Annotated in this window: 50 protein-coding genes and 1 tRNA gene (2 of these 51 only partly in view); 31 read left to right on the forward strand and 20 right to left on the reverse strand. The window is 58.0% G+C overall.

The features are described 5' to 3' along the window. Positions 1-615 carry the 5' portion of a mannose-1-phosphate guanylyltransferase/mannose-6-phosphate isomerase gene (locus VSQ83_RS06525; protein ID WP_326425777.1) on the reverse strand. The gene continues 834 nt to the left of window position 1, outside the view, so the window shows 615 of its 1,449 coding nt (coding positions 1-615); its start codon is at positions 613-615; the stop codon falls past the left edge of the window. 158 nt (positions 616-773) lie between these two features. Between VSQ83_RS06525 and yegS the strand changes: the two genes are divergently transcribed. The 3 genes from yegS (at position 774) to VSQ83_RS06540 (ending at position 3,575) form a co-directional block, all read left to right on the forward strand. Then, positions 774-1,670 carry a lipid kinase YegS gene (yegS, locus tag VSQ83_RS06530; RefSeq protein WP_219262492.1) on the forward strand — a complete coding sequence of 299 codons (897 nt, stop codon included), beginning with the start codon at positions 774-776 and terminating at the stop codon, positions 1,668-1,670. 91 nt (positions 1,671-1,761) lie between these two features. Then, positions 1,762-2,697: a chemotaxis protein CheV gene (locus tag VSQ83_RS06535; RefSeq protein WP_326425780.1), complete on the forward strand. Its 936-nt coding sequence runs from the start codon at positions 1,762-1,764 to the stop codon at positions 2,695-2,697. Positions 2,698-2,768: 71 nt separating this feature from the next. Next, positions 2,769-3,575, forward strand: a complete 807-nt coding sequence (locus VSQ83_RS06540) for an MOSC domain-containing protein (protein ID WP_326425782.1) — start codon at positions 2,769-2,771, stop codon at positions 3,573-3,575. Between the two features lie 57 nt (positions 3,576-3,632). On the opposite strand, the gene VSQ83_RS06545 is transcribed toward VSQ83_RS06540, so the two are convergent. Continuing rightward, positions 3,633-5,561, reverse strand: coding sequence for a transglycosylase SLT domain-containing protein (locus VSQ83_RS06545; RefSeq protein ID WP_326425784.1), 1,929 nt, complete (start codon positions 5,559-5,561; stop codon positions 3,633-3,635). 214 nt (positions 5,562-5,775) lie between these two features. Between VSQ83_RS06545 and VSQ83_RS06550 the strand changes: the two genes are divergently transcribed. After that, positions 5,776-7,692 (forward strand): ATP-binding cassette domain-containing protein, encoded by a 1,917-nt coding sequence (locus tag VSQ83_RS06550; protein WP_219262488.1) that lies wholly within the window; start codon positions 5,776-5,778, stop codon positions 7,690-7,692. Positions 7,693-7,769: 77 nt separating this feature from the next. On the opposite strand, the gene VSQ83_RS06555 is transcribed toward VSQ83_RS06550, so the two are convergent. Next, the gene (locus VSQ83_RS06555) at positions 7,770-8,210 is read right to left on the reverse strand and encodes a universal stress protein (RefSeq protein ID WP_019827477.1); all 441 of its coding nucleotides are present in this window, start codon (positions 8,208-8,210) and stop codon (positions 7,770-7,772) included. A 103-nt stretch (positions 8,211-8,313) separates the two neighbouring features. On the opposite strand from VSQ83_RS06555, the gene VSQ83_RS06560 reads away from it, so the two are divergent. The 7 genes from VSQ83_RS06560 (at position 8,314) to VSQ83_RS06590 (ending at position 16,731) form a co-directional block, all read left to right on the forward strand. Then, positions 8,314-8,751, forward strand: coding sequence for a hypothetical protein (locus tag VSQ83_RS06560; RefSeq protein WP_326425787.1), 438 nt, complete (start codon positions 8,314-8,316; stop codon positions 8,749-8,751). Between the two features lie 408 nt (positions 8,752-9,159). Next, on the forward strand, positions 9,160-11,307 hold the full coding sequence (gene fadB, locus VSQ83_RS06565; RefSeq protein WP_326425790.1) for a fatty acid oxidation complex subunit alpha FadB: 2,148 nt from the start codon (positions 9,160-9,162) through the stop codon (positions 11,305-11,307). Positions 11,308-11,334: 27 nt separating this feature from the next. Next, entirely contained in the window at positions 11,335-12,510 is a 1,176-nt protein-coding gene (gene fadA / locus VSQ83_RS06570) for an acetyl-CoA C-acyltransferase FadA (RefSeq protein WP_133077838.1), read from the forward strand. 87 nt (positions 12,511-12,597) lie between these two features. Beyond that, a complete protein-coding gene (locus VSQ83_RS06575; protein WP_133077837.1) occupies positions 12,598-12,834 on the forward strand; it encodes a DUF1653 domain-containing protein in 237 nt (78 codons plus the stop codon). A gap of 114 nt (positions 12,835-12,948) precedes the next feature. Continuing rightward, complete coding sequence (gene topA, locus VSQ83_RS06580; RefSeq protein ID WP_133077836.1) at positions 12,949-15,576, forward strand: type I DNA topoisomerase; 2,628 nt, start codon at positions 12,949-12,951, stop codon at positions 15,574-15,576. A gap of 280 nt (positions 15,577-15,856) precedes the next feature. Beyond that, positions 15,857-16,378, forward strand: a complete 522-nt coding sequence (locus tag VSQ83_RS06585) for a DUF6586 family protein (RefSeq protein WP_133077835.1) — start codon at positions 15,857-15,859, stop codon at positions 16,376-16,378. A 119-nt stretch (positions 16,379-16,497) separates the two neighbouring features. Next, positions 16,498-16,731, forward strand: coding sequence for a hypothetical protein (locus VSQ83_RS06590; protein ID WP_003446620.1), 234 nt, complete (start codon positions 16,498-16,500; stop codon positions 16,729-16,731). A 69-nt stretch (positions 16,732-16,800) separates the two neighbouring features. Here the strand turns inward: VSQ83_RS06590 and sulA are convergent, their stop codons facing one another. Together sulA and lexA are read right to left on the reverse strand one after the other, a co-directional pair. Further along, positions 16,801-17,274 carry an SOS-induced cell division inhibitor SulA gene (gene sulA, locus VSQ83_RS06595; RefSeq protein WP_326425791.1) on the reverse strand — a complete coding sequence of 158 codons (474 nt, stop codon included), beginning with the start codon at positions 17,272-17,274 and terminating at the stop codon, positions 16,801-16,803. A 10-nt stretch (positions 17,275-17,284) separates the two neighbouring features. Then, positions 17,285-17,893, reverse strand: a complete 609-nt coding sequence (gene lexA, locus VSQ83_RS06600; protein WP_019827486.1) for a transcriptional repressor LexA — start codon at positions 17,891-17,893, stop codon at positions 17,285-17,287. Positions 17,894-18,153: 260 nt separating this feature from the next. On the opposite strand from lexA, the gene VSQ83_RS06605 reads away from it, so the two are divergent. Together VSQ83_RS06605 and nagZ are read left to right on the forward strand one after the other, a co-directional pair. Further along, positions 18,154-18,861, forward strand: a complete 708-nt coding sequence (locus VSQ83_RS06605) for a TetR/AcrR family transcriptional regulator (RefSeq protein ID WP_133077832.1) — start codon at positions 18,154-18,156, stop codon at positions 18,859-18,861. 181 nt (positions 18,862-19,042) lie between these two features. Then, positions 19,043-20,041 carry a beta-N-acetylhexosaminidase gene (gene nagZ, locus VSQ83_RS06610; protein WP_219262539.1) on the forward strand — a complete coding sequence of 333 codons (999 nt, stop codon included), beginning with the start codon at positions 19,043-19,045 and terminating at the stop codon, positions 20,039-20,041. 181 nt (positions 20,042-20,222) lie between these two features. On the opposite strand, the gene VSQ83_RS06615 is transcribed toward nagZ, so the two are convergent. Together VSQ83_RS06615 and mfd are read right to left on the reverse strand one after the other, a co-directional pair. Continuing rightward, positions 20,223-22,925 carry a DEAD/DEAH box helicase gene (locus VSQ83_RS06615; protein WP_326425793.1) on the reverse strand — a complete coding sequence of 901 codons (2,703 nt, stop codon included), beginning with the start codon at positions 22,923-22,925 and terminating at the stop codon, positions 20,223-20,225. An 11-nt stretch (positions 22,926-22,936) separates the two neighbouring features. Beyond that, positions 22,937-26,386, reverse strand: a complete 3,450-nt coding sequence (gene mfd / locus VSQ83_RS06620) for a transcription-repair coupling factor (protein WP_133077829.1) — start codon at positions 26,384-26,386, stop codon at positions 22,937-22,939. Between the two features lie 286 nt (positions 26,387-26,672). On the opposite strand from mfd, the gene VSQ83_RS06625 reads away from it, so the two are divergent. Beyond that, entirely contained in the window at positions 26,673-28,136 is a 1,464-nt protein-coding gene (locus tag VSQ83_RS06625) for a glyceraldehyde-3-phosphate dehydrogenase (RefSeq protein ID WP_133077828.1), read from the forward strand. Between the two features lie 160 nt (positions 28,137-28,296). Here VSQ83_RS06625 and VSQ83_RS06630 read toward each other — a convergent pair whose 3' ends face one another. Both VSQ83_RS06630 and VSQ83_RS06635 read right to left on the reverse strand, forming a co-directional pair. Beyond that, positions 28,297-29,586 (reverse strand): MFS transporter, encoded by a 1,290-nt coding sequence (locus VSQ83_RS06630; RefSeq protein ID WP_133077827.1) that lies wholly within the window; start codon positions 29,584-29,586, stop codon positions 28,297-28,299. Between the two features lie 155 nt (positions 29,587-29,741). Further along, positions 29,742-30,305, reverse strand: coding sequence for a chalcone isomerase family protein (locus VSQ83_RS06635; protein WP_326425796.1), 564 nt, complete (start codon positions 30,303-30,305; stop codon positions 29,742-29,744). A gap of 325 nt (positions 30,306-30,630) precedes the next feature. Here VSQ83_RS06635 and sthA point away from each other — a divergent pair, with 325 nt between their 5' ends. Next, positions 30,631-32,025 (forward strand): Si-specific NAD(P)(+) transhydrogenase, encoded by a 1,395-nt coding sequence (gene sthA, locus VSQ83_RS06640; protein WP_133077825.1) that lies wholly within the window; start codon positions 30,631-30,633, stop codon positions 32,023-32,025. A gap of 42 nt (positions 32,026-32,067) precedes the next feature. Here the strand turns inward: sthA and VSQ83_RS06645 are convergent, their stop codons facing one another. Continuing rightward, complete coding sequence (locus VSQ83_RS06645; RefSeq protein ID WP_133077824.1) at positions 32,068-32,790, reverse strand: glycerophosphodiester phosphodiesterase; 723 nt, start codon at positions 32,788-32,790, stop codon at positions 32,068-32,070. Between the two features lie 36 nt (positions 32,791-32,826). Then, the gene (locus VSQ83_RS06650; RefSeq protein ID WP_133077823.1) at positions 32,827-33,411 is read right to left on the reverse strand and encodes a PilZ domain-containing protein; all 585 of its coding nucleotides are present in this window, start codon (positions 33,409-33,411) and stop codon (positions 32,827-32,829) included. Between the two features lie 94 nt (positions 33,412-33,505). On the opposite strand from VSQ83_RS06650, the gene VSQ83_RS06655 reads away from it, so the two are divergent. The 3 genes from VSQ83_RS06655 to VSQ83_RS06665 all read left to right on the forward strand — a co-directional run bounded on the left by VSQ83_RS06655 (position 33,506) and on the right by VSQ83_RS06665 (position 36,755). Further along, entirely contained in the window at positions 33,506-34,756 is a 1,251-nt protein-coding gene (locus VSQ83_RS06655) for a lipoprotein-releasing ABC transporter permease subunit (protein ID WP_133077822.1), read from the forward strand. Positions 34,757-34,763: 7 nt separating this feature from the next. Beyond that, positions 34,764-35,447, forward strand: coding sequence for a lipoprotein-releasing ABC transporter ATP-binding protein LolD (lolD, locus tag VSQ83_RS06660; protein WP_219262480.1), 684 nt, complete (start codon positions 34,764-34,766; stop codon positions 35,445-35,447). 63 nt (positions 35,448-35,510) lie between these two features. Then, positions 35,511-36,755, forward strand: a complete 1,245-nt coding sequence (locus VSQ83_RS06665; RefSeq protein ID WP_133077820.1) for a lipoprotein-releasing ABC transporter permease subunit — start codon at positions 35,511-35,513, stop codon at positions 36,753-36,755. A gap of 103 nt (positions 36,756-36,858) precedes the next feature. Here VSQ83_RS06665 and VSQ83_RS06670 read toward each other — a convergent pair whose 3' ends face one another. Both VSQ83_RS06670 and VSQ83_RS06675 read right to left on the reverse strand, forming a co-directional pair. Beyond that, on the reverse strand, positions 36,859-38,208 hold the full coding sequence (locus tag VSQ83_RS06670; RefSeq protein ID WP_326425798.1) for a heavy metal sensor histidine kinase: 1,350 nt from the start codon (positions 38,206-38,208) through the stop codon (positions 36,859-36,861). Beyond that, positions 38,208-38,888, reverse strand: coding sequence for a heavy metal response regulator transcription factor (locus VSQ83_RS06675; protein WP_219262478.1), 681 nt, complete (start codon positions 38,886-38,888; stop codon positions 38,208-38,210). Before VSQ83_RS06675 ends, VSQ83_RS06670 begins: the two co-directional genes overlap by 1 nt. Positions 38,889-39,042: 154 nt before the next feature. Between VSQ83_RS06675 and copI the strand changes: the two genes are divergently transcribed. Together copI and queF are read left to right on the forward strand one after the other, a co-directional pair. Next, on the forward strand, positions 39,043-39,579 hold the full coding sequence (gene copI / locus VSQ83_RS06680) for a copper-resistant cuproprotein CopI (RefSeq protein WP_326425801.1): 537 nt from the start codon (positions 39,043-39,045) through the stop codon (positions 39,577-39,579). An 81-nt stretch (positions 39,580-39,660) separates the two neighbouring features. Beyond that, positions 39,661-40,491 carry an NADPH-dependent 7-cyano-7-deazaguanine reductase QueF gene (queF, locus tag VSQ83_RS06685; RefSeq protein WP_219262476.1) on the forward strand — a complete coding sequence of 277 codons (831 nt, stop codon included), beginning with the start codon at positions 39,661-39,663 and terminating at the stop codon, positions 40,489-40,491. Positions 40,492-40,600: 109 nt separating this feature from the next. On the opposite strand, the gene VSQ83_RS06690 is transcribed toward queF, so the two are convergent. Together VSQ83_RS06690 and VSQ83_RS06695 are read right to left on the reverse strand one after the other, a co-directional pair. Next, complete coding sequence (locus tag VSQ83_RS06690; RefSeq protein WP_133077815.1) at positions 40,601-41,074, reverse strand: peroxiredoxin; 474 nt, start codon at positions 41,072-41,074, stop codon at positions 40,601-40,603. 13 nt (positions 41,075-41,087) lie between these two features. Beyond that, positions 41,088-41,648 (reverse strand): glycine cleavage system protein R, encoded by a 561-nt coding sequence (locus VSQ83_RS06695; RefSeq protein WP_133077814.1) that lies wholly within the window; start codon positions 41,646-41,648, stop codon positions 41,088-41,090. A gap of 326 nt (positions 41,649-41,974) precedes the next feature. Here VSQ83_RS06695 and dapA point away from each other — a divergent pair, with 326 nt between their 5' ends. The 5 genes from dapA (at position 41,975) to VSQ83_RS06720 (ending at position 45,672) form a co-directional block, all read left to right on the forward strand. Continuing rightward, positions 41,975-42,853 carry a 4-hydroxy-tetrahydrodipicolinate synthase gene (gene dapA, locus VSQ83_RS06700; RefSeq protein ID WP_133077813.1) on the forward strand — a complete coding sequence of 293 codons (879 nt, stop codon included), beginning with the start codon at positions 41,975-41,977 and terminating at the stop codon, positions 42,851-42,853. Positions 42,854-42,870: 17 nt separating this feature from the next. Further along, positions 42,871-43,986 (forward strand): outer membrane protein assembly factor BamC, encoded by a 1,116-nt coding sequence (gene bamC, locus VSQ83_RS06705; protein WP_133077812.1) that lies wholly within the window; start codon positions 42,871-42,873, stop codon positions 43,984-43,986. A gap of 4 nt (positions 43,987-43,990) precedes the next feature. Continuing rightward, positions 43,991-44,749: an MBL fold metallo-hydrolase gene (locus VSQ83_RS06710; RefSeq protein ID WP_133077811.1), complete on the forward strand. Its 759-nt coding sequence runs from the start codon at positions 43,991-43,993 to the stop codon at positions 44,747-44,749. Positions 44,750-44,777: 28 nt separating this feature from the next. Beyond that, on the forward strand, positions 44,778-45,491 hold the full coding sequence (purC, locus tag VSQ83_RS06715) for a phosphoribosylaminoimidazolesuccinocarboxamide synthase (RefSeq protein ID WP_019410660.1): 714 nt from the start codon (positions 44,778-44,780) through the stop codon (positions 45,489-45,491). Between the two features lie 91 nt (positions 45,492-45,582). Further along, positions 45,583-45,672, forward strand: a tRNA-Ser gene (locus VSQ83_RS06720). A 247-nt stretch (positions 45,673-45,919) separates the two neighbouring features. On the opposite strand, the gene VSQ83_RS06725 is transcribed toward VSQ83_RS06720, so the two are convergent. From VSQ83_RS06725 to VSQ83_RS06735, 3 genes are all read right to left on the reverse strand, one after another. Continuing rightward, on the reverse strand, positions 45,920-46,357 hold the full coding sequence (locus VSQ83_RS06725; protein ID WP_133077810.1) for a hypothetical protein: 438 nt from the start codon (positions 46,355-46,357) through the stop codon (positions 45,920-45,922). A gap of 427 nt (positions 46,358-46,784) precedes the next feature. Further along, on the reverse strand, positions 46,785-47,165 hold the full coding sequence (locus tag VSQ83_RS06730; RefSeq protein ID WP_219262474.1) for a hypothetical protein: 381 nt from the start codon (positions 47,163-47,165) through the stop codon (positions 46,785-46,787). 41 nt (positions 47,166-47,206) lie between these two features. Then, a complete protein-coding gene (locus VSQ83_RS06735; protein ID WP_326425804.1) occupies positions 47,207-48,022 on the reverse strand; it encodes a MinD/ParA family ATP-binding protein in 816 nt (271 codons plus the stop codon). Between the two features lie 468 nt (positions 48,023-48,490). Between VSQ83_RS06735 and VSQ83_RS06740 the strand changes: the two genes are divergently transcribed. Continuing rightward, positions 48,491-49,468, forward strand: coding sequence for an AraC family transcriptional regulator (locus VSQ83_RS06740; RefSeq protein WP_326425806.1), 978 nt, complete (start codon positions 48,491-48,493; stop codon positions 49,466-49,468). Between the two features lie 231 nt (positions 49,469-49,699). Here VSQ83_RS06740 and VSQ83_RS06745 read toward each other — a convergent pair whose 3' ends face one another. Further along, positions 49,700-50,422 carry a pirin family protein gene (locus VSQ83_RS06745; RefSeq protein WP_326425808.1) on the reverse strand — a complete coding sequence of 241 codons (723 nt, stop codon included), beginning with the start codon at positions 50,420-50,422 and terminating at the stop codon, positions 49,700-49,702. A 249-nt stretch (positions 50,423-50,671) separates the two neighbouring features. Here VSQ83_RS06745 and VSQ83_RS06750 point away from each other — a divergent pair, with 249 nt between their 5' ends. The 5 genes from VSQ83_RS06750 to ycaC all read left to right on the forward strand — a co-directional run bounded on the left by VSQ83_RS06750 (position 50,672) and on the right by ycaC (position 55,790). Next, entirely contained in the window at positions 50,672-51,622 is a 951-nt protein-coding gene (locus VSQ83_RS06750) for a GlxA family transcriptional regulator (RefSeq protein WP_326425810.1), read from the forward strand. 122 nt (positions 51,623-51,744) lie between these two features. After that, positions 51,745-52,569, forward strand: a complete 825-nt coding sequence (locus VSQ83_RS06755) for an alpha/beta fold hydrolase (protein ID WP_133077803.1) — start codon at positions 51,745-51,747, stop codon at positions 52,567-52,569. Positions 52,570-52,684: 115 nt separating this feature from the next. Then, positions 52,685-53,296, forward strand: a complete 612-nt coding sequence (locus VSQ83_RS06760) for an antibiotic biosynthesis monooxygenase (RefSeq protein WP_326425812.1) — start codon at positions 52,685-52,687, stop codon at positions 53,294-53,296. Then, the gene (locus VSQ83_RS06765) at positions 53,293-55,131 is read left to right on the forward strand and encodes an amidohydrolase (protein WP_219262468.1); all 1,839 of its coding nucleotides are present in this window, start codon (positions 53,293-53,295) and stop codon (positions 55,129-55,131) included. Before VSQ83_RS06760 ends, VSQ83_RS06765 begins: the two co-directional genes overlap by 4 nt. Positions 55,132-55,163: 32 nt before the next feature. Further along, positions 55,164-55,790, forward strand: coding sequence for an isochorismate family cysteine hydrolase YcaC (gene ycaC, locus VSQ83_RS06770; protein WP_219262467.1), 627 nt, complete (start codon positions 55,164-55,166; stop codon positions 55,788-55,790). A 136-nt stretch (positions 55,791-55,926) separates the two neighbouring features. On the opposite strand, the gene VSQ83_RS06775 is transcribed toward ycaC, so the two are convergent. Beyond that, positions 55,927-56,663, reverse strand: the 3' portion of a protein-coding gene (locus VSQ83_RS06775) for a mechanosensitive ion channel family protein (RefSeq protein ID WP_326425814.1). It continues 691 nt past the right edge of the window; only the last 737 of its 1,428 coding nucleotides appear in the window; the start codon falls outside the window, past its right edge; it ends in the stop codon at positions 55,927-55,929.

Raw genomic sequence — 56,663 nt, forward strand, 5'->3', positions numbered from 1 at the left:
ACGCAAGCAAAACATGCCGCTGTTCCATAGATGCAGCCCGCCCTCGAGGTAGTCCTGGGCCGCCTGTGCTTCAGGCTTTTCAACAAACCGCTCGACTTTGTAGCCGTCGCTGCCCAGCTTCTGGCCTTTTTCGATATAGCCAAAGCCGGTTTCAGCCCGGGTTGGCAAAATGCCAAAGGTCACCAGCCAGCCCTGGTCGGCCAGTTGCCGGGCGCGGTCTACCGCCTGGCTGAAGGCGGCAATATCGGTAATCAGGTGGTCGGCGGGCAGCACCAGCAGTTGGGCGTCTTCGCCGTAACGCCGGGCAACGTGCAGCGCGGCAGCGGCGATGGCCGGGGCGGTGTTGCGGCCAAAGGGCTCGAGGATAAAGTCCAGCTCCAGGCCTGCGTTGTTCAGTGGACGATAATCGTCGAGGGTGCGGAAAAACACGTCCCGGTTGGTGACGGTCAGCAACTGGTTCACGTCGCGCAGTCCGATTGCGCGATTGAAGGTCTTCTGCAGCAAGCTCTCGCCATCCGGCAAGCACATGAAGGGCTTTGGCATGGCCTCTCGTGACACCGGCCACAGCCGGGTGCCAGCGCCACCGGCGATGATGCAGGGAACGAGTGTGCTCATTCAAAACGCCTCTAGAATCATTGGATTGCTGTCAGAGGGTGAAGTCTGACGGGTTATGCGGCTTTGATCGACCCGTGGAGGTTAAATCGCGGGTACATGAGTCGTTCTTGCAAGGCTGTTGTCCAAGCTATCGGACCGAATTTGTCGAGGGATGGAACATGAGTGCAGGTAAGGCGTTTTTGATTCTGCATGGCAAGCAAGCGCTCAATGAAGAGGTGCGGGCGGCCGTTGAGCAGCAGCGTGCGGCCGGGTGGGAATTGGCGGTACGCCTGACATGGGAAGCCGGGGACGCCCAGCGTTTGGTGCACGAGGCGCTGGATGCGGGTTATACCCATCTGATTGCGGGCGGTGGCGATGGCACATTGCGTGATATTTGTGAGGCCATGGCGCTGGCCGATACCGAGGCCAGTCTGGTGCCGTTGCCTTTAGGCACGGCCAATGATTTTGCGCGGGCGGCGGGCGTGTCGCTTGAGCCGAGCGAAGCCCTGGCCTTGCTCAATGTGCCAGCCCGGGCCGTTGATCTGGGCGAAGTGGGTGGTCAATTGTTTTTGAACATGGCCACGGGGGGCTTTGGCAGTCAGGTGACGGCCAACACCTCGGAGGATCTGAAAAAGGTACTGGGCGGCGCGGCCTATCTGTTTACCGGGCTGACGCGCTTCAGTGAGCTGCATGCCGCCTACGCCGAGTTGCAGGGGCCGGACTTTCACTGGAAAGGCGAGCTGCTGGCGCTTGGGATTGGCAACGGTCGCCAGGCGGGAGGCGGGCAAATGCTGTGCCCTGATGCCCTGGCCGATGATGGCATGCTGGATATCAGTATTTTGCCTGCCCCCCAGGAAATCGTAGGCACCCTGAAAAGCCTGATGGCTGAGGGTTGGGGGCTGGATAACCTGTTTGTCCGGGCGCGTTTGCCCTGGGTTGAAATCAAGGCTGCCGAAGGCCTCTCGATGAATCTCGATGGCGAGCCGCTGGAAGGTGATGCCATGCGCTTTACCGTGCGCAATGGTGCATTGAAGGTTCACTTGCCCGAGGGCTCGCCTTTGCTGGGCAGTGAGTGACTGCGGGTTAGTTGATGGCTATCCAATATCAAGTTTCCGGGAGTCCGGCCGATAACGTCAGTCATCAAGTCCCCACGCTCAGGAGTCACTCATGGCCGGCATTCTCGATACGGTAGACCAGCGCACTCAGTTGGTGGGTGCAAACCGGCTGGAGCTTCTTATGTTTCGTCTGGCCGGTCGGCAGTTGTTCGCGATCAACGTGTTCAAGGTGCAAGAAGTCCTGCAGCTACCCAAACTGACGCTCATGCCACATCGCCATCCCCATGTGTGTGGCGTGGTCAACCTGCGGGGCAAGACCCTTCCGGTGATCGACCTTTCCCGGGCGATTGGCATGCGTGCCCTGGTGCCCGGCCCGGACAGCACCATTATCGTGACCGAGTACAACCGCTCGGTGCAGGCGTTTTTGGTGGGCGGGGTTGATCGCATCGTCAACATGAACTGGGAGGCCATTCTGCCGCCGCCCGCCAGTGCCGGGCGCAGCCATTATCTGACCGCCATCAGCAAGGTCGAGGAACAACTGGTCGAGATCATCGACGTGGAAAAGGTCCTGGCCGAAATTGTGCCTTACAACGCCAAAGTCTCACGGGAGAAGCTGGCCGATCCCGTCTTCGAACAGGTACGCGGACGAGAAGTGCTGCTGGTCGACGATTCCAGTGTCGCCTTGGCCCAGCTGCGCGAAACGCTTTCGCAGTTGGGGATCAAGATGCACATCGCCAGCGATGGCCTCAAGGCCCTGAACATGCTCAAGGGCTGGGCCGACACCGGCCAGGTCATGACTGACAAGTTGCTGATGATTTTCACCGATGCCGAAATGCCGGAAATGGACGGTTACCGTCTGACCACCGAGATCCGAAACGACCCGCGTTTGCGAGATTTGTATGTGGTGCTGCACACCTCTCTGTCAGGCAGCTTCAATGAGTCGATGGTGAAAAAGGTGGGTTGCGACAACTTCCTGTCCAAATTTCAGCCGGACAAACTGGTGGATGTTGTCCGCCAGCGCTTGATACTGGATCAAGTCCCTGCGTGAAACCTTGTGTCTTTTCATGGGTGATCTGCTCGTATACTGTGGCTTTTTTTACCTTGCAGGGAGCATGAGCCATGCTGCGTCTAAGCGCGCTTTATCGTTTTCCACTTAAGTCCGGCAAGGGCGAAAGCCTGCCTCAGGCCCGGCTGGACAAGCTGGGGCTGGTCGGTGATCGGCGCTGGATGCTGGTGGATCAAGCCAGCGGGCGTTTTCTTACCCAGCGCGCCGACCCCAAAATGAGCCAGCTTTCGGCACTCTGGAACGCTTCGGGTGGCTTGACCCTGAACGCGCGGGGCTTTGAAGCACTGGACGTGGCGGTGCCGGATGTCGACACCGACCTGCGTGGCGTCACCATCTGGCGTGACACCTTGCGGGTGCCGGATGCGGGTGATGCCGCCGCCGATTGGTTAAGCCGCTTTATCGAAAAGCCAGTGCGCCTGGTGCATGTACCACTGGAGCGTGCACGTACCACTGAGGCCGGCTATGGCCGTGATGATGACAAGGTCGCGTTTGCCGATGGCTACCCGCTCTTGCTGATTGGTCAGGCATCGCTGGATGACATTTCACACAAGGTGGGACGCCCTCTGGATATGCTGCGTTTTCGGCCCAATCTGGTGATCGAAGGCAGCGAAGCCTTTGCCGAAGACGGCTGGAAGCGCATTCGCATTGGTGATGTCGAGTTTCGCCTGGTCAAGTCCTGCTCGCGCTGCATCCTGACCACCATCGACCCGCACACCGGTGTGCGTGATGAGCAGCGTGAACCGTTGGCGACCCTGATGACTTATCGCAAGCAGGAAGACGGCATCATGTTCGGTCAGAACCTGGTGAATGATGGCAGTGGCGTGCTGGAAGTCGGGATGCCGGTGACGGTGCTGGAATAACGCCGCACCACGCCAACGCAGCCTCGCTTCGCTCCTCAGCGGCTACACGGATCAGCATTACTGATCATCAAAATACCGCTCATGCCAGTCCACTACCGGCTGTGGCGCATTGAGCTTCTGCCCGTAGATCACCGAATAAGACAGCACGTTCTGCACATACTGGCGGGTTTCGTCGAAAGGGATGCTTTCGATCCAGACGTCGAAGCCCAGATGATTGGCGCCCTTGAGCCACTGACGAACTCGGCCGGGCCCTGCGTTATACGCCGCCGAAGCCAGCACCCGGTTGCCGTTGAACTGGCCATGCACCTGGCTCAGGTAAGCGGCACCCAACTGGATGTTTTTGTCCGGATTGAGCACTTGCTGCGGTGATGCCAGTGGAATATTGAATTTTCGCGCTGTCTCTTTGGCGGTGGCTGGCATCAATTGCATCAGGCCGCTGGCGCCCACGCCAGAGCGGGCGTCATCCATAAAGGCACTTTCCTGACGGGTAATGGCGAACACCCAGCTGGAATGCAGGCCGCGAAGCTTGGCTTCACGCACCAGGGTGTCGCGGTGGGCCATCGGGAATCGAATATCCAGATCATCCCAGTACTGGGCCTGGCTGATGGTTCGAATGGCCGGAAAATACCACTTCAGGTCGTAGGCAAGCCTGGCCTGGGCGACCATTTCATCGCGGCTGAACAGGCGGCTGACGTAGTACCACTCGCGGCGGCCATCGACGATCTGCCCGCGGTCATGGAACTCCAGTGCCCGTTGCACACCCGGCGTGTTGCGCACTTTTTTGATCAGTTGCGGGCTGAGCATCAACGGTCTGTTGTTGAGCTGATAAGGCGTCTGCGCCCGATCGGCGGCCAGGAATCCGTAGAAATCACGCTCGTTGGCGACTTTTTTGAACAGCACTTGCGCCTGCGGGTTTTTAGGTTCGGCCAGCTCAAGGCTGCGGGCCTGCCAGTAGCGCCAGCGACTGGTGGTTGCCAGGTCCTGGGGCAGTTTGCGGGTCAGCTGGTAGGCGTCTTCCCAGCGGCCCAGGCGCAGCAGCAGGCGCAGGCGCCATTCGGTAACAGTGTTGTCCCGCAGTTCCGGGTCATATTTGGTCATGATGTCCAGGCCGCGACTGTCGTAGCGGCGGGCGAATGTCAGACCGATTTCCCGTGCAATGGCGACTTTCTCGTCGCGCGAGAAATGCATATTGGTTGCGTAGGTGTCGAGCAATGACGCGGCTTTTTCCGGGTCCTGGCGGGCCAGGCGGCGCAGGCCCAGGCCTACGGCGTCAGACATGGCCTCACTGGCCGGAGCAAAGCGTGAAGGCTGGCTCAGCATGTCGGGCTTTTGCGCCACGTCGATCATCAGCCTGGCTTGTGGCCCCAGCGTATTGAGGCCGTTGGCCAGTTGGGTGGCCAGGGCGTAATTGCGCGCTTCGGCGGCAAGCTTGACCCGCTGCCAGCGTTTTTGCTCGGTCAACTGGCCATCGGCGGCCCATTGGCTGAACAGTGCATCGCATGCGGCTGGCTGCGCTTTACCGACCAGCCACAGTTTTTCGGCGTTGGCATAGCCTTCGGCCTTGCGGTTGTGCTGCAGCTCATATTGACCGTTGAGGCAGTCCAGTTCGGTGAAGTTGAGTTTTGGGTCGTAGTACTTGGCGAAGGTTGCCCAGTCGCCACGGTCTGCGAGCCAGCGCAACCAGCGCAGTTTCATCCAGTTGGCTTGAGGCAGGTCGCCGTGCTCGGCCAAAAACTGCTCAATTTCCGTGTTGTTGGCTGACTTCAGGCGGGCGGTCAGTTCGTCATAGGCAAGATAAGGCGTCAGCGGGTAGCTGTGCAGGGCCGCGGCACTTTGAAAGTAAGGGCCGGAGTCACCCTTGGCCAAGGCACGCTTGGCCTGGTCGTAAAGTTGGCGTTGTTGAGTCAGGTCTGCGCCATGGGCGGCTTGCACGGCACAGCTGGTGAGAAGCAGGCAGGATAAAAAATTGAAGAGACGACTGCGCATGAGGCTTCCGTACTGATAAAAACGCGACGAGCGCAGGTCTGGCCTGCACTGATTATTTCCTAGCTTAGCCTTTTGCCAGCAGCACGTGAAAGCCTTGCCGGTTAACCGGTGCAACTTGGCACTAAATGAAGGGGAGCGGGGGCCGTACAAGAAATACCCGGCCGCCCAAGGGGTTAAATCAGGTAGAATGCGCGCCCAGTTTTTGGAGAAGCTCATGACCCTGCTCAAATTCAGCGATGTGTCCCTTGCTTTCGGCTCTATGCCGTTGTTGGACAAGGTGTCCTGGCAGATCGCCCGTGGAGAGCGGGTGTGCATCATCGGCCGCAACGGTACCGGCAAGTCCAGCATGATGAAGCTGGTCAAAGGTGATCAAAAACCCGATGACGGCTCTGTTTGGCGCGCGCCCGGCCTCAAGATTGGCGAATTGCCGCAAGAGTTGCCGGTAGCCGACGAGCGGACCGTGTTCGACGTTGTGGCCGAAGGCCTGGACGGTGTTGGCGAGTTGCTGGCCCAGTACCATCACCTGAGCCAGAACATCGTGACCGATGCTGACCTGGACAAGCTGATGCATGTTCAGCAAGACCTCGAAGCCCGTGATGGCTGGCGCTTGCAGCAATTGGTAGACAGCACCCTGAGCCGTCTGCAGTTGCCTGCCGACAAAACCCTCGCCGAATTGTCCGGTGGCTGGCGTCGCCGCGTCCTGCTAGCGCAAGCACTGGTTTCCGAACCGGACTTGCTGCTGCTCGACGAACCGACCAACCACCTGGATATCGGCGCAATCGCGTGGCTGGAAGAGGCCTTGAAGGACTTCCAGGGCGCGGTTCTGTTTATTACCCACGACCGTTCATTCCTGCAAAATCTGGCCACCCGGATTCTGGAACTGGACCGTGGCGGCCTGATCGACTGGAACGGCGACTACGCCAGCTTCCTGGTCCACAAGGAAGCCACCCTGGCTGCTGAAGAGACAGCTAACGCGCTGTTCGACAAGCGTCTGGCCCAGGAAGAAGTGTGGATCCGTCAAGGTATCAAGGCCCGTCGCACCCGTAACGAAGGCCGTGTACGCGCCCTGAAGGAGTTGCGCGTAGAGCGCAGCGAGCGTCGCGAGCGTACCGGCAAGGCCAACATCCAGCTGGATACGGCAGACAAGTCCGGCAAGCAAGTGATGGTGCTGGAAAACGTCAGCTTTGCTCACCCGGGTGGCCCGTTCCTGCTCAAGGACTTCTCGATGGTGCTCCAGCGTGGCGACCGTATCGGTCTGCTGGGTGCCAACGGTACAGGTAAAACCACGCTGCTGAAGCTGATGCTGGGCGGCCTGGTGCCGACCGAAGGCACGGTTGAGGAAGGTACACGCATCGACGTGGCTTACTTCGATCAGTTGCGTCATCAGCTGGATCTGGAAAAAACCGTGATCGATAACGTGGCTGAAGGCCGCGACTTTATCGATATCGACGGTCAGAGCCGCCATGTACTCAGCTACCTGGGTGACTTCCTGTTCAGCCCTCAGCGTGCCCGCACGCCGGTCAAGGCGCTGTCGGGTGGTGAGCGTGCGCGTCTGTTGCTGGCCAAGCTGTTCAGCAAGCCAGCCAACCTGCTGGTGCTCGATGAGCCTACCAACGACCTGGACGTTGAAACCCTGGAGCTGCTCGAAGAGGTCTTGCTGACCTTCAAGGGCACCGTGCTGATGGTCAGTCACGACCGGGCATTCCTCGACAACGTGGTCACCAGTACCCTGGTTTTCCAGGGCGAAGGCAAGGTTCGCGAGTACGTGGGCGGTTATCAGGACTGGCTGCGCCAGGGCGGTTCGCCGCGTCTGCTGGGCGTGACCGAGAGCAAGTCCGGCAAGGCCGACCTGAACTCGGCCGTGGTCGAGGCTGCGCCGGCTCCTGTGGCCGCACAACCTGCTCCTGCTGCGAAAAAGAAGCTGAGCTACAAGTTGCAGCGTGAGCTGGAATCGTTGCCGGCGGATATCGACGCGAAAGAACAGGCAATTGCTGCGGTTGAAGCAGAGATGGCTGATGCGGGTTTCTATCAGTTGCCTGCTGCCAAAACTGCAGAAGTCATTGCCAAGCTTGAAACGTTGCAAGCCGAGCTTGAGCAACTGGTTGAGCGCTGGGCTGAGCTGGATGCCTGATTGACTGCGTGCTGAACTGAAAAAGCCCGGCCCTTTAACAAGGTGCCGGGCTTTTTTGTTGTTACATGCAGATAAACTTAGTCAGGTTTTTTCAGGCTGACTGCCAGTACGTCGCACGGAGCGCCATGCAGTACGTCGTTGGCGGTGGAGCCCAGCAACAGGGCGAGGCCGTGACGGCCGTGGCTGCCGACCACGATCAGGTCGCATTTTTGTGCTTTGGCCAAGGCATGGATTTCCTGGCGCGGCTGACCGTAGTTCAGGTGGCAGTAATCCTTGTGCAGTTGCGGGTACTTGGCGATCAGCCGCTCAAGGCGCTCCTTGGCCTGATCGAACTGTTGCTGCTGCAGTTGCGAGAGATCCATGGGCACGTCGCCGCCAAACGCCATCGCCATCGGCTCGACGATATGTATCAGTGACAGTTTGGCACCGTTAGCCTTGGCGCTTTCGCTGGCGCGATTGATCACGGGGTCACATTCGTCGGTCAGGTCGACAGCGACCAAAATATGTTCGTAGGGCATGTGGGGTGCTCCTGTAGATGGCGATTAGTTATGAGTATGGCCCTTTTCCAGAGCCTTGGTTCAAGTCTGGGTCACTCGTTTATCACGTAATGAGAGTACAGATATGACGGTATGGATAGTGGTGTCAATCCTGGCGCTGGTTCTGAGTCCCCTGGCCTGGTTGCGGCCTTCCCGGGGGCAGAGTGGGCGTATGGATTTGCGCATGGAGGCACGGCGCATTGGTTTGTCCATGCAGCTGGCGCCTCAGGAATGGCCGTACTGGTTTGAGCCCCAGCCGCCCGGTTCCTGCGCGCAGTACCATCGCCCGCGCCGCAGTACTAAGCCTGATGTTTGGTGCTATTGGCAATCGGCACCTGGAAAATGGCTCAATCGCTGGCAGGAAGAATGTGAAGATGAGCGCCTGCTGGCGCAGTTCAAAAAGCTGCCGGCCAATGTTTACAAAGTTGAGGCCGATGCACAGATGATTGTGCTGGTGTGGGGTGAGAAGGGTGAGGCTCAGGTGCTCAAGGCGATTGATGAGGTGCTCAAGGCGCTGGCATGACCTTTGTGGGAGCGGGCTTGCTCGCGATGGAATCGGCGTGGTGTGGCGGACAAACCGCGTCGTCTGAATCGCGAGCAAGCCCGCTCCCACAATTTTCACCTGCAGGGCGCTTCAATGGTTTCGAGCACTCGTACCGCAGGTGTCTAAACTGACTGCCGGGTCGTTTTGTCATCGTTGTTTCGGACAATTGACAATCGATCGCTTTTCCCTGAAGGTGTCGACACCCAAATCAAACGGGCGTATGAATTGAGCGTTTGTCATGTAAGACAGCTCTCATTTTCAATCCCGATTATCGCGTTGGCGGGTGTGCCTGGCGGATTGGCAACAGCATTGACACAAAGGTCAGTGACAGCCAGACGCTAGCTTCTGACGTGTACTGTTCAGCTTCCATATCCTGGAGATCAGTTGATGATTTACGAAGGTAAAGCCATCACGGTTACGGCTCTTGAAAGTGGCATCGTCGAACTGAAGTTCGACCTCAAGGGTGAGTCCGTCAACAAATTCAACCGTCTAACCCTGAACGAGTTGCGTCAGGCTGTAGATGCGATCAAGGCAGATGCTTCGGTCAAGGGTGTCATCGTTTCCAGTGGTAAAGACGTCTTTATCGTTGGCGCCGACATCACCGAGTTCGTCGAAAACTTCAAGTTGCCGGATGCCGAGCTGATCGCTGGCAACCTCGAAGCCAACAGGATCTTCAGCGATTTTGAAGACCTCAACGTACCCACCGTCGCGGCCATCAATGGCATCGCGTTGGGTGGCGGTCTGGAAATGTGTCTGGCTGCTGACTTCCGGGTCATGGCGGACAGCGCCAAAATCGGCTTGCCAGAAGTCAAGCTGGGTATCTATCCGGGCTTTGGCGGTACCGTGCGCCTGCCACGCCTGATTGGCGTTGATAACGCGGTTGAGTGGATTGCCTCCGGCAAGGAAAACCGCGCCGAAGACGCTCTGAAAGTGAGCGCCGTAGATGCTGTGGTAACGGCTGACAAGCTGGGCGCTGCAGCGCTGGACCTGATCAAGCGCGCCATCAGTGGCGAACTGGACTACAAGGCCAAGCGTCAACCCAAGCTTGAAAAACTCAAGCTGAACGCAATCGAACAAATGATGGCTTTCGAAACCGCTAAAGGTTTTGTGGCCGGCCAGGCTGGCCCGAACTACCCGGCCCCGGTTGAAGCGATCAAGACCATCCAGAAAGCCGCGAACTTCGGTCGTGACAAGGCGCTGGAAGTGGAAGCAGCAGGTTTCGCCAAGCTTGCAAAAACCTCAGCTTCGCAATGCCTGATCGGCCTGTTCCTGAACGATCAGGAACTGAAGAAAAAAGCCAGGATCTACGACAAGATTGCCAAAGACGTGAAGCAGGCGGCCGTTCTGGGCGCAGGCATCATGGGTGGCGGTATTGCCTATCAGTCGGCCTCCAAAGGTACGCCGATCCTGATGAAAGACATCAACGAGCACGGCATCGAGCAGGGTCTGGCCGAGGCTGCCAAGCTGCTGGTAGGCCGCGTTGATAAGGGTCGCATGACACCGGCGAAAATGGCTGAAGTGCTGAACGGCATTCGTCCTACTTTGTCATACGGCGATTTCGGTAACGTCGACCTTGTGGTCGAAGCGGTAGTCGAGAACCCGAAGGTCAAGCAGGCTGTACTGGCGGAAGTGGAAAATCACGTTCGCGAAGACGCCATTCTGGCTTCCAACACCTCGACCATTTCCATCAGCCTGCTGGCCAAGGCCCTCAAGCGTCCGGAAAACTTCGTCGGCATGCACTTCTTCAACCCGGTGCACATGATGCCGCTGGTTGAAGTGATTCGTGGCGAGAAGTCCAGCGACCTGGCCGTAGCAACCACCGTTGCCTATGCCAAGAAAATGGGCAAGAACCCGATCGTGGTCAACGACTGCCCGGGCTTCCTGGTCAACCGCGTCCTGTTCCCGTACTTCGGCGGTTTCGCCAGGCTGGTCAGCGCCGGTGTCGACTTTGTGCGTATCGACAAAGTGATGGAAAAATTCGGTTGGCCAATGGGCCCGGCGTACCTGATGGACGTGGTCGGCATCGACACCGGTCACCATGGTCGCGACGTTATGGCCGAAGGCTTCCCGGACCGTATGAAAGACGACCGTCGTTCAGCGATTGACGCTCTGTACGAGGCTAAGCGCCTGGGTCAGAAGAACGGCAAGGGCTTCTACGCCTACGAAGAAGACAAGCGCGGCAAGCAGAAGAAAATCGTTGATTCGAGCGTGCTTGAGGTCCTCAAGCCTATCGTCTACGAGCAGCGCGACGTGACCGACGAAGACATCATCAACTGGATGATGATCCCGCTGTGTCTTGAAACCGTGCGTTGCCTGGAAGACGGCATCGTTGAAACCGCAGCCGAGGCTGACATGGGCCTGGTCTATGGCATTGGCTTCCCGCTGTTCCGTGGCGGCGCGCTGCGCTACATCGATTCGATCGGTGTTGCAGAGTTCGTGGCCCTGGCCGATCAGTACGCTGAACTGGGCGCGCTGTACCACCCGACTGCGAAGCTGCGTGAGATGGCCAAGAACGGCCAGAGCTTCTTCGGTTAAGCGCCCCATTAGAGTGAGAGTGAAATTATGAGCTTGAATCCTAGAGACGTGGTGATTGTAGACTTCGGTCGCACCCCGATGGGCCGCTCCAAGGGTGGCATGCACCGCAACACCCGTGCTGAAGACATGTCTGCGCACCTGATCAGTAAAGTGCTGGAGCGCAACAGCAAAGTTGACCCGGGTGAAGTCGAAGACGTGATCTGGGGCTGTGTGAACCAGACCCTGGAGCAAGGCTGGAACATTGCGCGCATGGCGTCGCTGATGACCCAGATCCCGCACACCTCGGCTGCACAGACCGTGAGCCGCCTGTGCGGCTCGTCCATGAGCGCCCTGCACACGGCTGCGCAAGCGATCATGACCGGCAACGGTGACGTTTTCGTGGTGGGCGGCGTCGAGCATATGGGTCACGTGAGCATGATGCACGGTGTCGACCCTAACCCGCACATGTCGCTGTACGCGGCAAAAGCCTCGGGCATGATGGGTTTGACCGCTGAAATGCTGGGCAAGATGCACGGCATCACCCGCGAACAGCAGGATGCATTTGCTGTGCGTTCTCACCAGCTCGCTCACAAGGCGACGGTAGAAGGCAAGTTCAAGGACGAAATCATCCCGATGCAGGGTTACGACGAAAACGGTTTCCTGAAAGTTTTCGACTACGATGAAACTATTCGTCCAGATACCACCCTGGAAAGCCTGGCGGCGTTGAAACCTGCGTTCAACCCTAAAGGCGGTACCGTGACTGCGGGCACTTCGTCGCAAATCACCGATGGTGCTTCATGCATGATCGTGATGTCTGCCCAGCGTGCAAAAGACCTGGGGCTTGAGCCGCTGGCAGTGATCCGCTCGATGGCAGTTGCGGGTGTGGATCCTGCGATCATGGGCTATGGTCCAGTACCGGCTACACAAAAAGCATTGAAGCGTGCAGGCTTGAATATGGCCGATATCGACTTCATTGAGCTCAACGAAGCTTTCGCTGCACAGGCCCTGCCAGTGCTGAAAGATTTGAAAGTGCTCGACAAGATGAATGAGAAGGTTAACCTGCACGGCGGTGCCATCGCTCTGGGTCACCCGTTTGGGTGCTCGGGTGCTCGTATCTCCGGCACTTTGCTCAATGTAATGAAGCAAAATGGCGGCACTTTCGGGTTGTCCACCATGTGCATTGGTCTTGGCCAGGGCATTGCCACCGTCTTCGAACGCGTCTAAGCGTTGCGTTGATGGAAGCCGGGGCCTTGTGCCCCGGTTTTTGTTTTTAAGCGTGTTTAATTTTTTTATTTGCAGAGGGGCCGCAACATGTCGCTACAACCTGGGCTCTATCAACACTACAAAGGTCCTCAGTATCGTGTTTTCAGTGTGGCTCGCCATTCTGAAACCGAAGAAGATGTAGTGTTCTACCAAGCCCTGTATGGCGATTACGGCTTTTGGGTGCGCCCGCTGAGCATGTTCCTGGAGTCAGTCATCGTTGAGGGCGAACACGTCCCGCGCTTTGCCTTGATTCAGGCCGAACCCAGCCTTTTTTCCCGGCCATAAGGCAAGGTCGCGCAGAACCCTGTGCTTGACCTCACCTTGTAGCCACTATATATAGCGGTGCCGCGTCAGGCGCGAACCGCCTTTCACTTCTAGAATTCAGGAATTTTCTGATCCATGGGCAAATCGCTGGTCATTGTGGAATCCCCGGCTAAGGCCAAGACCATCAACAAGTACTTGGGCAACGAGTACGTGGTGAAGTCGAGTATCGGCCATATCCGAGACCTGCCCACCAGCGGTTCGGCTAGCGCCAGCAAAGAACCGGCTGCCAAGCGTGGCAAGGCAGCGGCGGGCGAAGTGCCGGCCCTGTCGCCAAAAGAGAAGGCTCAGAAGCAGCTGATCTCGCGCATGGGCGTCGATCCCGAGCATGGCTGGAAAGCCAAGTACGAGATCCTGCCCGGCAAGGAAAAGGTCATCGAAGAGCTGCGCCGGCTTGCCAAGGATGCTGACACCATCTATCTCGCAACCGACTTGGATCGCGAGGGGGAAGCCATTGCATGGCACCTGCGCGAAGCCATCGGTGGTGATGACACCCGCTACAAGCGCGTGGTGTTCAACGAAATCACCAAGAAAGCGATTCAGGAAGCCTTCTCCAAGCCGGGCGAGCTGGATATCAACCGCGTTAACGCCCAGCAGGCCCGCCGCTTCCTCGACCGCGTCGTGGGTTACATGGTTTCGCCGCTGCTGTGGGCCAAGGTAGCCCGTGGCCTGTCGGCAGGCCGTGTGCAATCGGTGGCCGTGAAGCTGGTGGTGGAGCGTGAGCGCGAAATTCGTGCGTTCAACCCTGAAGAGTACTGGGAAATCCACGCCGACCTTGGCACTGCCAAGGGGGCGAAAGTGCGTTTTGACGTTGCCCGTGAAAAAGGCGAGGCGTTCAAACCGCTCAACGAAGCTCAGGCAATGGCGGCGCTGGAGAAGCTCAAGGCTTCGAACTACAGCATCGTCAAGCGTGAAGACAAACCGACCAGCAGCAAGCCGTCGGCGCCTTTCATTACCTCCACCCTGCAACAGGCCGCGAGCAATCGCCTGGGCTACGGGGTGAAGAAAACCATGATGATGGCCCAGCGTTTGTATGAAGCTGGCTACATCACGTATATGCGTACCGACTCCACCAACCTCTCGGCCGATGCGGTCGAGATGGCGCGTACTTATATTGAAGGTGAGTTCGGCGCGTCGTACCTGCCGCCGGCACCTAATGTGTACAGCAGCAAGGAAGGCGCACAGGAGGCTCACGAAGCGATTCGTCCTTCTGACGTAAACATGCACCCGAGCAAGCTGTCGGGCATGGAGCGCGACGCTGAGCGCCTTTACGAGCTGATCTGGCGCCAATTCGTGGCGTGCCAGATGCTGCCGGCCAAGTACCTGTCGACCACCGTCACTGTGGCGGCCGGTGATTTTGAGCTGCGTGCCAAGGGCCGCATCCTCAAATTCGACGGTTACACCCGTGTGATGCCGCAAATTGCCAAGCCGGGCGACGACGATGTGCTGCCAGACATGGCTCAGGGCGATGCCCTGAAGCTGATCGAGCTCGACCCGAGCCAGCACTTCACCAAGCCGCCTGCGCGTTACTCCGAAGCCAGCCTGGTAAAAGAGATGGAAAAACGTGGCATTGGTCGTCCTTCGACCTATGCGGCGATTATCTCGACCATTCAGGATCGTGGTTACGTGGCGTTGCACAACCGCCGCTTCTATTCCGAAAAAATGGGCGACATCGTTACCGAACGCTTGTCCGAGAGCTTCTCCGACCTGATGGACTACGGCTTCACGGCCGGTATGGAAGAGAACCTCGATGACGTGGCGCAAGGCGAGCGTGACTGGAAAAACGTACTGGACGAGTTCTACGGCGACTTCAAGAAGAAGCTCGAAGTAGCTGCTGCACCGGAAGGTGGCATGCGTGCCAACCAGCCGGTAATGACTGATATTCCTTGTAAGGAATGTGGTCGTCCAATGCAGATTCGCACGGCTTCAACCGGTGTGTTCCTGGGTTGTTCGGGCTACAGCCTGCCGCCAAAAGAGCGTTGCAAGGCCACTGTCAATCTGGTGCCGGGTGACGAAATTGCGGCCGACGACGAAGGCGAATCCGAATCCCTGGTGCTGTTGGGCAAACACCGTTGCCCGATCTGCAGCACGGCAATGGACGCCTACCTGCTGGATGAGAAGCACAAACTGCACATCTGCGGTAACAACCCGGATTGTGTCGGCTACGAAATCGAAGAAGGCAACTACCGCATCAAGGGCTATGAAGGTCCGAGCCTTGAGTGCGACAAGTGCGGCAGCGAAATGCAGCTTAAAACCGGTCGTTTCGGCAAGTTCTTCGGCTGTACCAATGCCGAGTGCAAAAACACCCGCAAACTGCTGAAAAGCGGTGAAGCGGCGCCACCGAAAATGGACCCGGTGAAAATGCCGGAGCTTAAATGCGAGAAGGTCAACGACACGTACATCCTGCGTGACGGTGCTTCGGGGTTGTTCCTGGCGGCAAGCCAGTTCCCGAAAAACCGTGAGACTCGTGCTCCGTTGGTGATCGAAATTGTGCCCCACAAGGACGAGATCGATCCCAAGTATCACTTCTTGTGCGAAGCGCCGAAGAAAGATCCGGATGGCCGTCCTGCAGTGATTCGCTACAGCCGCAAAACCAAAGAACAGTACGTGCAGACTGAAGTGGATGGCAAGCCGACTGGCTGGCGTGCGTTCTACGACGGCGGTAGCTGGAAGGTTGAAGACAAGCGTAAAGAAAAAGACGCTTGATCTGAGTTGATCGCTGAATAGAAAACCGCGCAAGGGCTGTATGCCTTGCGCGGTTTTTTTTGTTTGCCAATCCCGGGCCTGATTGCCGCTGCTTGAGTGCTTTTGTGGGCACGGGCTTGCTCGCGATGGCATCGACACGGTTTGGCTGAAGCACCGCAGCGCCTGCATCGCGGGCAAGCCCGCTCCCACAAAAGCGCAGGGAACGTAGGCCTTGCGCCAGCACGGCCTGATCCCTGAGACTGCACTACCTGCCTTTACCCATTCGATGTGGAGCGCCCGCATGGCTCACGAACTCTATACCCGTACCAATCAGAAGATCTATTTCGCTGGCCTGGCCCTTGAGGCCATGAACAAGGCGAGTGAGGGGCGGGCCATGAATGCTCAGGCGCTGGTTCAGGCAGAGCGCGAGTCGGCGGTATTTCATCTGTATGGTGCGCTGCTTGGCTTGTGTCATGAGATTGCTGGCTTTTATCGTCTGTCCCAAGCCAATGCACCTCGGGTCGAACTGCTGCTCACCCAGCAGGTGCTGGACGAGAAGGCCATCCCTGAACTGGCCGAGCTGGTTGAACTGGCACAGGCGCCGCAGACATGGCTGGCGCAACTGGTTGCGACCCACGCTGCTCTGTATCAGCCATTACAGGCGCCCAAAAAGGTCAAGGCGGATGTGTTCCAGCCCTTGATCATTGCGGTCAACCTGGAGGATGAGGCACCCCAGGAGTTGAGTCGCGAAACAATGGAGGAGTGGCGTCAGAACCTCAAAGGTCTGGCCATTCGGTTCCGTGATGGACTCAATGAGTGCTAAGGGTCGAAACCGAAACGGTACAGTCATTCATCAGTCTGTAATCGAAAGCGCTACAGATCACGGGAAATTCCCGCGGGATGGCTGATATACTCCCGCGCTTTCGTGGAGAACAAATTTATATGCCAACGTCTTTTCTAGAAATTGTCGAGTTGCCAGACGGCCGCATCGAGTTGCGCCGTGCTGAGGACGAAGGGTCTTTGGTAACGCTGAATTTTTCTGAAGATGCCAAGGCTTTTCTTCAGGGGCAGCACGTAGAGGTGGCGAAAGCCATGCTTAGCGTCGGTGTACAAATGGCGGGTCGGCTGGCCGAAGGCGAGCTCGAAAAAGACGATGGGCCACGCATTCTTCACTAAGCGACTCTGACTCGTGCTCCGCAGCCAGGCGAGTGCGTTCTGCACTGGCCCTGCGCAGGCATCAACTGTTTAACCCAAGCGAATATTCAGACTTTGCCCGTGACCGGTGCGAGCTGCGCCGATCAACTGATTGCGGGCAGCGCTGGTCAGCGGGTTGATCCAGCTCACTACCGTGTGGCTGCGACCCAGTCGCAGCGCTTCGCAGGTCAGTTGCAAGGCGCTTTTGTTGCCATTGGGTTGCAACAGCAGAATGCGCTCGCGGTTCAGTCCGGCATCGCGTAACCAGCTTTGGGTCAGGCTTGCAGGTGGCGCAATCAGTGTCAGCCAGCGGGCGTTTTGTTGCTCGCTCAGTTCGCGCAGCATGGGGGCAAGCAGGTTCAGGCAGTTTCCGGCGGCACCGCGTAGCGACAGTTCACTGAACACCTCGGGTTCGGTGCTCCAGGGGGAATCGAGCACGTCCTTGATCGCGGGCGTCATGGGTTGAGCCATGAACGCTTCAAAAAGGGTGAGTTGTGCTGGCAGCGGGGTGTGTGGGAACTGCATGAAGCCTCCTTTAGCGGCGAATTACGCCGACACTCAAGCCTTCAATGACCAGTTCCTGGTCTTTGAGGTTGACTTCAATCGGGGCGAATTCAGGGTTCTCGGCAATGAGCCAGACCTTGTTGCCTTCACGCTTGAAGCGTTTGACCGTGACTTCGTCGTCGATACGGGCCACGACAATCTGGCCGTTACGGGCTTCGCGACAGGTATGCACGGCAAGCAGATCGCCATCGAAGATGCCGACATCCTTCATGCTCATGCCTTGCACCCGTAGCAGGTAGTCGGCTCTGGGGTGAAAGAAGGTCGGGTTGATGTTGCAGGACTCTTCGACGTGCTCCAGCGCAAGAATCGGAGCACCGGCAGCTACTCGGCCAATGATGGGCAGCGTGGATTCGTCAGACTTGGCTTCGAAGCCGGGTATGCGAATACCGCGGGAGGCGCCGGGGGTCATCTCGATGGCACCCTTGCGGGCAAGCGCCTTGAGGTGTTCTTCGGCGGCGTTGGGGGATTTGAAGCCCAGCTCCTGTGCGATCTCGGCACGGGTGGGCGGGTATCCGTTGTCATCCAGGCATCGCTTGATGAAGGCCAGGATCTCAGCTTGGCGTGGCGTCAGTTTTAGCATGTTGATCGCTCTGTCTTTTTATACAGTGACTGGGATTATATACAGTGAAAGCTTCTTGGCAATCACCCATTTCCAGCGGTCCGCTGGACGGTCATTAATAAGTCGGGCGACCCGTACTTTATCAGGTGGGGCCGGACTGGCCGAGGCTGTGGTTAAATGCAGAACTGCCCGGTCCTGAAACGAATGCCTCATCTTGACTTTTTACAATCTGAAACGTATGTTTCAAACAAGTGTTTAAATGTTTGTCAGGCGGAGTAGTCATGGCCCAGTCGGAAACCGTTGAACGTATCCTTGATGCTGCCGAGCAGCTGTTCGCGGAAAAAGGGTTTGCTGAAACCTCATTGCGGCTGATTACCAGTAAAGCCGGGGTTAATCTGGCGGCGGTCAATTACCATTTCGGTTCTAAAAAGGCGCTGATCCAGGCCGTCTTTTCGCGCTTCCTGGGGCCTTTTTGCGCCAACCTCGATCGTGAGCTGGAGCGTCGCCAGGCCAAGCCTGAGAACCGCCCCAGCCTTGAAGAATTATTGGAGATGCTGGTCGAGCAGGCGCTGGTGATCCAGCCGCGCAGTGGTAACGACCTGTCGATTTTCATGCGCTTGCTCGGGTTGGCGTTCAGTCAGAGCCAGGGTCACTTGCGTCGCTATCTTGAAGACATGTACGGCAAGGTTTTTCGCCGCTATATGCTGCTGGTCAACGAGGCTGCCCCACAAATCCCGCCCATCGAGTTGTTCTGGCGCGTGCACTTCATGCTGGGTGCTGCGGCCTTCAGCATGTCGGGAATCAAGGCGTTGCGTGCAATTGCCGAGACTGACTTCGGTGTCAACACCTCCATCGAGCAGGTGATGCGTCTGATGGTGCCATTCCTCGCGGCAGGCATGCGTGCACAAAGCGGCGTCACGGATTCTGCAATGGCCAGTGCCCAGCTTCGCCCCCGCAGTAAAACCGCCCCGGTTACCGCCAAGGTTTGACCCGCGGCGGGTGGGCGCGGCAGCTTTGTTCCGCTAAGCTAGTTGCCATGCCCAACCCTGACTTATTCCCGTCTGTCGATTCGCCGCTGTCTCTCTGGAGTGCGGCGCGCAGGCGCGTGGCTGCGGATCCGGACCGGGCAATGAACGCTCTCTTTTTAAAGGATTTCCCATGAGTTCTGCCTTGCAAGGCTCCTTGATGGTGGACGTCGCCGGTACTTGGCTGACGGCTGAAGATCGGCAATTACTTCGCCAGCCAGAAGTAGGCGGGTTGATTATCTTTGCACGCAATATCGAGCATCCGCGCCAGGTGCGTGAGTTGAGCGCTTCGATTCGCGCGCTGCGTCCCGACCTGTTGCTGGCGGTCGATCAGGAAGGTGGCCGGGTGCAGCGTCTGCGTCAGGGGTTCGTGCGCCTGCCAGCCATGCGTGCCATTGCTGATAACCCCAACGCCGAGTACCTGGCTGAACAGTGTGGCTGGATCATGGCCACTGAAGTGCTGGCCGTAGGGCTGGACCTGAGCTTTGCCCCGGTCCTGGATCTGGATTACCAGCGTAGCGCTGTGGTCGGTAGCCGTTCGTTCGAGGGAGACCCTGAGCGCGCAGCCACATTGGCCGGGGCTTTTATTCGCGGAATGAACGACGCGGGCATGGCGGCGACTGGTAAGCATTTTCCGGGACACGGATGGGCCGAGGCTGATTCTCACGTCGCCATTCCAACTGACGAGCGCAGTCTTGAGCAGATTCGCGCCCATGACCTCGTGCCTTTTGCCCGCTTGAGCAAGCATCTGGCTGCTGTCATGCCGGCCCACGTGATCTATCCACAAGTGGACAGCCAGCCTGCAGGATTCTCGCGTCGCTGGTTGCAGGATATTTTGCGCGGCGAGCTTCAGTTCGACGGCGTGATTTTCAGTGACGACCTGTCGATGGCGGGTGCGCACGTAGTGGGTGATGCCGCCAGCCGGATTGAGGCGGCCTTGTCGGCGGGTTGTGACATGGGACTGGTATGCAACGACCGTGCGGCGGCGGAGTTGGCACTCAGCGCTGCTCAGCGGTTGAACGTTACCCCTTCGCCCAGGATTGCACGCATGCGCGGTCAGGCCTGGGCCAGCACTGACTATCGCCAGAGCCCGCGCTGGCTGGTGGCAATGGGTGCGCTCAAGGATGCTCAATTAATAGATTGAGCACATCGATGCCGCTTTGACGCTTGGCGAAGCAGAAAGACCGTATCGCCTGAATCGCGGCAAGCCAGCTCCCAAGATTTCGCAAGCACCACAAAGCCCGTGGGAGCGGGCTTGCTCGCGATGGCGTCAGCGCGATCAAGCAGAAAGACCGCGCCTGCAGTTAATCAATAAGTCGGGTGTCTCAGCGCTTCTCTGTTTTGGGTGGCAGCGGCGCGAAGAGCGCGTCGATGTCGTCGTCCTGTAATTTCCAGTCACCGGCGACTCGTCCGTCCAGAACACCTGCGGCCAAATCCGATTTTTCTTGCTGCAAGTGCTGGATTTTTTCCTCCACGGTGCCGCGGGCAATCATCTTGTAAACAAACACCGGTTTTTCCTGGCCGATACGGTAGGCGCGGTCGGTGGCCTGGTTTTCAGCCGCCGGGTTCCACCACGGGTCATAGTGAATCACGGTGTCGGCTTCGGTGAGGTTTAATCCCACGCCGCCAGCCTTGAGGCTGATCAGGAATATTTGCAGGGTGCCGCTCTGGAAGTCTTTGACCGGTGTGCGTCGGTCACGGGTTTGCCCCGTGAGGATGGCGTAGCGCACTTTGCGTTTTTTCAGTTCGATTTCGATCAGGCCGAGCATCGAGGTGAACTGGGAAAACAGCAGGATGCGCCTGCCTTCGGCAAACAGTTCTTCGAGCATCAGCATCAGGCTGTCTAGCTTGCCCGAGGAACTGCCTTTTTTCGGCGGGGTGTCGCTGACCAGTCGCAGATCGCAGCACACCTGACGCAGCTTGAGCAGCGCCTCGAGGATAATGATCTGGCTGCGCCCGACACCTTTTCGAGTGATTTCGTCGCGCACCTTCTTGTCCATCGCCAGGCGCATGGTCTCGTAGACGTCGCGCTGGGCCTCGTTCAGGTCGACCCAGTGAATGATCTCGGTCTTGGGCGGCAGTTCGGTCGCGACCTGTTCCTTGGTGCGGCGCAATAAAAACGGTTTGATCCGCGCATTGAGATGCTGCAGGCGCTCGTTGCTGCCCTGACGCTCGATGGGTATGCGGTAGTCGCGGTTAAAGGTTTTAACGTCGCCCAGCCAGCCGGGCAGCAGGAAGTGGAACAGAGACCAAAGCTCGCCCAGGTGGTTTTCCAGCGGGGTGCCGCTCAGGCACAGGCGTTGCCGTGCAATCAGTTCACAGGCCGCCTGGGTGGCCTTGCTGCCGGGGTTCTTGATGTACTGGGCCTCGTCCAGGACCAGCAGGTGCAAGGGCAGTTTTGCCAGGTGCTCGATGTCCTTGGGCAGCAAGGCGTAGGTGGTCAGGATCACGTCGTAGTCATTGAGGTGTGCAAAGTGTTTTTTGCGGGTGGCGCCAAACAGCGCCAGCACCTTGAGCTGCGGAGTGAAGTGCGCAGCTTCGTCCAGCCAGTTGGGGATCAGGCTGGTGGGCATCACCACCATTGCCGGACGATCCAGGCGGCCGGCATTTTTTTCGCACAAGATATGGGCCAGGGTCTGCAGGGTTTTGCCCAGCCCCATGTCGTCGGCCAGTACGCCGCCCACTTCGAGCTGGCGCAACGACTGCATCCAGCTCAGGCCTTCAAGCTGGTATGGGCGCAAGTTGGCATTGAGCCCTTGGGGAACTTCGACGCTAAAGTCCTTGATGTCGCGCAGGCGCTGGGCAAAACCGCGTATCTGCTCGCCACCTTCCCAGCGCAAGGGCAGGGCATCGAGAGCATTGAGGCGTGGTGCGTCAGCGCTTTTGATCCGCAGGGAGGTCGCGTCCGGTTCACCCAGATAAAATTCGTCCAGGGTTGCCAGTACCGGTTTCAGCCGTCCGTACGGCAGGGCGACCTGAAGCGGGCCATGATTGCTGCCGGGGTTGGCCGGGATATTCACCAGAATCAGTTCGTCATCCCGACGCCGGGCGAGTTTTTCGGGGTTGAGGATGTCGCTGTGGGAGCGCATCAGGTTCAGCAGTATCGGCAGCAAGCTCAGGTGTCGGCCGTTGACGATAATGCCCAGTTCCAGGTCGAACCAGTCACGTTCCGGGGCCTCGTCGACATTGGCATACCAGTCTTCGACCGGGGTCAGGTCAAAGCCGAAACCTTCATCGATCTGCAGCTCCCAGCCTTGTTCCCTCAGGCCTTGCATCTGGTTGAGGGTGAAATTCAGCCAGGCACTGTCATTGACCAGTTCAAACAGCTCTCCAGCACTTTCAGGCAGCGCCTTGCTCTGGCGGGTCGCAATCTTGAAGCCCAGGCTGCGCAATTGCTCGCGGTAGAGGTTCTCTGTGTCGGGATGACGCTTGATCCGCAGGGTCTGCTGTTCCTGGCGCAGCAGGATGTCGGTGTTCTTTTGCCCGCTGACGTATTGATCCAGGTAGTTGAACGACAGTGCTGCGCGGTGCTGGATGTAGCGTTGCATCTTGCCGTTGCGCGGTTCGAAGGCGCTGAATTCAGCGCTGGCCAGCCACAGCCGTGGCACCGGCTTTACATCGTCGACCCGAAGTTCTGGCAGGTTGTTGGGACGACGTGAGTCGAGTACGGCCTGGAGTTTTTCCAGAAGCTCGGCATCCTGAGCGGCGGCAGGGTAGTTCAAGGTTTCTTCAATCTTCAGTAAGACGGCAGCGGTGTGCTTGCAATGGGTGCGTACCGGACAGGTGCAGGTGGCGTCCACCAAAAGCAAAGTACCTTTGGCGGACTCACGCAGATGTATGGTCTGGCGGTAGGGGTTTTCGCCTGAGCCCTGGCAGCTCGCGCTGATCATGCGGTCGCCGATCTGGACGATCCTGACACGGTTTTCCTTGGCGTAGCGGCGGCCACGCTCAAGGCTTTGCTCTTTGAAGCGGCTGGTCCAGGTCGGTGCGAGCGGCTTGGTCAACCGGGGTGTCTGGCTCAGGGTCATGGGTAGTTCATTTAGGAAGACTTCGGCGTCAGGCGCTCAAACAGCGCCTCGATGGTATTGAAGCGTTCTTCCGGGCGCTCCATGGGCACCATGAACTTGAACAGGGTTGCGCCTTCGAATTTGTAGCGGTTGGGTTGGCCCTGGATCAGTTTGATCAGCACCATCGGGTCAACCGGTGTGTCCGCTGCAAATTCGATTCGCCCGCCTTGTGGGCCGGCATCGACCTTTTTGATTCCCAGCTGCTCGGCCTGCAATTTGAGCAGGGTGATGCGTACCAGGTTCTTGGTCGGTTCCGGAAGCAGACCAAAGCGGTCGATCATCTCGACCTGCAAGTCCTTGAGGCCTTCTTCGTCGGCGGCCGAGGCAATGCGCTTGTAGAGAATCAGTCGAGTGTGCACATCGGGCAGGTAGGCCTCGGGAATCAGCGCGGGCACCCGCAGGTTGATTTCCGGCCCGCCGCCCAGTGGCTGGTCGAGGTTGGGCTGCTCGCCCTTGCGGATCGACTTGACCGCCCGTTCGAGCATTTCCATGTACAGGGTAAAGCCGACGGCCTGGATCTGGCCGCTTTGGCCATCGCCCAGCAGCTCGCCTGCGCCACGGATCTCAAGGTCGTTGGTGGCCAGCACAAAACCGGCCCCCAGATCCTGGGTGTTGGCGATGGCTTCCAGGCGCTTTTGCGCATCCCCGGTGATTTGCTGGCGCGGGGGGGTCAGCAGGTAGGCGTAAGCCTGGTGGTGACTTCGCCCCACGCGACCGCGCAACTGGTGCAGTTGTGCCAGGCCGAATTTGTCGGCGCGCTCGATGATGATGGTGTTGGCGCTCGGCACGTCGATGCCGGTCTCGATGATGGTCGAGGCGATCAGCACGTTGAAGCGCTTGTGGTAGAAGTCGCTCATCACCTGTTCGAGTTCGCGTTCGCGCATCTGCCCGTGGCCGATGCCGATCCGCGCCTCGGGTACCAGCTCTGCCAGTTCGGCGGCGCATTTTTCGATGGTTTTGACATCGTTGTGCAGGTAGTAAACCTGGCCGCCGCGCAGCAACTCGCGCAGCAGTGCCTCTTTGACCGTGCTTTTGTTCTGCTCCATGACAAAGGTGCGCACCGACAACCGGCGTGCCGGTGGCGTGGCGATGATCGACAGGTCGCGCATGCCCGACACCGCCATGTTCAGCGTGCGCGGGATGGGTGTTGCGGTGAGGGTCAGAATATCGACTTCACTGCGCAGGGCCTTGAGCTGTTCTTTCTGGCGAACCCCGAAGCGGTGTTCTTCGTCGATGATCACCAGGCCCAGGTTTTTGATTTTGACGTCGTCCTGCAGCAGCTTGTGGGTGCCGATCACGATGTCGATCTTGCCTTCGGCCAGGTCGGCCACTGCCTGGTTGATCTCTTTGGCCGACTTGAAGCGGCTCATCACCTCAACGGTTACCGGCCAGTCGGCAAAACGGTCGCGGAAGCTGTTGTAGTGCTGTTGGGCGAGCAGGGTGGTGGGGACCAGAATGGCGACCTGACGACCACCATGCACGGCAATGAAGGCCGCACGCATGGCCACTTCGGTTTTGCCGAAGCCCACGTCGCCACACACCAGGCGGTCCATCGGCTTGGGCGACAGCATGTCGGCGCGCACGGCTTCGATGGTGGTTTGCTGGTCCGGTGTTTCTTCAAACGGGAAGCCGGCACTGAAGGTGGCGTAATCGGCTTTCGGGTCCGCAAACGCATAGCCTTCACGGGCAGCTCTGCGGGCATAAATGTCGAGCAGTTCGGCAGCCACGTCACGCACTTGCTCGGCAGCTTTGCGCTTGGCCTTTTGCCAGGTTTCCGAACCCAGGCGGTGCAACGGCGCCAGTTCATCATCGCTGCCGGTGTAGCGGGCGATCAGGTGCAGGTTGGCCACCGGCACGTAGAGCTTGGCGCCCTCGGCGTATTCCAGGGTCAGGAATTCGGCCACCTGATTGTCCACTTCCAGCGTTGCCAGGCCCTGATAGCGACCGACACCGTGGTCAATGTGGACAACGGGTGCGCCTTCACGCAGCTCGGTGAGGTTCTTGATGACGGCATCGTTGTTGGCATCGGCGCGTTTTTCGCGACGCCTGCGCTGCATTACGCGCTGGCCGAACAACGGGCTTTCGGCAATCAGTGCCAGTGCCGGGTCGTCCAGCAGCAGGCCTTCATCCAGCGGGGCAATGGTGATTGCCAGGCGATGCTTGCTGGCGACGAAGTCCGGCCAGCTGTCGACCGTTTTTGGCCGCAGCTTCAGGCGCTCCAGCAGTTCGAGCAGCACCTCGCGCCGACCCGCCGACTCAGCGGTAAACAACACGCGGCCATCAAACTGCTCAAGAAACCCGGACAAGGCAGCCAGTGGCTGATTGGCCTTGGCTTCAATCGCGAGATTGGGCAGCGGTTGGGCCGGGAACCGTTCACGGCTGCTGCCGGTGTCCAGGTCATCCTGGCTTGCGACTACCCGTGGCCAGCTTTTGAGGCGGGCGAAGCAGTCTTCAACCGGCAAAAACAGCTCGGCAGGCGGCAGCAAAGGACGCGACGGGTCGATGCGGCGTTCTTCGTAGCGGTTGCGCACGTCAGACCAGAAATTCTCGGCCGCCTGCTCAATGCCTGGCAGCGAGAACACTTGCGTGTCGGCCGGCAGATAATCGAACAGGGTTGAGGTTTCATCGAAAAACAGTGGCAGGTAGTACTCGATACCGGCGGGTGTAATCCCGCTGGTCAGATCCTGAAAGATCGGGCATCGACGGAAGTCGACATCAAAGCGTTCACGGAAGCGGGCCTTGAAGCGGGTCACGGCGTCTTTTTGCAGCGGGAACTCGCGAGCGGGCAGCAGCCTTACCGACTCGACCTTGTCGATCGAGCGCTGGTTCTCCGGGTCGAAGGTGCGCAGGGTCTCGATTTCGTCGTCGAACAGGTCGATCCGGTACGGCAGCTTGCTGCCCATCGGGAACAGGTCGATCAGGGCGCCTCGCACTGCAAATTCACCATGTTCATACACGGTGTCAACGCAGCGATAACCACTGGCCTCAAGCCGGGTACGCATCTGTTCCACGTCCAGCTTCTGGCCGATATCCAGCACCAGGCTGCTGCCGAGCAAGAACTTGGTCGGCGCAAGGCGATGTAGGGCGGTGGTAATCGGCACTACCAAAACCCCATGACTCAGCTCCGGCAGCCGGTACAGGCTTGCGATACGCTGGGAGATGATGTCCTGGTGCGGAGAAAAGAGATCGTAGGGCAGGGTTTCCCAGTCGGGAAAATGCAGCACCGGCAACTCGGGCGCGAAAAACCTCAGCTCTTGCTCAAGGCGTTCTGCACTTTGGCTGTCGGCGGTCAGGAGCAGGGTGAAGCGCTTGGCGGCGCTGGCGGCCTCGGCAATCGCAAGGCTCAGGGCGGCACCGGGCAAGTTGCTCCAGTGCTGTTTACCTGCCGTAGCAGGGAGTTTCGGTAGACGCAGGACGGGCACGGAAGGTTGAGCTCCAAGCGTTGCGGCAAAGTCTGCAATTGTAACGGGCCAAGGGGCAGGCTGTCAGTTGCAGTCTTTGAACGGCGTTGAATTCAGCGTGAGTTATCGAACATGGGGGTGTCAGAGGGGCTGCTCAAGGGCTGCAGGCCCATAAAAATGCCGGTGTTATAAAAATATTCGCCTATATTTACGGGAGCTTAATCGTTTCAGTAACGGCGTATGACAGGCGTGCATTGCCCCTGAATGGGCGCGGCGGCATAATGTAGCCCCTTTTTTCAGCCCCTACATGTGGAAGGTTCCCGTGACTCAGAAGCCCGACCAGTGTCTTGGTGAATGGATCGACCGTGAAGCACTCGCAGAAGCGATGATTCCGCTTATCGGTCAGCTATACCGCAATAACAATGTGGTTAGCTCGATCTATGGCCGCAGCCTGATCAACCGTTCAGTCATTGCGATTCTCAAAGCTCACCGCTTTGCTCGCCATCGTCAGTCCGATGATATCGAATTGTCCGTGCACGAAACTTTCCCTCTGCTAAAGGCAATGAGCGAGCTCAAGCTCGGCGCTGCCTCGGTAGACCTGGGCAAGCTGGCCGTCAAGTTCAAGGCCGAAGGCAATGGCCGCACGGCTGAGCAGTTTGTACGCGAAGAGCTGGCCGATGTAGTGGGTCAGCAAAACGCTTCTGCACGCAAAGGTACTGACGTTGTTCTGTACGGTTTCGGTCGTATCGGCCGTCTGCTGGCGCGCATCCTGATCGAGAAAACCGGTGGTGGCGACGGTCTGCGTCTGCGTGCCATCGTTGTGCGCAAAGGCGCCGACAACGATCTGGTCAAGCGTGCAAGCCTGCTGCGTCGTGACTCGGTACATGGCCCGTTTGATGGCACCATCGTTGTCGATGAAGTCAACAACACCATCACTGCCAACGGCAACCTGATCCAGGTGATCTACGCTAAGAACCCTACCGAGGTGGATTACACCCAGTACGGCATCAAGAACGCCCTGCTGGTGGACAACACCGGTGTTTGGCGTGACGCAGACGGCCTGGGCCAGCACTTGCAGTGCCCTGGTATCGACCGCGTTGTCCTGACCGCTCCGGGCAAGGGCAAGCTGAAGAACATCGTTCACGGCATCAACCACGGCGAAATCACTGCTGACGACAAGATCGTTTCGGCGGCATCCTGCACCACCAACGCCATCGTGCCGGTGCTCAAGGCTGTCAACGACAAGTTCGGCATCGTCAACGGTCACGTTGAAACGGTTCACTCGTACACCAACGACCAGAACCTGATCGACAACTTCCACAAGGGCGATCGCCGTGGTCGCAGCGCCGCGCTGAACATGGTTATCACCGAGACGGGTGCTGCTACCGCTGCTGCCAAGGCTTTGCCTGAGCTGGCCGGCAAGCTGACCGGTAACGCGATCCGCGTTCCGACGCCAAACGTTTCGATGGCCATTCTCAACCTGAACCTTGAGAAACCGGCTACCCGTGAAGAAATGAACGAGTACCTGCGCCACATGGCGTTGCACTCCGATCTGCACAAGCAAATCGACTACGTGAGCTCGCAGGAAGTGGTTTCCACTGACTTCGTGGGTTCGCGTCACGCCGGTGTAGTGGATGCTGAAGCCACTATCTGCAATGACAACCGCGTTGTGCTGTACGTTTGGTACGACAACGAATTCGGTTACAGCTGCCAGGTAGTACGCGTGATGGAAGACATGGCCGGGGTTAACCCGCCAGCGTTCCCACGCTAAGCAAGCGCCGCAACTGAAAACGCCCCGACTGGTTCGGGGCGTTTTTGTGTGTGCTGCAAAAACCATGTAGTCGCTGCCGCAGGCTGCGAAGGGTTGCGGAGCAACCCGTTTTCTTCAACGCACCGCAGCCCCAAACGCAGCCTGCGGCAGCGACTACAGGTCAGGCATTGGCCGGTACCGCCGTACGCAACTGGTGCTTGTCGCCGCGGAACAACACCACGGTCGCGATCAGCCCCAGCACTGCTGCGCCGGTCAGCCACAGGCCGGGAGCGGCCTTGTTGTCCAGTACGTGGATCAGGTAGGTGCAGGCCGCCGGGGTAAAGCCGCCGAAGGTCGCAGTCGCCAGGCTGTAAGCCAGTGAAAATCCGGTGGTGCGCACTTCAATCGGCATGATTTCGGTCAGGGCAACCACCATTGCACCGTTGTACGAGCCATACAGGAAGGACAACCACAGCTCGACAATCAGCAGGTGGCTGAAGCTCGGGTTGGCCACCAGCCATGACAGCGCCGGATAGGCCGTCAGGATCGCGAGAAGGGTTGCGCCCAGCAGCAGCGGCTTGCGCCCAATCTTGTCTGACAGCGCGCCCATGACCGGTAGCCAGAAGAAGTTCGACAGGCCAATGCACACCGTCACCAGCAAGGCTTCAAGGTCGGTGAGGTGCAGCTCTGCCTTGCCGAATGTCGGGGTGTAGGCGGTGATCAGATAGAACGACACGGTCGTCATGACCACCAGTGCCATGCCACCCAGTACCAGGCCAAAATTCAGCCTGATAGAGCGCATGATTTCCCCCAGGGTAGGGTGATGTTTGCGGGCTTCGAACTCGGGGGTTTCTTCCATTGAGCGTCGGATGACAAAGATCACCGGGACGATCATGCACCCCAGCAGGAACGGGATGCGCCAGCCCCATTCACCCATTTCTTCGGGGCTCAGCCAGTGGTTGAGGCCAACCCCGAGCAAGCCGGCAAATACCACCGCAGCCTGCTGGCTTGCAGATTGCCAGCTGACGAAGAAGCCTTTGCGCCCTGGAGTGGCGATTTCAGCCAGGTACACCGACACCCCGCCCAGTTCCACGCCCGCCGAAAAGCCTTGCAGCAAGCGACCGAGCAATACCAGCAGAGGAGCCGCCACACCCAGGGTGGCGTAGCCCGGCACGCAGGCAATCAGCACCGTGCCCATCGCCATCAGTGCGAGGGTAATGATCAGCCCTTTGCGGCGGCCATGACGGTCGATGTAGGCGCCGAGGAAAATCGCACCCAGTGGGCGCATGAGGAAGCCCGCACCGAAGGTCGCCAGGGCGAGCATCAGAGAGGCAAAGGCGCTATCGCTTGGAAAGAAGGTTTTGGCAATGGCCGTGGCGTAAAAGCCAAAGACCATGAAGTCGAACATCTCTAGGAAGTTACCGCTGACAACGCGAAAAATCGCCTTGCCTTTGCCCGTACTGGAGGCCATCAGAAATCACCCGCTTTTATCTGTTTTTATGCGCAATCCGTGTTTTTACTCGTCCTCACTGCAAGATCAAGGCGTACGCCATTGTGCAAAACAGTTTTGTAACCATATGTGTATCAGAAATTGTAGGCAACATTTGTTGTCGCTACACGGGCGGGCTAGGGCTGTTGCGCCAATAAAGCCAGGCGGAGTTTGTCGGGCAAACCTTGAGGTGCGAGCCAGATTCCCAGATAGACCTTGGCCAGTTCCTGATTCTGGCTATTGAAAATAACGGCGCCATTACGCTCGACGTTCAGACCGCGTTGGGGGTTGTAGTCCAGAGCATAGCGATCGCCGCGCTTGATGTTGCCGAAGCTGGCTTGCAGTTTTTTTAACGGGGCGTCGAGGCTGGCCAGGGTGGTGGCGGGGTGTTGGCGTTTCAGGATGGTGGCAGACGCCTGGGTGATATCGCTGTGATCCAGATCCCGCAGATAGAACAACTCGAGACGCAAGTCGCGTTGTTCGTTAAACGCCTGCTCAGGGCTGATGCCGGGAGGGGTGAACAGGGCGGCGGCATAGATGTCGGCCCAGAGATAGGTCAGTACGATCTGGCCTTTACGTACCATTGGTGTTGTGTCGGCTTGTGCCAGGGCGGGGAAGTTGGCTTCCTTAAATCGTGCAGCCTCGTCTGCCGGGCTGGCGGCGCTATGGAGCAGCAACAATACGATCAATAACTTGCGCATGATGGATGTGCTCTGATCGATGGGTTTGATCGCCGGGCTGTAGTCGCTGCCGAAGGCTGCGATTGGGGGAGCCGCGGAGCTTTCAGGAAAACGGGTTGCTGCGCAACCCTTCGCAGCCTACGGCAGCGACTACATCGGAGAGTGAAGCTCAATCGCCGATGTAGTGAATACAAAAATAGCCAACGACCAGACCAAGGGTTAATGTTCGCGGCGTTCAGGCTTCTATAGACTGTGCCCCACGTTTTGATCCTTCATGGCGCTGGCCGCGACATGATTTAGCCGCAGGTGCCCACAGGGGTGCCACGGCCTGTTCTGAGGAGTACGCATGGCTGTCTACAACTACGACGTAGTGGTACTGGGTTCCGGCCCGGCAGGAGAAGGTGCGGCAATGAACGCCGCAAAAGCAGGGCGCAAGGTAGCGATGGTCGACAGTCGACGTCAGGTCGGCGGCAACTGCACGCACTTGGGCACTATCCCGTCCAAAGCCCTGCGTCACTCGGTTCGCCAGATCATGCAGTTCAACACCAATCCGATGTTTCGGGCCATTGGCGAACCGCGCTGGTTCTCGTTTCCGGACGTACTGAAAAGCGCCGAAAAAGTCATCTCCAAGCAGGTCGCCTCGCGCACCGGCTACTACGCCCGCAATCGCGTAGACCTGTTCTTCGGCACCGGCAGCTTCACCGACGAGCAAACCATCGAAGTGGTCTGCGCCAATGGCGTAGTCGAAACCCTGATGGCCAAGCAAATCATCGTTGCCACCGGCTCGCGTCCTTATCGCCCGGCCGATATCGATTTCAGCCACTCCCGTATCTACGATAGCGACACCATCCTGAGCCTGGGCCACACCCCGCGTAAGCTGATTGTTTACGGTGCTGGCGTGATCGGGTGTGAATACGCGTCGATCTTCAGCGGCCTGGGTGTGTTGGTCGAACTGGTGGATAACCGCGAACAACTGCTGAGCTTCCTCGACTCCGAGATCTCGCAGGCGTTGAGCTACCACTTCAGCAACAACAACATCACCGTACGCCACAACGAAGAGTACGAGCGGGTTGAAGGCGTTGAAAGCGGCGTGATCCTGCACCTCAAGTCGGGCAAGAAGATCAAGGCCGATGCCTTGCTCTGGTGTAATGGCCGTACGGGCAACACCGACCAGCTTGGGCTGGAAAACATTGGCATCAAGGCCAATGGTCGTGGCCAGATCACTGTTGATGAAAACTACCGCACCACCGTGCCGAACATCTATGCCGCAGGCGATGTGATCGGCTGGCCAAGCCTGGCCAGTGCCGCCCATGACCAGGGGCGCTCGGCAGCGGGCAGCATCGTCGATAACGGCAGCTGGCGCTTCGTCAATGATGTGCCGACCGGTATCTACACCATTCCCGAGATCAGCTCGATCGGCAAGAACGAGCAGGAGCTGACCCAGGCCAAGGTGCCGTACGAAGTGGGCAAGGCGTTCTTCAAGAGCATGGCGCGGGCGCAGATTGCCGGTGAGCCTCAGGGCATGCTGAAAATCCTGTTCCACCGTGAAACCCTGGAAGTGCTGGGTGTTCACTGCTTCGGCTATCAGGCGTCAGAGATCGTGCATATCGGTCAGGCGATCATGAACCAGCCGGGTGAACTCAATACCCTGAAGTACTTTGTGAACACCACGTTCAACTACCCGACCATGGCTGAAGCCTATCGGGTAGCGGCTTACGATGGCCTCAACCGGCTTTTTTAATCGGCTCCGGCCGGTGGCCTGAGCCGGCCGGGGAGACCGATTTCAGCCATTCCCGAGGGTGGCAGTGGCCAAACCGGGAAAGTCTGTAATCAGGCTATCTACGCCGAAGTCGGCGAGCCTGCGCATCAGCGCAGGTTCGTTGACTGTCCACACCGACACATGCAAGCCCTGGCGCTGCGCTTTTTCAAGGCGTTCAGGCGTACAGAGTGTCCAGTTGAGTGCCAGCATCTCGCAGCCATAACTCTGGGCGACCTTGATCGGGTCGAGCCAGGCGTATTCGGCTACCAGTCCCCGTGACAGGTCCGGGGTCAATTCCAGCGCAGCCTTGAGCACTTCGCGCGAACTTGAAGTGACGGTGACTTTGTCCATCACGCCGTGACGTACTGCCATTTCTCGAATCGCCAGCACGGTCGTTGCTGCGCGGGTGCGCGATGCGCTTTTGACTTCCAGTTGCCAGTGTTCGAAATCGCACTTTTCAAACAGTTCTTCAAGGCGCGGGATCGGGCACGGGTGCATCCAGCCCGGGCCGCCCTTGCGTGCGTCATAAGTCACCAGGTCGGCAGCGGTATGCTCGATCACCTTGCCGCGTCGGTCGGTGGTGCGCTTGAGAGTGGGGTCGTGGATAACCATCAACTCGCCATCTTTGGACAAGTGCAGGTCGAGTTCACAACGACGCACGCCATGCTTGAGGCATTGCTCAAAGCTGGCAAGCGTGTTTTCCGGTGCTTCGCCCTTGGCGCCGCGATGGCCATAAATCAGAGTCACAATTGCTCCTTGTAAAGAGTGCTCGGGGCCCGGTGGTTACTCGGGCGCGGATTCGTTTTGTTCGCGGGCCAGGCGGCGTGCCTGAGCCTGTTTTTGCAAAATGTAGCGCGCCAGCAGCTGGCGTTGGGTATCGGTGATGGATTCAAATTCGGCGATGATCGTGAAGCGGTCATCCTGCGCCAGGCACTCGATGACGCGGGCGCGCAACAACAAGCCCAGAGCTTGTGGCATCAGTACCAGCTTGAGCGAAAGGTGGCTGCCCGCCAGGCAGGCCTGGGGATGATGAAACTCGATACCGCCCTCGGACAGTTTGACCGGCTGCAGTTCACCGATCTTGCCCAGTACGGTTTGCGCGACAATCTGGCTGAGCAGCTCGACGCGTTTGTTCAGGGTCTTGAGGTAGCTGGAAAGCGTGCGGTCACGTTCGCTGATCTGGCGCAGCAAGTGTTGGGACTCGAATTCGCTCAGGTGTAATTCACTGAGCAAATTGAACAATGGCGACGCATCCTGCAACACTTCACCGCTCGCGGCTTCGAGGGCCGACAGCGGGGTTATTTCCAGTGCGATCATATCCTCGATACGGTAGTATTCGCGGCGATCTGCGTCATTTAATGTCGACATGGCGAACCCGTGATGGCGGCTGTGGTCTGAGTGTAAAGCTGCTTATCAGGCCCCGCCACAAGGACGTCTTCTTTTCCCTCGAACAAGCCCCGACATGTTCAGACCTCTCTCTTTATTTATCGGCACGCGTTATACCCGTGCAAAGCGCCGCAATCATTTTGTGTCGTTCATTTCTCTGACTTCAATGATCGGACTCGCCCTCGGCGTGGTTGTGATGATTGTGGTGTTATCGGTGATGAACGGTTTCGATCATGAGATGCGCACCCGCGTGCTGGGCATGGTGCCCCACGCGACCATCGTCGGCGATCAACCGATCAGCGACTGGCAAAGCCTGGCCGCCAGGGTCAAGCAAAACCCCAAAGTGGAGGCCGTGGCGCCATTCACCCAGATGCAGGGTTTGCTGACCAATGACGGCAATGTGCAGAAGGTACTGCTCAATGCCATCGACCCGGCGCAGGAGCGCAATGTCTCGATCATCGATCAATTCATGCAGCAGGGGCAGCTCGACTCGCTGACCCCCGGCAGCTTCGGCATCATCATTGGCGACAAGGCCGCGAAAAAACTCGGTGTGGCTGTCGGCGACAAGCTGACGTTTGTCGCGCCGGAAGTCACGGTGACGCCGGCCGGGATGTTCCCGCGCATGAAGCGATTCACTGTGCAGGGCATTTTTCATGTCGGCGCCGGTGAGATCGACGGCTACCTGGGTATTACCAACTTGCAGGACCTGGCGCGCCTGCAGCGCTGGAAACCTGACCAGGTGCAAGGCCTGCGGCTGAAGTTCGATGATCTGTTCGAGGCGCCACGTACCGCGTGGGAAATCGCCCAGCAGTTGGGTGAAAGCCAGTATTACGCCCGTGACTGGACCCGTACCCACGGCAATCTGTACCAGGCCATCCGCATGGAAAAAGCCATGATCGGCTTGCTGTTGCTGCTGATTGTGGCCGTGGCCGCGTTCAACATCATTTCCACGCTGGTGATGGTGGTCAATGACAAGAAAGGCGATATCGCGATCCTGCGTACCCTGGGTGCGACCCCGGGCACGATCATGGCGACCTTTATGGTGCAAGGCACTGTTATCGGCGTGGTCGGGACCGCGATCGGTGCGGTGGTCGGCATGTTTGCGGCGCTCAATGTCAGCGCCGCAATCTCTGCACTCGAAGACCTGATCGGGCACAAGTTTCTCAATGCCGACGTGTATTTCATCGACTACCTGCCTTCGCAATTGCAGGCGCAGGACGTATTGATGGTGTGCGGTGCGGCATTGGTTCTGAGTTTCCTCGCGACCTTGTACCCGGCCTGGCGTGCTGCGCGCACCCAGCCTGCGCAGGCGCTTCGTTATGAGTGAGTTGGGCATGAAAGATCAAGCAGTGTTGAGTTGCCGCGACCTGGGCAAGTCCTACGAGGAAGGCCCTGAGTCGGTGGTGGTGCTGTCGGGCCTGCAGCTTGAGCTGCACCCCGGTGAGCGGGTGGCGATCGTCGGTACTTCGGGTTCGGGCAAAAGTACGTTGCTCAATATGCTCGGCGGCCTCGATACCCCGACCACCGGCAGCGTCTGGCTGGCCGGTGAAGAGCTGTCGGCGCTGGGCGAAAAGGCCCGCGGCCTGTTGCGCAATCGTTCGTTGGGTTTCGTTTATCAGTTCCACCACTTGTTGCCCGAGTTCACCGCACTGGAAAACGTCTGCATGCCATTGTTGATCGGCAAGACGGCGATCCCCGAGGCGCGCGAGCGTGCGACAGCACTGTTGACCCGTGTTGGCCTGGGTCATCGACTGGAGCACAAGCCGTCGGAACTGTCGGGTGGCGAGCGTCAGCGTGTGGCGATTGCCCGCGCACTGGTCAACAAGCCGGGTCTGGTGATGCTCGATGAGCCTACGGGCAACCTTGACTCCCACACCGCCCAGGGTATCCAGGACCTGATGCTGGAACTCAGCACTTCGATGCGCACTGCGTTCCTGGTGGTGACTCACGACATGAATCTGGCCCGCCAGATGGACCGCGTGTTGCACCTGCAGGACGGTCGTCTGACCCCGATCTGATCGGCCAGAACCCGACGCCTGCAAACGGGCGTCGGGTCTTCAATTTTTATACGGTGCCCGCGAATGTTCAGACCGTTATCGATTTTTATCGGCACGCGCTATACCCGCGCCAAGCGCCGCAATCGTTTTGTCTCGTTTATCTCCATGACCTCGATGATCGGCCTCGCCCTGGGCGTGCTGGCGATGATCGTGGTGTTGTCGGTGATGAACGGTTTTCAGCGCGAAATGAGTAACCGCATCCTGGGTATGGTGCCCCACGCGACCATCGTTGGCGTAAAGCCGATAGATGACTGGCGCCCGGTGGCCGATGCCGCGATGAAGAACCCCGAGGTCACGGCAGCCGTGCCGTTTACCGAGCTGGACGGCATGCTGTCCTTCAAGGGTTCGATGCAGCCGATCCAGATCAGCGGTATCGATCCGGCGCAGGAAGGCAAAGTCTCGATCGTGACCCAGAACATCGTGCAGGGCAGTCTTGAAGACTTGAAGCCCGGTGAGTTTGGCGTGGTGCTGGGTGACATTACCGCACGGCGCTTTCGTCTGGCGGTCGGGGACAAGATCACTTTGATCGTGCCCGAAGCCAGTACCGCACCGGGCGGGATTACCCCGCGTTTGCAGCGCCTGAATGTGGTGGGCATCTTCAAGGTCGGTGCCGAGCTGGATGGCACCATGGGCCTGATCCATAGGGAAGATGCTGCCGCCATTCAACACTGGGAACCCAATCAGGTGCAAAGCGTGCGTCTGGCGGTCAAGGACCTGTACGCGGCGCCGCAGGTTTCACAGCAGGTCGCAACCGGCCTGGGCGCGGCCTACAAGGCAGATGACTGGACCCACACCCAGGGCAGTCTGTTCAGTGCCATGAAAATGGAAAAAACCATGATCGGCCTGTTGCTGTTGATGATCGTTGCCGTTGCCGCGTTCAACATCATTGCCACGCTGATCATGGTGGTGAATGACAAGGGGGCGGATATCGCGATCCTGCGCACCATCGGTGCCACGCCGCGGCAGATCATGGCCATCTTCATGGTTCAGGGCACGGTGATCGGTATTGTCGGCACCTTGATTGGCGGTGTGCTGGGGGTGATCGCGGCGTTGAATGTCAGCGAACTGGTGGGCTGGATGGAGCGGGTGTCCGGGCAGCACATCTTCAGTTCCGATGTGTACTTCGTCAGCAACTTGCCATCAGAGTTGCAAGGCGGCGATGTGGCATTGATCTGCGGTGCGGGCTTTGTGCTGAGCTTTCTGGCCACGCTTTATCCTGCGTACCGGGCGGCGAAAATCCAGCCGGCCCACGCGTTGCGTTATTCCTGACAGGTGGGAGCGGGCTTGCTCGCGATGCAAGCTGCGCGGTATTTAAGTCACACCGCGTCGATGCCATCGCGAGCAAGCCCGCTCCCACAGTTAAGTAAACCGGTCAGACCGGCAACTCAATCACAAACCGCGTTAGCCCCTCCTGCGACTCACACTTGATCTGCCCGCCATGGGCGCGAATGATCGATTGGGTGATCGCCAGCCCCAACCCTGCATGTTCGCTACTGCCTTCGCGGCGGGCAGGGTCTGCCCGATAAAACCGGTCAAACAGGCGCGGCAGCAGTTCTGCAGGAATCCCCGGACCAGTGTTCTCAATGCGGATGCGCACACTGCCCGGCAAAGCCTCAATCAGCACCTTGATCGCACCGCCACCCGGCGTGTAGCGCAGGGCGTTATCCAGCAGGTTGGAGAGGGCGCGGCGCAGCATGCTGCGGTCGCCTGCAAGGTGCGCACTGCCTTGGCGTGTCAGTTCGATCTGCGAGTCCTCGGCCAGTAGCGCGTAAAACTCCAGCAACGCATCGACTTCCCTGCCAAGGTCCAGCGGTTCGCGGCGCGGTGTGAGCAAACCATGATCGGCCTTGGCCAGGTACAGCATGTCGTTGACCAGCTGCGCCATCCATTGCAGTTCTTCAAGGTTGCTGTGCAGGGTCTCGCGATACTCTTCGATGTCTCTTGGGCGAGTCAGGGTGACTTGGGTGTGGGTCAGGAGGTTGGACAGTGGTGTGCGCAGTTCATGCGCAATATCGGCGGAGAAGGCCGACAGTCGCTGAAAAGAATCGTCCAGGCGCTCCAGCATGGCGTTAAAGGCCGTTGCCAGGTCTGCCAGCTCGGCAGGCATTTGTTCCTGGGGCAGGCGGGCGTTGAGTGAGTCCGCCGAAACACTGGCTGCAATCGCGCTCATGCGACGCAAGGGCCGCAGGCCGCTACGGGCCGCCCAGGCGCCCAGGATCGCCGTGGCCAGCGCCGAGAGGCCGACGGTCATCCAGATCAGGCGTTGCATGCGCTGCAGGAAGTGCTGGTGGTGGGTGATGTCCAGTAACAGCGTCAGATGCGGCGTGTTGGGGGTGTTGTCCTGCGGCACCAGTACGCGGTAATCGGTGCCATTGATTTGCAGGCTGCCCAGCCCTGGTTGCGTCGAAAGTTCCAGGGGTAGCCGCGGCGAACTGTCAAACCACAGATGCCCGTCCTGGCCGCGGACCCGTACTGCAAGATCCGGCTGGTGGGCCAGGTCCTGTAGCAGTGCCGGCAGGCGCAGGGTGAAACGTTCCAGGGTGTCCGCCCCTTGCAGGGTGCTGCGCAAGACCGCGAGACGGCTTTCCATCAGTTGCTGGTCGAGCTCGACGAAATGCACTTCACTGGCCCGTCCGAACAGCACCCCGGCAAACAGCGACACCACCGCGGTACAGCCCGCAAACAGCAGTGCCAGGCGGCTGCTCAGTGACAGGTTGCGCATCAACTGCTGCGCTCTTCGAGTACGTAGCCCATGCCGCGTACGGTGTGGATCAGCTTTTGCTCATGGTTGTCGTCGATTTTCAGGCGCAGGCGGCGAATCGCGACTTCGATGACGTTGGTGTCACTGTCAAAGTTCATGTCCCACACCTGCGAAGCAATCAATGACTTGGGCAGGACTTCACCCTGACGACGCAACAGCAACTCCAGCAGGGAAAACTCCTTGGCGGTGAGGTCTATGCGTTGGCCGTTGCGTTCTGCGCGGCGGCGGATCAGGTCCAGGCGCAGGTCGGCCAGCTGCAGGCTGGTTTCCTGGGGGGCGTTGTTGCCCCGGCGCAGCAGGCTGCGCACCCGTGCCAGCAATTCGGAAAATGCAAACGGCTTGACCAGATAATCGTCGGCCCCCAGCTCCAGACCGTGGACTCGGTCTTCGACCGCATCCCGTGCAGTCAAAAACAACACCGGCAAGCTCAGTCCTGCGCTGCGCACCGCTTGCAGGATTTGCCAGCCATCGCGGCCCGGCAGCATGACGTCGAGAATCAGCAGCGAGTAATCGCCGGTCAATGCCAGGTGTTGTCCGGTAATGCCATCGGCGGCCAGTTCCGTGGTGAACCCGGCCTCGCTCAAGCCCTGGCGCAAGTACTGTCCGGTTTTGACCTGGTCTTCGACAATCAGCAGTTTCATGGTCGACTCATCGTAAAAATTAACCTCGGTCTTATACCTTGGTGCTGGTGATGCAGGTTCAAGCTGACAAATTTGTAATCTTACGGTCAGTTGAATGCCAGTACCGGGGTTTTAAAGTGGCGCAAAGCCTCACCTTTGGTTTCTGGGAGTAAGTATGACTGTACGTATCCGTTTGTCGCTCGCGGGCTGTTTGTTGGCCCTGAGCTTGCCTGTCATGGCGTCGCCTGCGGGGCACTCTGATTTTGGCCAGCCTGCGCCCGCCGCCAGTGCGACGCGCACGGTGGAGATCGACATGACCGATATGGCTTTCACACCCAGGTCGTTGGACGTGAAAGCCGGTGAGACCGTACGTTTTGTGCTGGTCAACAAAGGGCAGTTGCTCCATGAATTCAACCTGGGCAATGCGGCGATGCATGCGGCGCACCAGAAAGAAATGCTCGAAATGCAGCAGAGCGGCATGCTCACGCCGACGGGCATGGGGCATGGGGGCATGGATCACTCATCCATGGGGCACGGTTCGAAGGAGATGCCCGGTATGAAGCATGATGACCCCAACAGCGTGCTGGTCGAGCCGGGTAAAACCGCCGAGCTGACCTGGACCTTCACCCGGGGCGATAACCTGGAATTTGCCTGCAACGTGCCCGGTCATTACCAGGCTGGCATGGTCGGCAAGGTCAACGTAGCGCCTTAAAACACCCTGATCGTCAGTGAACGCTGAAAGCCTGGCTCAAACCCGATAGAATTACCGGGTTTTTCTAGCCAGGTTTTTGTCATGCATCCCGCCGCCGAACATTCCCCGCTGGGCAAGTCCAGTGAATACATCAGCACCTACACCCCGTCCTTGCTGTTCCCGATCCCGCGTGCGGCGAAATGGGCAGAGCTGGGGCTGAGCGCCGAAACGCTGCCTTATGTCGGGGTGGATTTCTGGACCTGCTTCGAGCTGTCGTGGCTGTTGCCATCGGGCAAGCCGGTTGTCGCCATTGGCGAGTTCTGCTTTGCCGCCGATTCGCCGAATATCGTCGAGTCCAAGTCGTTCAAGCTGTACTTGAACTCCCTGAACCAGAGCGTTTTTGCGGATACGCCGAGCCTTGAAGCCACATTGCAGGCAGATTTGTCCGCAGCATCCGGCAAGCCTGTCAGCGTGCGCGTACGTAGCTTGAATGATGTCCAGGCCGATGGCGTAGGCGTTTTGCCGGGTATCTGCATTGATGACCTGGATATCTCGGTCAGCGATTACGAACAGCCCCGTCCTGAGTTGCTCCAGTGCGATGGCTCACAGGTCGTGGAAGAAAGCGTTTACAGCCACTTGCTCAAATCCAACTGCCCGGTTACCAGTCAGCCTGACTGGGGCACTGTCGTGGTGCAATACCGTGGCGCGGCGCTGGATCACGCCAGTTTGCTGGCGTATCTGGTGAGCTTTCGCCAGCACTCGGACTTCCACGAGCAATGTGTGGAGCGGATCTTTCTCGACTTGCAGCGTTTGCTCAAGCCCGAGAAGTTGACCGTGTATGCGCGCTATGTGCGCCGTGGCGGGCTGGATATCAACCCGTACCGCAGCACCGAAGCGGTCGAGTTCCAGAATGTGCGGTTGGTGCGTCAGTAATACTCAGTGACTCATGTGGGAGCGGGCTTGCTCGCGACAGGTCTATGCGGTTTGCCTGACAAGCCGCGTCGCCTGAATCGCGAGCAAGCCCGCTCCCACAGAGTTTTGCTTAGCCGTTATTCAGCGCCTTGGCCTGCTCAAGTACCGCCTCGACATGCCCCGGCACTTTCACGCCGCGCCACTCGTGGCGTAGCACACCGTCCTTGTCGATCAGGAATGTGCTGCGATCAACGCCCATGTACTCTTTGCCGTACAGTTTTTTCAGCTTGATCACATCAAACAGCTGACACAGGGCTTCGTCCTTGTCGCTCAGCAACTCAAACGGAAAACCTTGCTTGGCCTTGAAGTTCTCGTGGGACTTGAGGCTGTCGCGGGACACACCGAACACTTCGGTGTTGGCCGCCTGAAACTCGGCGTAATGGTCACGAAAACCCTGGCCCTCGGTGGTGCAGCCCGGCGTGCTGTCCTTGGGATAGAAGTAAATCACCACCTGCTTGCCTTTGAGCCCCGCCAAAGTGACGGTCTGCTCGCTGGTTGCCGGGATCTGGAAGTCGTCTACGGGTTGGTCAATTGCAACGGCCATTGAGTCGGTTTCCTTACATCGGGTTCTGTGGGCGCCACGGTTCGATCAGTGCATCCAGGTTCAGCGCATCGGCGAAGTCCAGAAACTGATCACGCAGCCAGCTGATTTGTATGCCGGCCGGCAAGGTCACGGTGAACGTGGCATTGAGCATGGTGCCGCCGGTTTGTGGAGCCTGATAGGTGTCGCATGTCAGGTTTTCCAGCTCTACGTTGTGGTCCATGAAGAACTGGCACAGCTCGTTGATGATGTCCGAGCGGTAGGCCGAGCTCACATAGGCTACGTAGGGTAGTGCTTGCGGGCGAGTTTCAAGGGCGGCACTGCGCACAACATTGACGCTGAACGCATGTTTTTTGGCCAGCGCGGGCAGGCCGGCTTCGAGGCGCGCCAGGGCGTCCCAGCTGCCTGTTATTTCCAGGATCAGCGCACTGCATTCGCCGTGGCGAGTCAGGCGCGAGGTTACGACGGCGCAGCGATTATCATGGCTGGCGCGACACAGGACGTTAGTCAGCTCCATTGGGTTGGCGCCAAGGGCACTGATGACAAGGAATTGTTCGCGGACTGTGGGGGTGGACATGCAGCCTTCCTAAAACGATGAGCGGTCAGTACGGTCGATGGGGAGCGAGCTGAATATCAGCCGACACTTGAGCGCCGAAGCCCGCCAATACAGCGTTACAGGCGGTTTGCAGGCTCTGCAAACCGCGCTCGGCGGCGTTTGGGCGGGGCTTTGGGCGCTTGCTGAAGGCCTGTGAAACAGACTTGCGCACACATCAGTACCAATCAAAGGCTGAAGGGTAGCGAAAAGCAACGCTAAGGGGAATGCTCATCGGGCGCGCTGTTGCTTGTGCAAGGGTCATGGCGCCAGTACCATTACGGCTCTCTTTTTCCGGCAGGAGCGGTTGCATGATTGCGGGCAGTATGGTGGCACTGGTCACACCCATGGATGCACAAGGTCGTCTTGATTGGGACGCTCTGAGCAAACTGGTGGACTTTCACCTGCAAGAGGGCACCAACGCCATTGTTGCCGTTGGCACCACAGGTGAATCGGCAACTCTGGATGTGAACGAACACATCGAAGTGATTCGTCACGTTGTCAAACAGGTTGCAGGACGTATTCCGGTGATTGCCGGTACGGGCGCCAACTCGACGCGTGAAGCGATCGAACTGACCGCCAATGCGAAGGCCGCTGGCGCCGACGCATGTCTGCTGGTGACTCCGTATTACAACAAGCCGACCCAGGAAGGTTTGTACCAGCATTTCAAGGCCATCGCCGAAGCGGTCGATATCCCGCAGATCCTTTACAACGTTCCGGGCCGTACCGCCTGCGACATGCTGCCGGCAACCGTTGTGCGCCTGTCGACGGTGCCGAACATCATCGGCATCAAGGAAGCCACCGGCGACCTGACCCGCGTACCGACCATCCTGGCAGGCGTCAGCAGCGACTTCCTGGTGTACTCCGGTGACGACGCGACCGCAGTCGAGCTGATCCTGCTCGGCGGCAAGGGCAATATCTCGGTGACCGCCAACGTTGCGCCACGAGACATGAGCGACCTGTGCGCCGCTGCGATGCGTGGCGATGCCGTCACTGCTCGCGCGCTCCACGAAAAGCTGATGCCGCTCAATAAAACCCTGTTTATCGAATCCAACCCTATCCCCGTGAAATGGGCGCTGCATGAAATGGGCTTGATGTCGGACGGTATCCGTCTGCCTCTCACCTGGCTCAGCGAGCCTTGCCACGAACCACTGCGTCAGGCAATGCGCCAGTCCGGTGTCTTGGTTTAATTGAGGAAGCACTACGCATGAAGCGATTGGCCGGACTTTCCGCACTAGCCGTGATTATTTCCAGCACCAGCGGCTGCGGTTGGCTGTGGGGTCAAGACGGGTATTTCCGTGACCGTGGCAGCGATTATCTGGAGGCGCGTCAAACCCCTCCCATGCAGTTGCCACCCGGTGTCCAGACTGACAAACGCCTGGTCCCGCTGTTGCCGATCCCTGGCAACGTGCCTGACGACAACGTCAAGGGCGAGTTTGAGGTGCCGCGTCCACAGCCATTGGCTGTAACCGCCAGTGCCAGTGACTTCAGCCTTCAAAAAAGCGGCGACAGCCGTTGGGTGATGGCGCAGCGCTCTCCGTCCGAAGTCTGGCCGGTGGCAATGCAGTTCTTCCAGGACAACGGTTTCAGCATTGACGAGCAGCGCCCGCAAACCGGCGAATTCACAACCACCTGGCAGCGTGCTGACGAGCTTTCGGCTCCGATGGCCCGCCATGTGGGCAGCAGCGGCCTGGCCGCCGACAGCGAGACCCGCCTGCGGGTTCGCATCGAGCCGGGTGTGCAGCGCAACACCAGTGAAATCTATGTCGTCAGTGCCAACCGCCCGGCCGGCAGCACTGCCGACGTCGATTTCGCCACCCGTTCGGTCAACACCGGTCTGGATGCAGCCCTGGTTGATGAGATGCTCATCAGCATGAACCGTAACGCCGAGAAGGGCGGTTCGGTATCGTTGCTTGCAGCACGTGATTTCGACACCCCGGCGCGCGTCAGCCTGAGCGAAGACGGCAGCGGCAACCCGGTGCTGACGCTGACCGAAGACCTTGATCGCGCCTGGTCCAGTGTGGGTCGCGCGCTTGAGCAGGGCGAATGGCGCGTTGAAGATATCAACCGCACCCTGGGCCTGTACTACATCAACCTTGCCGAAAAAGCCGAGAAGAAGGACGAGAAGCCTGGTTTCTTCTCCGGTCTCTTCGGCAGCAAGCCGGACAAGGAAGAAGTTGAAGCCCGTGCCCAGCGCTATCAGGTTCGCCTGAGCAAGGTCGGTGACAGCGTACAAGTGACTGTCGAAGAAAACATCAACACCGTTGCCTCGCCAGAAGTGGCGCGCAAAGTGTTGGGCGTTATCCAAGACAACCTGGGTTGATTGCATGCGCTTTGCCGTTCTCGGCAGTGGTAGCCAAGGGAATGGCACGCTGATAACCAGCGACAACACTTATGTACTGGTCGATTGCGGTTTCTCCTTGCGAGAAACCGAGCGTCGCCTGGCCAGGTTGGGCGTCAGCGCCCACCAGCTGAGCGCGATTCTGGTAACCCACGAACATGCCGACCACGTGCATGGCGTGGGTTTGCTGTCTCGGCGCTACAATTTGCCGGTGTACATGAGTCGTGGCACTCAGCGCGGGATGCGCAAGCCCCTGGAGCCGGCCGGATACGTTGCCGGTGGCCAGACATTGCAAGTCGGGGCGTTGACTATCAGTGTGACCCTTGTGGCCCATGATGCTCAGGAACCCACCCAGTACGTGTTCAGTGACGGCAAGCGGCGGTTTGGCTTGTTGACCGACCTGGGCTCGTATTGCGCGGGGGTACTGGACAGCTACCGCAACCTGGATGCACTGATGATCGAGGCAAACCATTGCCGCGACCTGCTTGCCCGTGGTCACTACCCTGCTTTTCTCAAGCAGCGGGTAGGGGGCCAGGAAGGACATTTGAACAACCATCAGGCTGCAAGCCTGGTGGCCGAGTTGGGCTGGCAAGATCTGCAACACCTTGTACTGGCACACCTCAGCAGCAAGAACAACCTGCCGCAGCTGGCCCGGCAATGTTTTGTCGACACCCTAGGGTGCGACCCGGACTGGCTGCAACTGGCCGATCAAGATTCAGGGCTCGACTGGCGCACAATCGCCTAGCCCACCTACTTAGCATGCGGAGCCCATCATGGAAAAACGTGAAGAACTCTATCGCGGTAAAGCGAAATCGGTTTACAAGACCGACGACGAAAACCGCTTGATCCTGCTGTTTCGCAACGACACCTCGGCGTTCGACGGCAAGCGTATTGAACAGCTTGATCGCAAAGGTATGGTGAACAACAAGTTCAACGCCTTCATCATGCAGAAACTCGAAGAAGCCGGCGTGCCGACCCAATTCGACAAACTGCTGGGTGACAACGAGTGCCTGGTTAAAAAGCTCGACATGATCCCTGTCGAGTGCGTTGTGCGTAACTACGCGGCAGGCAGCCTGGTCAAGCGCCTGGGTGTCGAAGAGGGCATGAAGCTCAACCCGTACACCTTTGAACTGTTCCTCAAGGACGACGCCAAGGGCGACCCGTTCATCAACGAATCCCACGTCGTGGCATTCGGTTGGGGCACTGCCGAGCAACTGGTTCGCATGAAAGAACTGTCGCTCAAGGTCAACGATGTACTGAACAAATTGTTCGACGACGCTGGCTTGCTGCTGGTGGACTTCAAGCTTGAATTCGGCGTATTCCATGACGGCTCCATCGTCCTGGGTGACGAATTCAGCCCGGACGGTTGCCGTCTGTGGGACAAGGCCACTGGCAAGAAAATGGACAAGGACCGCTTCCGTCAGGGTCTGGGCGACGTCATTGAAGCCTACGAAGAAGTTGCAAACCGCCTCGGCGTCCCGCTTTAAGCAGTAAAGGCGCGCAAGCAACTGATAGCACGCGGTTTTTTTGAAAAAAGGCTTTGCCATAATCAGAAACCGCGTTATGATGCGCGCCGTTGGAGAGATGCCAGAGTGGCCGAATGGGACGGATTCGAAATCCGTTGTACTGGCGACAGTACCTAGGGTTCGAATCCCTATCTCTCCGCCATTATTGAACAAGACGAAGCCCCTGAAATGGTTAAACATTTCAGGGGCTTTTTCGTGGGCGGGTATAAAGTCGGGGCCTTTTGAGGGCAAAAAGCTCAAATAACTACCTGCCAACTTTGGCTAGCGCTGCATGTGCCAATGGAAGGCGCTATTAATGAGCTATGAAGCCAAGGTCTACAACGTGATGATGGCTCTCGGCTTCCTCAACGACGCAGCTCAAGCCGCGTTTATCTCAAGCGGCGCTGAAGTCAGAGGAGCCCAACGGCAGGGGCGATGATTTTTGCACCCGTGATGAGTTCCTCGGCAAGCAACCCCTTAACGCTTTCCTTGCTGCCTTCTCTGGCAATCTCGGCTAATTGCTCGCGCAGGGAGTGGGCATGAGTCAGGCTGCGCGGGGTTGCGTTTAGAACTTCGAGGCCTTTCACAGTGAGTACGGCATCCGAGACATGGGTGTTGGAAAACAGCCCGCCGCTGATGTACCCCGCGTTGATCAGCCATCCCGTTGTCGCGATAAAAAACTCAGCCTCTTTGCTGGGCAGATCCATTTGACGCTCTTCACTCCACTCCATTGCCGGTTCAACAAAATGCTCTGCGGTCAGGTTGAAGGGCACAGGAAAGTTCAGATACAGCTCACCCAGCACCTTGCCGGTCAGCTCATTGAATTTATCGATATTGGAACCAGACATGTCACAGAACTCCGACAAAAAAGCACTCAGCGTGCAGAGAATCAAAGCTGCTGTTGAGCCATAGCGGCTCCAGCGAAATGTTGGCTAAAGCGTTCATAGATGCACTGGCGAGCAACTAAGCGGCAGGACATTCAAAAGCGAAGCCAGCCACTACTCTGGCCCATATCCCCCTTGGCGTCACCTCAACTCAAGAGAGTCCACACGTTCTTTACCCCAAGGCACCTTGACACGGTTGAAACGGCTATCGCACGCGGCGAGAAAACCGGGCGCCATGTCGACCGCGCCGTAAGATGAGCATTTAAAGTGTATGTCACCTTGAAGAGCGCGATGAGCACATCATCAATGAGCGTCTGATATTGCGGCGCACCACAGACCATTCCGGAATGGAGTCAGATGCTTTTCATATGTGATCAGTGAGGCGGTTGAGTTATTTATTTAGTGGTGTCTGTTTAATTGATTCATTATCGCTGCTGATGAGTGAGATGCATTCAGCATATGCTCTCATGGCAAACAGGGGATGAACGTCAATGAAGTGCTTCTTGACGGTCGTGCAGTAGTGTTCATATTCAGCGTCCTCCAGGCAGTCATGGGTGCCCAGGCAGTAACTGATCTGTGTGTGGATATAGATAGCCTTGGCAAACCCACTGCCTCGGCTGGATATTAATTTTTTTTGTGCTGGCCTGCCCATGCAGTTGTGGTGGCGAAAGTCTTGAAACGTTTCTCCCAGTAGTTTTAAAATTCTGGGAAAATCATCGTTAACCGTAATAAATTTGTCAGAGTTGAAGCGGTCTTTGAACGTCCATGTCATGTGAGTTTTCATCCTGAAAAAGTCTGTGTTTTACGGTGTGTTTATACGGTCTGGGATTTTTGGATGAGGGATTCCAAAAAGAATTCTATGTGGCCTGTGGGTGTTTCGCGCAGGGGCCATTTTTCAATTGATTTGGCTATTTTTTTAATGTCATGAGCAAAGTCTGATTTGGGAAACATGTCATATAAAGCCTTGCCTTTACTGGCTGCCATTCGGGATGACTTATGTTCATGAACGTACCCGGCGTAACTCAGAAATACATCGTTGTTCTTGTTTAATTGTTGAAGGGTGTTGAAAGCTTTTTGACCTTCATGTGTGTCAATGGCTTTGTTGATCAGTATTCTGAAGTTGTGTAAGTCGTAAGTGCTGTGCAGTATATGTATAAGCGCCTGTGTGCTGGCGATGGCCGTTGGTTCGCTGCAGGTGACAAGCAAAATTTCTTGTGAGGCGCGGATGAAGTTAAGCGTGCACTTGTTAATGCCGGGCGCTGTGTCAATGACAAGGATGTCGAGTTCTTTGGAAATTGTGCTGAGCGCGTTGACGATGCCAAAGTGATGAGCCGTCGATAAATGTTTCATCGATTTCGGCAGGCTGCTGCCGAGAATCAAGTTGATGCCTTTAGGTCCGTTATAGATGACCTCTCGAAGGGAGCTATTCCCTTCGATTAAATCTGTAATGGTATAGTCAGGTGAAATGTTCAAAAGCGTAGCAATGCTGGGAAGTTCCAGGTTAGCGTCGAGAATTGCAACGCGTTTTCCAAGGTCTGCCAGCGCCATTGAGAGGTTGATCGATAAGGTACTTTTTCCCGTCCCACCTTTGCCACTCGCAATCACTATGACTTGAGGGTGTTGGCTCATTATAAGTGCGCCGTTTGATAAGTTCTAAGTGGTTTGTGTCACTGTGCAAATCGTTATCTGGATTGAACATTCACCGTTTTATTCGAAACTTTGTGTAGCTGTCCTTGCGTCCAAATATGCCGGTGTCGCCTGTCAAGAGGTAGAGAGTCGCTCGAAAAAAAGCGGTGGTGATTGAGAATTGATAGGACCTTATCTTTTTGAAGGCCCATACCCATCCTTTGTGTTGATTTCGCTTTGGATTGAGTGTCATCGTTAATATGAGCTACTTAAATTAAAGTATTAGATCCAGCTTTATCAACGGTATAGTGGCACGTTTCTGTTTGGATGATAAGTGTTCTGGGGCGATAGAGTGGTGTCCATGAGCGCATGCACTATTGACGTCCAAGACCCCGTCATCAAAGATTTAATGTGTCATGTAAGCTGCTCTGCTCTGAGCTTGCAGTATTTTATATCAGGGATGTGTCGTAGATGTTTAATATTAGTAAGGCGTATGTGCGGTTACTTGGTCATGCACTTGGTTATCACTTTTCGAGTAAAGACGGCTTTGATGTGGATGTGCTGGGGCCTGGTGAATATATAGATATTGTACGGGTGTATGAATGGTTAAATGATTTGACGGCCAAGGTGGAGGATCCAGATCTTGGTTTGAAAGCATTCGGTAATGCACACCCCGCAATGTTGGGTGTTCTCGGGTACGCGGTGATGTCATGTTCAACATTAGGGCATGCGCTGGAGCGGTTGGTGACGTACCATCCATTAATTAGCAATGGCTCTTTTTTGAAAGTCGAGTTTCGCGGAAAATATCTTAAGGTTTTAGGTTTTGAAGTAGGTGATAAACCACCAAGAGTGTTCATTGATTCAGGGGCGTCAGTGTTCTTAGGCTTGATGCAGTGGCTAGTCCCCAATCAGGCTGTTCAACCAGTCGCTGCGGAATTTACATATGCTGAGCCGGTGGACTTAAATGCATTAAAAGCAATATTTGGGAAAAATATTACCTTTTCTTCAGCGTCGAATAGTCTGCTTTTCAGGAGGGAAGTGTATGATTATCCTTTGATATCTGCCTCGCCGACATTGAATGTCGTGCACACGGATGTGCTGAATGTTTATTTGCAAAATTCAATCAGTGGGCTCATGTCATCCAGGATTAAAAAAATCGTATCTGATGGGTTGTTGGTTGGCTGTATTCCTACCGTTCAAACGGTATCGAGAGCCATGAAGATGAGCGCTAGAACACTGCAAAACTATTTGCAGCGTGAAGAAACTACCTTTACGGCTATTTTTGAGGCCTCTCGAAAAGAGCTGGCGCGTCATTTGTTGAAGGATTCGGCTTACAACTTGAAGTATATATGCGCGACTCTGGGTTTTTGTGATAAGAGCAGTTTCCACAAGGCGTCGTTGCGTTGGTTTGGTATGACGCCTCAGAAGTATCGTGAATTGGCAGAGTAAGAAATGAAGTTGCAGTGCTGACCGTCTTGTCGTGCGGCTATAAAGAGACGAGTTTAGGTAGGCTGGATTGTTAATAAGCCGTGCGCCTGCTGCTATAAGAATGTTTGATAGCACTCTCCTTCGCAAGCAATGCTCGAATGATGGTACCGCCAGCGTGTTTTATCACCGGCAGCACCCCAGACGACTTGTTAGCGACGCCATTGATCGTACGCATAACCCAGCTTCAGCCCGTCAAGGCATCTGCGGCAATTCCTGCGCCCGCAGATCGAATACCAGCACCTCGGCGTCACTGCCATTGTCCAAGGTCAGCCGTTGCTCCTTGCGCACGCGCACGCCGTCGCCTTCCTGCAGTGCCATGCCGTTGAGTTCGACGCTACCACGTGCCACGTGCACATAGGCGTAGCGATCGGCGGCAAGTTCCAGCGTGGCGCTTTCCTGGCCGTCTATCAGGGCTGAATACCCCCGGGCATCCTGGCGTACGTGGAGCGAACCATCGGCGCCATCGGGCGAGATGATCAGTTGCAGGCGTCCGCGTTTCTTTTGCGTGGTGAAGTGCTCTTGTTGGTAGCGGGGTTTGGCGCCACCGACGTCAGGCACGATCCAGATTTGCAAAAAGTGCACAGGCTCGTTGTGCGAGTGGTTGTACTCGCTGTGCGCCACGCCGCTGCCGGCGCTCATCAATTGCACGTCACCCGGGCGGATCACTGAACCTGTGCCCAGGGTGTCCTTGTGTTCCAGCGCACCGTCGAGCACGTAGGAGAAAATTTCCATGTCGCGATGGGGGTGCTGACCGAACCCTTTACCCGCTGCCACGCGGTCGTCGTTGATCACCAACAGGTCGGAGAAGCCTTGTTCATCCAGGTTGCGATAGTTGGCAAATGAGAAGGTGTGGAACGATTTCAACCAGCCATGGTTGGCGGCGCCGCGATCGGATGCTTTGCGAAGGGTCAGCATGATGACATCTCCTGTGTGGACGTTGATTCGTCCGAGTGAGGAGAAGGTTAATGGTTACTGATCAGTAAATTAAGTAGATGGAAACTGAAACAATGTCTCTCTGTAGTTGACAATTTTAGCGGATTTATCACGTATGATTTTTCCGACGCTCGCTCATGAACTGCGCGTTTGCAGTGGCCCGGATGCGGCGCACTATTGTTTATCCACAGCGGACTCGCTCATGCAGCTGCCTACAGTGAAATCTATCTTATGAAAACCGTGGCGATGGTGTTGTTTCCAGACTTTCTGCTGCTCGACATGGCGGGGCCCATGGAGGTGTTCTCGATTGCCAACCGCTATCTACAGCCGGATCAGCAGTATGAATTGACCACTCTGGCGACCGAGCCCGGCCTGCTGCGCGCCTCAAATGGCGTAAAGCTGCAGGCGGATCGGCATATTGACCAGGCCAGCGGGCACTATGACTTGCTGCTGGTACCCGGTGGCCCGGGGGCCTACAACGATAAACCGCAGGCATTGCTGGAGTGGCTCAAGGGCGCCGTGACCCGGGCCGGGCAATACGGGTCCATCTGCACCGGGGCATTCTTGCTGGGCTTTGCCGGTTTGCTGGATGGCTATCGCGTCACGACCCATTGGCATTACACCGAGCGGCTGATCAAGGCCTTCCCCTCGGCCCGGGTAGAGGTCGACCAGATTTTCGTGCAGGACCGCAATCTCATTACCTCTGGCGGCGTCACGGCCGGTATCGATCTTGCGCTGTCGGTCGTCGCCAATGACCACGGCAAAAAAATCGCCCTGGACGTGGCCAAAGTCCTGCTGGTGGTCATGAAGCGTCAGGGCGGCCAGGCGCAGTTCAGTCCGCTGATGGCCTCGGTTGGCCCCCAGGAAACCCCCATAACCCGGGTTCAGAACCATATGCTCGAACACCTCGATCAGGCTTTCAGCATTGAATCCTTGGCCAGCCTGGCCAGTATGAGTGCCAGGCACTTTGCCCGGGTTTTTGCCCGTGAGGTCAACATGACGCCCATGGATTTTCTTCAGGGCGCGCGTATAGACCGGGCCAGAAACCTGCTGGAGACCAGTGAGTTGCCCCTGAAAACAGTCGCTTTCAAAAGTGGCTTCGGCAGCGTCAGGCACATGCGTTTTCTGTTCAATGAAAAGCTTGGTCTGACCCCGGCTCAGTACCGCGAGCAGTTCAGCTAGCCTCTACTGTCCGTGGTGGGCACCGATATGGCCGTAACGCTCCTACCAGAGCAGTTGTGCTGTCATCGATGCCTGCCAAGATAGATGAGAACTCTTTGCACTTGCACAAGGATGACCGCCCCATGAGTACGTTCACCACCCGCGATGGCACCGAAATCTACTACAAGGACTGGGGCACGGGGCAGCCCGTGGTGTTCAGCCACGGCTGGCCGCTGAACGCCGATAGCTGGGAATCGCAGATGCTGTTCCTGGCGTCCAAGGGCTATCGGGTGATCGCCCATGATCGCCGCGGCCACGGGCGCTCCAGCCAGCCGTGGGCAGGCAACGATATGGACACCTACGCCGATGACCTGGCGCAGTTGATCGAGCTGCTGGACCTGCAGGATGCCGTGCTGTTCGGTTTTTCCACTGGCGGCGGTGAAGTGGCGCGTTATATCGGTCGTCATGGTACGGGCCGGGTGGCCAAGGCGGGGCTGATTTCATCGGTGCCGCCCTTGATGCTCAAGACCCAGGCCAACCCTGGCGGCTTGCCGCTAGAGGTGTTTGACGGGATTCGCCAGGCGTCACTGGCGGACCGTTCGCAGCTGTACATCGACCTCGCGAGCGGCCCTTTCTTTGGTTTCAACAAACCGGGGGCCAAACCCTCCCAGGGCATGATCGACTGGTTCTGGATGCAGGGCATGACCAGCGGCCACAAAAACGCCTACGACTGTATCAAGGCGTTCTCTGAAACCGACTTTACCGAAGACCTGAAAAAGTTCGACATACCGACCCTGGTGGTCCACGGCGACGCCGACCAGGTGGTGCCTATCGAAGCTGCGGGCATTGCGTCGGCAGGATTGGTCAAAGGTTCTACGCTGAAGATCTACCCCGGTGCCCCCCACGGGCTGACGGATACCCACAAGGATCAGCTCAATGCCGATCTGCTGGCGTTTCTCAAGGGCTGATACGCGTTGCTTCACTTCAACTCTGTAGCGATCCACCGTGGGAGCGAGCCTCTCGTTCCCGCGGTTGAAGTGTCTGCAGGGAATAGTCGACTGGATAGGGTTGGAGCCTTGCGTCATGTCTGAATCCACTGAGATCAATCCGCCGACCCGGGCTTTCGATGAGGTTGTGACCCTGGTGGTCAAGCATCGGGTCAAGGCCGGTTTTGAAGTGCCCTACAACGCGTGGCTGCGCAAGATCGTGCGCATCGCCGGGCAGTGGGACGGGCATCTGGGGGTGGATGTCGTGCCCGGCAAGAGTGCCGGTCTGGACACCTATACCTGCGTGCTGCGCTTTTGCTCCACTGACGCCATGCAGCGCTGGCTGGACTCGCCGCAACGCCGCGAACTGGTCAACGAAGCTACTCCCATGCTGGCGGACGGTGACCAGACCGAGGTCAATCCGGTCAACGAATTCTGGTTCGCGCCCCACACCGAGTCCCGAACGCCACCACCCCGCTGGAAGCAGGCCGTGCTGACGCTGATGGTGATTTTTCCCCATACCTTGCTGGTGCCGCTGATCTGGAAGCCCTTGCTGGGCTTGAGCCCTTTTTTCTCCCAGTACGTGGTCGCCACCTTTGTGATCACGCTGACCATCGTTGTTTCGGTGGTTTATCTGTTTATGCCAATGGCGACGCGTGTGTTCGCGCCCTGGCTGACTGCTGCCACTGAACCCGAGGAACCGCGATGAACGCCGATCTGATCTTATTCAATGGCCAATTTAATACCGTCGATCGCGAAAACCCCCATGCCAGTGCCGTGGCCATCCGCGACGGCCGCTTTGTGGCCGTCGGCACCGATGCTCAGGCAATGGCCCTGCGCGGTACGGGCACCCAAGTCATCGACCTCAAGGGGCGCTGTGTCATTCCGGGCCTTAATGACTCGCACCTGCACCTGATCCGTGGCGGCCTGAACTACAACCTCGAACTGCGCTGGGAAGGCGTGCCATCCCTGGCCGATGCGTTGCGCATGCTCAAGGATCAGGCCGATCGCACGCCGACTCCGCAATGGGTGCGCGTGGTCGGCGGCTGGAACGAATTCCAGTTCGCCGAAAAGCGCCTGCCCACCCTGGAGGAACTGAACCAGGCGGCCCCGGACACTCCGGTCTTTATCCTGCACTTGTACGACCGGGCGCTGCTCAATCGTGCCGCGCTGCGAGTGGCTGGCTATACCCGCGATACCCCGAACCCGCCGGGTGGCGAGATTGTGCGCGATGCCAACGGCAATCCGACCGGCATGCTGGTGGCGCGGCCCAACGCGATGATCCTCTATTCGACCCTGGCCAAGGGGCCAAAGCTGCCGCTGGAGTATCAGGTCAACTCCACCCGCCAATTCATGAGCGAACTCAATCGCCTGGGCCTCACCAGCGCGATTGATGCGGGCGGTGGTTTCCAGAACTATCCAGATGATTACCAGGTCATCGAGCAACTGGCCAAAGACCAGCAATTGACCATCCGTATTGCCTACAACCTGTTTACGCAAAAGCCCAAGGAAGAACTGACCGATTTCAAGAACTGGACCAGCAGCGTCACCCTGCACCAGGGCGATGACTTTTTGCGGCACAACGGCGCCGGAGAAATGCTGGTGTTTTCGGCAGCGGACTTCGAGGACTTCCTTGAGCCGCGCCCGGACTTGCCGCAAACCATGGAAGACGAACTGGAACCCGTGGTGCGCCACCTGGTGGAGCAGCGCTGGCCGTTTCGCCTGCATGCCACCTACAACGAATCCATCAGTCGCATGCTCGACGTGTTCGAGAAGGTCAATCGCGATATTCCGTTCAATGGCTTGCCGTGGTTTTTCGACCATGCCGAAACCATCACCCCCCATAACATTGAGCGGGTAAGGGCCCTGGGCGGCGGCATTGCGATTCAGGATCGCATGGCGTTCCAGGGCGAGTATTTCGTCGAGCGATACGGCGCCAAAGCGGCCGAAGCCACGCCACCCATCAAGCGCATGCTGGCCGAAGGCGTGCCGGTGGGGGCGGGCACCGATGCCACCCGCGTGTCCAGCTACAACCCGTGGACTTCGCTCTACTGGATGGTCAGCGGTCGCACGGTCGGTGGTCTTGAGCTGCACGCCGAAGGCCTGCCCCGGCTCACTGCGCTGGAGCTGTTCACCCACGGCAGCGCCTGGTTTTCATCCGAACAGGGCAAAAAGGGTCAGATCAAGGTCGGCCAGTTGGCAGACGTGGCGGCCCTGAGCGCGGACTTTTTCAGCGTCGACGAAGAAGCCATCAAGTGGATCGAGTCCGTGCTGACCGTGGTGGGCGGCAAGGTGGTGTATGCCGCCGGCGACTTCGAAAAACTTGGCCCGGCCCGCGTACCGGTGTTGCCCGACTGGTCGCCGGTGGTGAAAGTCCCCGGCCACTGGCGCCCGGGTGCGCCGCTGCAGGCACAGGTCCACCAATGCAGCGGGCCATGCGCGGTGCATGCCCATGGCCATGAAAAAGCACGTTTGTCGAATGCACCGGTCAGCGACTTTGCCGGATTCTGGGGCGCCTTTGGCTGCTCCTGTTTCGCCTTTTGATCCCGTAACACCTATCTATCGAGGAGTTTCACATGAGCACTGTTCCGTACAAGCGCCTGAACAAAGATGATGCTGTGGTGTTGCTGGTTGACCACCAGACCGGTCTGATTTCGCTGGTCCAGGATTTCTCGCCAAACGAATTCAAGAACAACGTGCTGGCGTTGGGCGATGTGGCCAAGTTTTTCAAACTGCCGACCATTCTGACCACCAGTTTTGAAAACGGCCCCAACGGCCCGATGGTGCCGGAGCTTAAGGAACAGTTTCCGGACGCCCCGTACATCCCGCGTCCTGGCCAGATCAATGCCTGGGACAACGAAGACTTCGTCAAGGCGGTCAAGGCGACCGGTCGCAAGCAACTGATCATTGCGGGTGTGGTGACGGATGTATGCGTGACTTTCCCGACGCTGTCGGCGCTGGCTGAAGGTTATGAAGTGTTTGTGGTGACGGATGCGTCGGGCACCTTCAACGAAACCGTACAACAGGCTGCCTGGGCGCGAATGACGGCAGCGGGTGCACAGTTGATGAACTGGTTCTCGGTGGCGTGCGAGCTGCAAGGGGATTGGCGCAATGACATGGAAGGCCTGGCGAACCTGCTGTCGCCGCGCATTCCCAACTACCGCAACCTGATGAACAGCTATTCGGTATTGACCGCCAAGTAAGGCAGCTCCGTTGCTTTTGTAGTCGCTGCCGTAGGCTGCGATAAGGGCCGCAGGACCTTCGTTTGGTTTTGGAACGAGGGTCGCTTCGCAACCCGTCGCAACCTGCGGCAGCGGCTGCAGATATCACCCTCACTTCTCAGCGCCTGTGCAACCAACTCAAAAAACCGCCTTTGATGACCGGTGCCGGCGCGGCCATCAGCGCCATGCGACTACTTTGTTGGCGCACGGCCTGCAACCTGTTCAACGCCCGTCCTACCTCTGTGCGCTGCGCCATGCATTCGCGGGTCACAGACTTGTCGAGCCGATAAATGATGCTTGAGGTCAAGGTGGTAAAGGTCGCCTGGGACGGCGAGTCCGTGAGAATGCTTTCCTCGCCCATGATCTCTCCCGGCCCCATGCGTCCGGCTTCAACAGGCCCCGCTGCGTCGGGCACGGTCACGCTGACCACTCCGGTGGCGATGACCATCAGGCTGTCCGGCACCTCGTCCAGCGCCAGCACCACCTGACCGGCCGCGTATTGCTGGGCAACCATGGAGAGGGCGATCTGGTCCCGCTCTTGCTCACTCAGGGAACGGAAGACTTTCACCTCGTCGAGCAAGGCCCGCGCCCGGCCCGCGGGTTCGATTATCGCGTCAGGCTGGCGTGAAATACCCGCCGCTTCCAGGTGTCGGTGGGCCAGGTCAAACAATTGGTTGCGCACTTCACTTTTTCTGGCCAAGTCGGCAATGAACCCGCTGGCCACGTATTCGGACATGATCTCGCCAGCCTCCTTGAGCACCGCTTTGGGCGCAGGATTGAGCAGCAGGCTGCTGCTGCCCTGCAGCGTGCGCTCCAGTGCATCGAGCACCCGGCGGGGGCGAACATGGTTGGGCA

Origin of the sequence: Pseudomonas sp. DSV-1, from assembly GCF_035830915.1 — a bacterium.
GTDB lineage: Bacteria > Pseudomonadota > Gammaproteobacteria > Pseudomonadales > Pseudomonadaceae > Aquipseudomonas.

What these genes read in the sequence shown, in the direction of transcription:
- yegS (WP_219262492.1), top strand. Translation starts at nt 774, where the DNA reads ATGAGTGCAGGTAAGGCGTTTTTGATTCTGCATGGCAAGCAAGCGCTC.
- VSQ83_RS06535 (WP_326425780.1), top strand. Translation starts at nt 1,762, where the DNA reads ATGGCCGGCATTCTCGATACGGTAGACCAGCGCACTCAGTTGGTGGGT.
- VSQ83_RS06540 (WP_326425782.1), top strand. Translation starts at nt 2,769, where the DNA reads ATGCTGCGTCTAAGCGCGCTTTATCGTTTTCCACTTAAGTCCGGCAAG.
- VSQ83_RS06545 (WP_326425784.1), bottom strand. Translation starts at nt 5,561, where the DNA reads ATGCGCAGTCGTCTCTTCAATTTTTTATCCTGCCTGCTTCTCACCAGC.
- VSQ83_RS06550 (WP_219262488.1), top strand. Translation starts at nt 5,776, where the DNA reads ATGACCCTGCTCAAATTCAGCGATGTGTCCCTTGCTTTCGGCTCTATG.
- VSQ83_RS06555 (WP_019827477.1), bottom strand. Translation starts at nt 8,210, where the DNA reads ATGCCCTACGAACATATTTTGGTCGCTGTCGACCTGACCGACGAATGT.
- VSQ83_RS06560 (WP_326425787.1), top strand. Translation starts at nt 8,314, where the DNA reads ATGACGGTATGGATAGTGGTGTCAATCCTGGCGCTGGTTCTGAGTCCC.
- fadB (WP_326425790.1), top strand. Translation starts at nt 9,160, where the DNA reads ATGATTTACGAAGGTAAAGCCATCACGGTTACGGCTCTTGAAAGTGGC.
- fadA (WP_133077838.1), top strand. Translation starts at nt 11,335, where the DNA reads ATGAGCTTGAATCCTAGAGACGTGGTGATTGTAGACTTCGGTCGCACC.
- VSQ83_RS06575 (WP_133077837.1), top strand. Translation starts at nt 12,598, where the DNA reads ATGTCGCTACAACCTGGGCTCTATCAACACTACAAAGGTCCTCAGTAT.
- topA (WP_133077836.1), top strand. Translation starts at nt 12,949, where the DNA reads ATGGGCAAATCGCTGGTCATTGTGGAATCCCCGGCTAAGGCCAAGACC.
- VSQ83_RS06585 (WP_133077835.1), top strand. Translation starts at nt 15,857, where the DNA reads ATGGCTCACGAACTCTATACCCGTACCAATCAGAAGATCTATTTCGCT.
- VSQ83_RS06590 (WP_003446620.1), top strand. Translation starts at nt 16,498, where the DNA reads ATGCCAACGTCTTTTCTAGAAATTGTCGAGTTGCCAGACGGCCGCATC.
- sulA (WP_326425791.1), bottom strand. Translation starts at nt 17,274, where the DNA reads ATGCAGTTCCCACACACCCCGCTGCCAGCACAACTCACCCTTTTTGAA.
- lexA (WP_019827486.1), bottom strand. Translation starts at nt 17,893, where the DNA reads ATGCTAAAACTGACGCCACGCCAAGCTGAGATCCTGGCCTTCATCAAG.
- VSQ83_RS06605 (WP_133077832.1), top strand. Translation starts at nt 18,154, where the DNA reads ATGGCCCAGTCGGAAACCGTTGAACGTATCCTTGATGCTGCCGAGCAG.
- VSQ83_RS06615 (WP_326425793.1), bottom strand. Translation starts at nt 22,925, where the DNA reads ATGACCCTGAGCCAGACACCCCGGTTGACCAAGCCGCTCGCACCGACC.
- VSQ83_RS06625 (WP_133077828.1), top strand. Translation starts at nt 26,673, where the DNA reads ATGTGGAAGGTTCCCGTGACTCAGAAGCCCGACCAGTGTCTTGGTGAA.
- VSQ83_RS06630 (WP_133077827.1), bottom strand. Translation starts at nt 29,586, where the DNA reads ATGGCCTCCAGTACGGGCAAAGGCAAGGCGATTTTTCGCGTTGTCAGC.
- VSQ83_RS06635 (WP_326425796.1), bottom strand. Translation starts at nt 30,305, where the DNA reads ATGCGCAAGTTATTGATCGTATTGTTGCTGCTCCATAGCGCCGCCAGC.
- sthA (WP_133077825.1), top strand. Translation starts at nt 30,631, where the DNA reads ATGGCTGTCTACAACTACGACGTAGTGGTACTGGGTTCCGGCCCGGCA.
- VSQ83_RS06650 (WP_133077823.1), bottom strand. Translation starts at nt 33,411, where the DNA reads ATGTCGACATTAAATGACGCAGATCGCCGCGAATACTACCGTATCGAG.
- VSQ83_RS06655 (WP_133077822.1), top strand. Translation starts at nt 33,506, where the DNA reads ATGTTCAGACCTCTCTCTTTATTTATCGGCACGCGTTATACCCGTGCA.
- lolD (WP_219262480.1), top strand. Translation starts at nt 34,764, where the DNA reads ATGAAAGATCAAGCAGTGTTGAGTTGCCGCGACCTGGGCAAGTCCTAC.
- VSQ83_RS06665 (WP_133077820.1), top strand. Translation starts at nt 35,511, where the DNA reads ATGTTCAGACCGTTATCGATTTTTATCGGCACGCGCTATACCCGCGCC.
- VSQ83_RS06670 (WP_326425798.1), bottom strand. Translation starts at nt 38,208, where the DNA reads ATGCGCAACCTGTCACTGAGCAGCCGCCTGGCACTGCTGTTTGCGGGC.
- VSQ83_RS06675 (WP_219262478.1), bottom strand. Translation starts at nt 38,888, where the DNA reads ATGAAACTGCTGATTGTCGAAGACCAGGTCAAAACCGGACAGTACTTG.
- copI (WP_326425801.1), top strand. Translation starts at nt 39,043, where the DNA reads ATGACTGTACGTATCCGTTTGTCGCTCGCGGGCTGTTTGTTGGCCCTG.
- queF (WP_219262476.1), top strand. Translation starts at nt 39,661, where the DNA reads ATGCATCCCGCCGCCGAACATTCCCCGCTGGGCAAGTCCAGTGAATAC.
- VSQ83_RS06690 (WP_133077815.1), bottom strand. Translation starts at nt 41,074, where the DNA reads ATGGCCGTTGCAATTGACCAACCCGTAGACGACTTCCAGATCCCGGCA.
- VSQ83_RS06695 (WP_133077814.1), bottom strand. Translation starts at nt 41,648, where the DNA reads ATGTCCACCCCCACAGTCCGCGAACAATTCCTTGTCATCAGTGCCCTT.
- dapA (WP_133077813.1), top strand. Translation starts at nt 41,975, where the DNA reads ATGATTGCGGGCAGTATGGTGGCACTGGTCACACCCATGGATGCACAA.
- bamC (WP_133077812.1), top strand. Translation starts at nt 42,871, where the DNA reads ATGAAGCGATTGGCCGGACTTTCCGCACTAGCCGTGATTATTTCCAGC.
- VSQ83_RS06710 (WP_133077811.1), top strand. Translation starts at nt 43,991, where the DNA reads ATGCGCTTTGCCGTTCTCGGCAGTGGTAGCCAAGGGAATGGCACGCTG.
- purC (WP_019410660.1), top strand. Translation starts at nt 44,778, where the DNA reads ATGGAAAAACGTGAAGAACTCTATCGCGGTAAAGCGAAATCGGTTTAC.
- VSQ83_RS06725 (WP_133077810.1), bottom strand. Translation starts at nt 46,357, where the DNA reads ATGTCTGGTTCCAATATCGATAAATTCAATGAGCTGACCGGCAAGGTG.
- VSQ83_RS06730 (WP_219262474.1), bottom strand. Translation starts at nt 47,165, where the DNA reads ATGACATGGACGTTCAAAGACCGCTTCAACTCTGACAAATTTATTACG.
- VSQ83_RS06735 (WP_326425804.1), bottom strand. Translation starts at nt 48,022, where the DNA reads ATGAGCCAACACCCTCAAGTCATAGTGATTGCGAGTGGCAAAGGTGGG.
- VSQ83_RS06740 (WP_326425806.1), top strand. Translation starts at nt 48,491, where the DNA reads ATGTTTAATATTAGTAAGGCGTATGTGCGGTTACTTGGTCATGCACTT.
- VSQ83_RS06745 (WP_326425808.1), bottom strand. Translation starts at nt 50,422, where the DNA reads ATGCTGACCCTTCGCAAAGCATCCGATCGCGGCGCCGCCAACCATGGC.
- VSQ83_RS06750 (WP_326425810.1), top strand. Translation starts at nt 50,672, where the DNA reads ATGAAAACCGTGGCGATGGTGTTGTTTCCAGACTTTCTGCTGCTCGAC.
- VSQ83_RS06755 (WP_133077803.1), top strand. Translation starts at nt 51,745, where the DNA reads ATGAGTACGTTCACCACCCGCGATGGCACCGAAATCTACTACAAGGAC.
- VSQ83_RS06760 (WP_326425812.1), top strand. Translation starts at nt 52,685, where the DNA reads ATGTCTGAATCCACTGAGATCAATCCGCCGACCCGGGCTTTCGATGAG.
- VSQ83_RS06765 (WP_219262468.1), top strand. Translation starts at nt 53,293, where the DNA reads ATGAACGCCGATCTGATCTTATTCAATGGCCAATTTAATACCGTCGAT.
- ycaC (WP_219262467.1), top strand. Translation starts at nt 55,164, where the DNA reads ATGAGCACTGTTCCGTACAAGCGCCTGAACAAAGATGATGCTGTGGTG.